This window comes from Erwinia tracheiphila (genome assembly GCF_021365465.1).
Classification (GTDB): domain Bacteria; phylum Pseudomonadota; class Gammaproteobacteria; order Enterobacterales; family Enterobacteriaceae; genus Erwinia; species Erwinia tracheiphila.
In genome coordinates this window covers 4,723,748-4,781,418 of sequence record NZ_CP089932.1, presented here as the reverse complement: position 1 = coordinate 4,781,418, position 57,671 = coordinate 4,723,748, and the positions used below count along the sequence as shown (strand labels likewise).

The following is a 57,671-nucleotide window of genomic DNA, read 5'->3' as shown; positions in this document are numbered from 1 at the left end:
GAGCAGAGTACTTGAGGCGTCTGGTTTGCGTGAAGGACATGAGTATGAAACGCAAGTTACCATTCAGTTAGAGCAACCAGAGCAACATGGCCGTATGCAGCCTGATGTCATTGTACGCCTCCCTCAGAGTAAGGATGTCGTTATCGACGCAAAAATGACGTTGGTCGCTTATGAGCGTTATTTCAATGCGCAAGAGGATAGCGTGCGAGAAAAAGCACTTGGTGAGCACATTGCAGCTATCCGTAACCACCTTCGTGTGCTCAGTCGAAAAGATTATCAGCAATTACCGGGTTTACGTTCGCTGGATTACGTGTTGATGTTTATTCCTGTGGAGCCTGCCTTTTTACTGGCTATAGACAGGGAACCTGAGTTGATTAGTGAGGCACTTAACCAGAACATTATGTTGGTTAGTCCGACGACTTTACTGGTTGCACTTCGCACTATTAACAATCTGTGGCGTTATGAACATCAAAGCCACCATGCACAGCGTATTGCTGATCGGGCAGCCCGGCTGTATGACAAAATGCGGCTATTTGTTGATGATATGTCTGTGGTCGGGCAAAGCTTGGATAAGGCTCAGGAGAGCTACCGTCAGGCAATGAGAAAGCTGGCAGAAGGGCGGGGTAATATGATTTCTCAGGCTGAAAGCTTCCGCCAGTTAGGTGTTGAAGTAAAGCGCCCAATAAATCCCCGACTTACGGAACAGGCTAAAGAGGATGACGGCACAGGTTTTTCAGCAGGTACCGACTGTGTAGATGGCTGCAAATGAATAAACTGCAAGGCTGTGCCTGTCCTACTGGACTCTGATACACTTGACCGAATATTGATTGCAGAGCAGGTAAAACAAATGGCAGATGAATCAAAGGATACTACCCATTTTGGCTACCGCACCGTGGCGAAAAGCGACAAGGCTGAAATGGTGGCTGATGTTTTCCATTCCGTTGCGGCGAAATACGATCTGATGAATGACCTGATGTCTTTTGGTATCCATCGTATCTGGAAGCGTTTTACTATCGACGCCAGTGGCGTGCGCCGGGGGCAACGTGTGCTTGATCTTGCAGGGGGGACGGGGGACCTCACCGCGAAGTTCTCACGTCTGGTGGGTGATACCGGTGAAGTTGTTCTCGCTGACATCAATAGCTCAATGTTGAAAGTGGGTCGTGAAAAACTTCGTAATAAGGGTATTATTGGCAACATTAATTATGTGCAGGCCAATGCCGAAGCATTACCCTTTCCCGATAACCATTTTGACTGCATTACCATTGCTTTTGGTCTACGCAATGTTACCGATAAAGATAAAGCGCTGGCCTCAATGTTTCGCGTGTTAAAGCCTAGCGGACGGCTTTTAGTGCTGGAATTTTCCAAACCCGTACTGGCTCCTCTTAGCAAGATCTATGATGCCTATTCTTTTCACGTCCTGCCCCGTATTGGTGAGCTGGTAGCAAAAGATTCGGAAAGCTATCGCTATCTTGCAGAGTCCATCCGTATGCATCCGGATCAGGACACGCTGAAGCAAATGATGACGGATGTTGGGTTTGAAAATATCACTTATTCAAACTTTACCGGTGGCATCGTTGCGCTACACCGCGGATTCAAGTTCTAAACAGGAAAACGCATGACATTAACGCCGTTATTAATGGCTGGGCTGGAGACAGCACTGAATCAGGTATTGTACCGCGATCGTGGGTTGAAATCGGTGCGCCAGCGACTTACTGGGAAAAGCCTGGTTATTGAACTTGCTGAACTGGCACAGCCTGTTACGCTTATTTTTAGTGAAAATCAGCTGGACGTGATGGGCGAATGGCATGATATGCCAGATTGCCGGGTGAGACTGGGATTGCGTACCTTGCATAAATTACGGGATCGCCAGCAGTTAACCAGTTTGATTCGCAGCGGCGAGCTGGAAGTTGAGGGTGATTTGCAGGTTGTACAGCAGTTTTCTGCACTGATCGATCTCGCTGAACTGGACCCGGCGGAGTACCTCGCACCATGGACAGGTGATATTGCAGCTCATGGCATTATCCAGTTCGCCCGCCAGACAATCGCGCTCATTCGGCCTGACCTGAAACGTAAACAGGCTTATCTCAGCGAGTCGCTTACCGAAGAGTGGCGGGGCGCGCCCGGTGCCCTGGAACAGGCCTGGTTTGCTGATGAAGTGCAGATTGTCAGTGATGAATTGACTACTTTACAGCGTCGGCTTAGTGCTCTGGAGGGAAAATGACCTTTGGAGAATTGCGTCGCTTCTATTTAATCATCCATATTTTTCTTAGCTACGGTCTTGATGAACTGATCCCCATCACGCGGTTAACTTTGCCAGTCAGGCTATGGAGAAAATGCCTGTTCTGGATGCCAAACAGGCACAAAAAGCAGCCCCTTGGTGAACGTTTACGGTTAGCACTGGAACAGCTGGGACCGGTCTGGATCAAGCTTGGTCAAATGATGTCCACCCGCCGCGATTTGTTTCCACCACAGATTGCCGATCAACTAGCTCTGCTGCAGGATCGCGTTGCCCCTTTTGATGGCGTCAAGGCCCAACATCAGATTGAGCTGTCTTTGGGATGCGCTATTGAGAATTATTTTGATGATTTCGTTATTACACCGCTCGCTTCTGCGTCTATCGCCCAGGTGCATACTGCCACGTTAAAAGAGAATGGCCAGCAGGTGGTCATTAAGGTTATCCGCCCGGATATTTTGCCGGTAATTAAAGCGGATATGAAGCTTATCAAACGGATGGCGCGCTGGGTTCCCAGACTGTTGCCTGACAGCCGCCGTTTACGGCCACGAGAAGTGGTTGCCGATTATGAAAAAAACCTGATCGACGAGCTAAACCTGTTACGTGAAGCGGCGAATGCTATCCAGCTTCGCCGCAACTTTGACAACAATAAGATGTTGTATATACCGGAAATTTTTTCTGACTACTGCAGTGAAACCATGCTGGTTATGGAACGTATCTACGGTATTCCCGTTAATGATGTGGTTCAGCTTGAACAGCATGGGGTCAACTTGAAGTTGCTAGCGGAACGTGGCGTACAGGTTTTCTTCACCCAGGTTTTTCGTGACAGTTTTTTTCATGCAGATATGCATCCTGGCAATATTTTCGTGAGCTACGAACACCCGGAAGATCCTCAATATATTGGCATTGACTGTGGCATCGTGGGGTCGCTGAACAAAGGGGATAAGCGCTACCTTGCTGAAAATTTTATTGCTTTCTTTAATCGTGACTATCGTAAAGTTGCAGAGTTGCATGTGGATTCGGGCTGGGTGCCGCCAGACACCAACGTGGAAGACTTCGAGTTTGCTATCCGTACGGTATGTGAACCGATTTTTGAAAAACCGTTGGCAGAAATATCTTTCGGACATGTATTGCTAAACTTATTTAACACTGCTCGTCGATTCAATATGGAAGTTCAGCCACAGTTGGTTCTCCTGCAGAAAACATTATTGTATGTTGAGGGACTTGGTCGGCAGCTGTATCCGCAACTTGATTTGTGGAAAACTGCGAAGCCCTTTCTGGAGGAGTGGATCAAGGATCAAATCGGCATCCCTGCAATCGTACGTGCACTCAAGGAAAAGGAGACATTCTGGGCAGAAAAGCTGCCTGAGCTGCCAGAACTGTTTTATGACAGTCTCCGTCAGCATAAATATTTGCAGCGTAGCGTCGAGAAGCTGGCCACTGATTTGAAAGGAGAACGTGTCAGGCAACATCAATCGCGCTATCTGTTTGGGGCAGGAGCAGCATTGTTGCTGAGTGGAACTGCTATTCTTTTGACCCGCCCTCAGTGGGATCTTATTTCTGCGGCCATGATCGCCGCAGGCCTGGTTACCTGGCTTGTGGGTTGGCGCAAGATAGTCTGATTGACGTTTAAAAAGGAAAGGGTCGCCAAAAATTCATTGGTGCGTCTTCGTTCATCGCCAGCCGGAGTTTTTTAGTACATGAAACTGGCATTGCACTGATTATCAGAGGTAAAAAATGGGCGGTAGTATTAGTATCGGGCAATTATTAATTATTGCCGTAATTGTTGTTCTTCTTTTTGGTACGAATAAGTTACGGTCGCTGGGTTCCGATCTCGGTTCTTCTATCAAAGGTTTTAAAAAAGCCATGAGCGATGACGATGATAAGGAAAAAAAACATGCCAATGATGCGGATTTCGATGCCAGGCTCACTGAAAAGCAGCCGACAGAGGCAAAGAAAGAAGACGTTAAAAATGACAAGGTATAAACCGTGTTCGATATAGGCTTTAGCGAACTTTTACTGGTATTTGTGATTGGGCTTGTGGTGTTAGGACCACAACGTTTACCCGTAGCGGTCAGGACTGTTTTAGGATGGATGCGTGCGATGCGATCGCTGGTGGCTAACGTGCAGAATGAGCTTGCTCAGGAACTAAAGTTGCAGGAGCTGCAGGAAAGTCTCAGAAAGGTTGAAGAGGCGAGTAAACGTAACCTGACGCCAGAGCTTAAGGCCTCCATGGAGGAGCTGAAGCAGTCTGCAGAGTCGATGAAGCGCTCCTATATTGGAGAGAATGAGAAAGTCGATGATGAGGCGAATACCATCCATAATTCGCTGGTCAAAAATCCTGCTGACTCTCATGCGGGGGTTACGCCAGCTGAAGCTGATCACCATGCCAGTGCGCCAGTGCAAAGACTCGGTCAGAATCAAACGGAGATCAAGGATGTTGATGCTGCTTTCATGCCCGTGAGACCCTCAGAAGGTGGCAGTGAAAGTGGGCCTGCCGTTCATGTTTCTAAGGTGGCAAGCAGTTCGACTGAGGCTAATGCGTCAGCTGCAACAGTGACAACAGAACCCCCGGCAGCATCGATCCTGTCCAGTCGTGCACCTGCTTCCATCACGCAATCAGAAGAGCAAGGTTAAACATGGCTGTTGAAGATACCCAACCGCTGATCGGTCATTTGATTGAACTGCGTAAGCGTTTACTTAACTGCATTATTGCTGTCGTGGCTATTTTTCTTTGCCTTGCCTATTTCTCTAATGATATTTACCGCCTTATTGCTTCCCCTTTGATCAGTCAGATGCCCGCAGGAGCAAGTATGATTGCAACGGATGTGGCATCACCTTTCTTTACCCCTGTCAAACTGACGATGATCGTTTCCGTGTTTCTTGCGGTTCCGGTCATCCTGTATCAGATTTGGGCATTTGTTGCGCCTGCCCTGTATCGTCATGAGCGCAGGTTGGTGATGCCACTGCTATTTTCCAGTTATTTCCTATTCTATCTGGGAATGGCGTTCGCTTATTTTGTTGTTTTCCCACTGGCTTTCAGTTTTTTTGCCAAGACTGCGCCCGAGGGTGTTCAGATAGCGACTGATATTAACAAATATCTCGATTTTGTGATGACGTTGTTCATGGCTTTCGGCGTTTCTTTCGAGGTTCCGGTTGCCATTGTTCTGCTGTGCTGGACGGGCATAACTACCCCGGAAGAACTAAAGAAAAAGCGCCCTTATGTTCTGGTTGGGGCCTTTGTGGTGGGCATGTTACTCACGCCACCGGATGTGTTCTCTCAAACGTTGTTAGCCATTCCGATGTATTGCCTGTTTGAGGTGGGGGTGTTTTTCTCACGCTTTTACGTTGGCAAAGGGCGGGAAGACAATGGGAAGGACGAATCTGGAATGGAATAGCAGTGCCCTGTAGCACCCCATTCTGTTGATGTGAAATAACCGCCCGTGGGTGCGGTTACTGTCTGGAACTGATTATGTTTGATATAGGGGTCAACCTGACCAGCACACAATTTGCGCAGGATCGCGACTGGGTCGTTAAACGTGCAAAACAAGCGGGTGTGACAGGTTTACTTATCACCGGAACGAACGCGCTGGAGAGCCAGCAAGCACAAAGTCTGGCGGCACGAAGCCCCGGATATTGCTGGTCAACCGCAGGTGTACACCCCCATCATGCCAGCGAATGGTCCGGCGAAACGGTTTCGACTCTGAAACGGCTGGCTGAAAGCCCTGAAGTGGTGGCGATAGGTGAGTGCGGGCTGGATTTCAACCGAAACGTCTCTGAACCTGAGCAGCAAGCCTATGCCTTTAATGCACAGCTGGAGCTGGCAGCTGAACTGAATTTACCTGCGTTTCTCCATTGCCGCGAGGCTCACGACCGTTTCATTGAGATTCTTACCCCGTGGTTGCCAAAGCTTTCTGGTGCAGTGATTCACTGTTTTACCGGCACAAAAACTGAACTGGAAGCCTGTCTTGACCTGGGTTTATCGATTGGGATTACCGGGTGGATATGTGATGAACGCCGCGGGAAGCCACTGCGTGAACTGGTTCCGCTTATCCCGGCCGGGCGGTTACTGCTGGAAACCGATGCACCTTATTTGATCCCGCGTGACCTGCGGCCTCGTCCCCCTTCACGTCGTAATGAACCCGGTTTTCTACCGCATATTGTTGAACAGGTCGCTGAATTACGCAAAGAGGATGCTGCTGTGCTGGGGCGCCAGAGTGATGAAAACGCCCGGTTGCTGTTCAGGCTGGCTAACCAGCCTGAGTAATCAGTCAGGAGGCGGGAAGATTCAGAGTTTCTGAAATTGCTTGTTGTCCATGCTGCGCACGATTTGTTTGTTGAGCATTTTGAGCAGCAGCATTGAGCGTTCTTCGCCGTCTGGTTCAGTGAAAATGGCCTTGAGTCCTTCAAACGCACCCGCCGTAATAATTACCTGTTCTCCGGGCTGCGGCAAGTCTGGGTCTGTTAGCGTCTCCGTTCTCTCAGTTTGCAAAGCAACAATGACGTCTTCAGGAACGATAGCAGGCATGCTACCAAAACGGACAAAGTGACTCACACCTCTGGTTGCACTGATCGTGGTGGTGTGAATAGCTTCTGGATCAAACTCAATAAAAAGGTAGTTTGGGAACAGAGGTTCATTCACTATAGTGCGTTTGCCCCGCACCATTTTCTCTATTGCAATCATTGGGCTGAGACAATGCACAGCCTGGCGTTCAAGATGTTCTTTAGCTCGAAGCAGCTGACCGCGTTTGCAATAAAGTAAGTACCAGGATTCCATAACGTCACTTTGCAATTTCAGGGGTAATAAGAATAACAAAATTGATACAAGAGTCATAGTTTCATCCCAGTCGGAAGGGGCAATTCGGGCCTGATTTCTAACAAAAATATTATGTATCATTAATCGTTTGCCTGTCTGGCGGGCGCATTAATAACTATTAATGGTGATGGTTGTTATCCAAAAGCGTGTGATCGTATCCCGGATGTCGCGAAAAATTAAGCATCCAATGCCGATCCTCCCTATAATGGCCGATTTACTACCGTACTAATGAGAAGTCATGAAATACCACGGCTTACGCGACTTCCTTTCTCTGCTGGAACAGCGGGGAGAATTAAAACGTATTACCATGGAGATCGATCCCGATCTTGAGATGACCGAAATCGCCGATCGCACGTTGCGGTCTGGCGGTCCTGCACTGTTGTTTGAGAATCCCAAAGGACACAGTATGCCTGTCCTCTGTAACCTGTTTGGCACGCCGCAGCGGGTGGCATTAGGCATGGGGCAGGAAGATGTTTCAGCCCTGCGTGATGTGGGGCGCCTGCTTGCCTTTCTGAAAGAACCAGAGCCACCACACGGTTTCCGCGATTTTATGGGGAAGATGCCGCAGTGGAAGCAGGTATTAAATATGCCAACCAAACGTCTGCGCGATGCGCCTTGCCAGCAACAAGTCTGGCAGAGTGACGAGGTTGATTTGCGTACAATACCAATCATGACATGTTGGCCGGACGATGCTGCACCGTTAATTACTTGGGGGCTGACGATAACCCGTGGGCCAAATAAGGAGCGGCAAAATCTGGGTATCTATCGTCAGCAGCTAATCGGTAAAAATAAACTTATTATGCGCTGGCTATCACACCGCGGTGGCGCTCTGGATTTTCAGGAATGGTCGCAAGAGCGTCCTGGAGACCGTTTTCCTGTTGCGGTGGCGCTGGGTGCCGATCCGGCAACTATCCTCGGTGCTGTCACGCCTGTCCCGGATACGCTTTCTGAATACGCCTTTGCCGGGCTGTTACGTGGCACGAAAACGGAAGTGGTGAAGTGCCTTTCCAACGATCTTGATGTCCCGGCCAGTGCTGAAATCGTGTTGGAAGGTTACATTGAAGTCGGTGAAATGGCCCCGGAAGGCCCCTATGGCGATCATACCGGCTACTATAATGAAGTGGATAACTTTCCAGTATTTACCGTGACACACATGACCCAACGTCGTGATGCAATTTATCATTCGACCTACACAGGTCGTCCACCGGACGAGCCAGCGGTTCTGGGGGTGGCACTGAATGAAGTGTTTGTCCCTATCCTTCAAAAGCAGTTTCCTGAAATTGTCGATTTCTATCTGCCGCCAGAAGGTTGCTCATACCGCCTGGCCGTGGTGACGATGAAAAAACAATATGCTGGTCATGCCAAAAGGGTAATGATGGGCGTCTGGTCTTTCCTGCGTCAATTTATGTATACCAAGTTTGTTATCGTCTGCGATGATGACGTTAACGCTCGTGACTGGAACGATGTTATCTGGGCTATAACCACCCGTATGGATCCTGTCAGGGACACCGTGTTGGTGGAAAATACCCCGATTGATTATCTCGATTTTGCCTCGCCGGTTTCAGGTCTTGGTTCGAAGATGGGTCTGGATGCCACCAATAAATGGCTTGGTGAAACTCAGCGCGAATGGGGCCGACCTATTCAAAAAGATCCTGCTACGGTGGCAAAAATCGATACGATTTGGGATGAATTAAGTATCTTAAGTGAGACGCCCAAACGCAGCATTGCGTCCGGCAAATAAATGTTCGACTCAACAAAGGGAACGCATGACAACGTTAAGCTGTAAAGTGATCTCGGTAGAGACGATTACCGAAACTGTTTACCGGGTGCGCATGGTGCCGGAGGCTGATTTTAGCTTCCGTGCCGGTCAGTATCTGATGGTGGTGATGGATGAGCACGATAAAAGGCCGTTTTCACTGGCTTCCACGCCGATGGAGAAGGATATCATTGAGCTGCATATTGGTGCTTCAGAGCTAAACTTGTACGCAATGGCAGTGATGGAACGTATTCAACAGGATCGCAAAATCACCGTGGATATTCCCCACGGTGATGCTTTCTTACGTGAAGAGAGTGACCGCCCACTGATCCTTATCGCTGGCGGTACCGGTTTTTCTTACGCGCGTTCTATTTTGTTAACCGCGCTATCGCAGCAGCCGCATTGTGATATTGCGCTCTATTGGGGCGGGCGTGAGCCGAAGCATCTTTATGATTTGGAAGAATTGAACGCACTGGCGGTTAAACATCCTAATTTGAAGATTTTCCCGGTAGTTGAACAACCTGAACCCGAATGGCCGGTGCGCAATGGTACCGTGCTGACGGCGGTGATGAATGATTATGGTGACCTTGCGGGTTACGATATTTACATTGCTGGACGTTTTGAAATGGCAAAAATTGCTCGCGAACGTTTTTGTGCTGAACGTGGTGCGAAAGAAGATCAGATGTACAGCGACGCTTTCGCCTTTATCTGAGATTGCAGGGACAGCGATTACTGTCCCTGAATATTCAGTTGCCGTTCTGTCTGGTGGGGAGTACAGGAACAGCCGCTGCCCTCCGGTCAGGCTCGTTCAAAAACGGCAGCAATCCCCTGACCCAGACCAATACACCATGCTCACCAGACCAAACCTGACATCCCGCTGTTCCAGCAAATTTAACAACGTGGTGCTGATGCGTGCGCCAGAACAGCCCAACGGATGACCCAGCGCAATTGCTCCGCCATTCAGGTTTACCTTTTCATCAAGTTTTTCCAGCAATCCAGGATCTTTAATACAGGGTAGCGTCTGCGCTGCAAAGACTTCATTCAGTTCAAACAGGTCAATATCGCTGACGTTCAGTCCGGCTCTTTTTAGTGCCAGTTTAGACGCTGGCACCGGGCCGTATCCCATACCCATGCTGACCGATATGCAATGCCCCACCCATGATACCCGCTCCCAGAACCGCAGCCTGGCGTGGCGTTTTTACTTCGCGAGCAAGTTTTTTGGCTTTGGATTTTACCGTTTGGTCATTCAGGAAAATGCCGATCAGCGCCTTTGCTGTACCAGAACGAGCCAGTGGCACAAACGCCTCTGTTTCCAGCCTGAGCGCCTCATTCCGACAAAGATGAGCGACAACTTCAATCGTTTCTTACCGCGATGAGAGCGGCGCGGGATAATGTTTGCCCGCTGTTTGTAAAACCATGCTTTTTGCTACGTTAAAACACATGACGACTTCTGTTTTACTTAGTTTTAGCGGCTGAAGTTTTGGCTGGCGTCGGGTGCGCCAGTCCTGCTTACCATCAATGGCTTCAGGCGGGATATTGATGCCTGCTTCGCGCAGTTTTTTGGCCGGGAACACGGCATCGACCAGGCCGATTGCCAGCGCTTTTGCCGCGTCGACATCCTTAGCGGCGGCAATAATCTCCAGCGCACTGCCTACGCCAGGCAGACGTGGCATCTTCACCGTTCCACCAAATCCGGGTATTATACCCAGCTTCGTTTTGGGTAAACCAATCTTTGCGCCCGGCGTGGCAATACGGAAATCCGTAGTCATAACGAATTCACAGCCACCACCCAGAGCATAGCCATTGATTGCAGACAGGGTTGGAACCGGTAAACCCTCAAGACGAGTAAAGACACTGTTGGCAAAGGCCAGCGCTTGCGCCACTTTTTCGGCGGAGCGGCAAATAATGAAAGAAATTCCGTGATGTCTGCACCAACGATAAACGTCGGTTTACGAGAAGCGATCAGCAGTGCTTTTAACTCTATCTGCTGTTCAAGGATTGAAATTGCAACAGTTTGGGTGTCCAGCTTGTTGACCGGGCCGCTTGCATCAAATACCAGTTCAGCAATGCCCCGTTCAGCCAGTTCAGGGAAAGTGTTTCACCTTGGTAAAGCATGGTTATCTCCTGAGGTCTCGGCAATCGGATCTGGTCATACCAGATAAATAAAAGTGTGGAATTTATGTTAATCATTTGCAAATCAAAATTTGATGCTTTGCAAACAAGATCACAGGTGCGGCAAAAGGACAGCGTCGTGATAAGATGCGCTTAATTTGGTGTTAACGGAGACAGGTAATGGAATCGTTGGTCGCCCTCTACCAGCGGCATATTAAAACGCTACAGACCCGCGCGCAGGAGGTTCTGTCCCGCTTTCAGCTCGATGCTCTGCTAATCCACTCTGGAGAACTTCTGACCGTTTTCCTTGACGATCACATCTATCCTTTTAAAGTTAACCCACAGTTTAAAGCATGGGTACCTGTGACTTCGGTACCAAATTGCTGGTTGTGGGTCGATGGCGTTAATAAGCCCAAATTGTGGTTTTGGTTGCCCGTTGATTATTGGCACCGCGTCGAACCATTGCCTCACAGCTTCTGGACGGAAGAAATAGATATAGTGGCGTTAAGGCATGCTGATGATATCGGCCAGCAGTTGCCCTCCGTTCGTGATAACGTTGCTTACCTTGGTCCTGTTTTCGAACGTGCGGCTCAACTGGGTATCAAAGCCCGTCATATCAATCCGAAAGGAACGCTGGATTTTTTGCATTACCAGCGCTCTTACAAGACCGACTACGAGCTGTATTGCCTGCGTGAGGCACAAAAAACGGCAGCGATAGGGCATCGGGCGGCGAAGGAAGCGTTTCTGTCCGGCCTGAGCGAGTTCGATATCAACAATGCCTATCTCAGCGCGACTGGCCACCGCGATACTGATGTGCCTTACGGAAATATTATTGCGCTAAACGAACATGCGGCGGTGTTGCATTACACCAACCTTGACCTGATGCCGCCGGAAAAAAGGCGCAGTTTCCTCATTGATGCCGGAGCTGAATATAATGGCTATGTGGCTGACCTGACACGCACTTATTCTGCTGATAATGGCAGCGATTACGCGCAGTTGATCAACGATCTCAATAAAGAAGAGCAGGCACTGATTGCTACACTTAAGACGGGTGTGCGCTACACCGATTATCATCAGCAGATGCATCAACGTATTGCCGGGCTGTTATTAAAACACCAGTTAGTTAAAGGAATGAGTGAGGAGGCGCTGGTCGCCGAAGACCTGACCGGCCCGTTTATGCCGCATGGCCTGGGCCATCCTCTTGGACTTCAGGTACACGATGTTGCAGGATTTATGCAGGACGAATCTGGAACGCAGCTGGCCGCACCAGCGCAATACCCCTACCTGCGTTGTACACGCATACTTGAACCACGAATGGTGTTGACTATCGAACCGGGCTTTTATTTTATCGATTCACTGCTTGCGCCTTGGCGTGCGGGTAAATTTAGCCAGCATTTTGACTGGATGCGTATTGACGCGCTGAAGCCTTACGGGGGGATCCGCATTGAGGATAACGTGGTGATGCATGCGCATGGCGTGGAAAATATGACGCGCGATGTAAAACTGGCGTGATGGACGCCTATGACATTCCTGCGGCGCTATTCAGCTTCAGTGAGGAAATCAAAAAAAGCCGTTTCATTACGCTCCTGGCACATACCGATGGTGTTGATGCCGCGCGCGCGTTTGTTCAGCAGATCAAAAGCGAACATCTTCAAGCAAGGCATCATTGCTGGGCATGGGTCGCAGGCTCTCCTGAGGACTCGCAGCGTCTGGGCTTTTCTGATGATGGTGAACCGTCAGGCACGGCAGGCAAACCGATGCTTGCTCAACTGATGGGTAACAACATTGGCGAAATCACTGCCGTTGTCATTCGTTACTATGGCGGTATTCAACTGGGAACGGGTGGGCTGGTTAAAGCGTATGGTGGGGGCGTACAACAAGCCCTGAAAGGCATGCTCCGTCGGCAAAAGGTGCCGATGCTGACCTTTACGCTTTGTTGTGATTACTCCCAGCTCGCTGAGATTGAAAGAATGATTGACCGATTCCAGGGGCAGTTACTTAACAGCGAATTCCTGCAAGCCGTTTCACTTAAGCTGGCTTTGCCTTATGCGCAGGTTGCCGGGTTTACGCAAAGTCTCACCGACTTTAGCCGAGGGGCACTTCACCTTATCCCGCTCAAATAACATTTTTACTGTCAGGAAAGGAAAGGCAGCATGCATTTTCGTGCTATTACGCGCATCGTGGGTTCACTGGTCATTTTGTTTTCTGGAACGATGATTGTTCCGGGGCTGGTGGCATTAATCTATCGTGACGGTGCCGGACGTGCCTTTACCCAAACGTTTTTTATGGCGCTTCTGATTGGCGCGATACTGTGGTGGCCAAATCGTAGACAGAAACGCGATCTGAAGCCCCGGGAATGTTTTCTTATTGTTGTACTTTTCTGGACGGTATTGGGCAGCGTTGGTGCAATGCCTTTTATTTTCGCCGAGCATCCCAATCTGTCGATCACCGATGCATTCTTTGAGTCTTTTTCAGGTCTGACAACCACAGGAGCAACGACCCTGATTGGGCTGGATGTATTACCAAAAGCGATTTTATTTTACCGACAAATGCTGCAATGGCTGGGGGGGATGGGGATCATCGTGCTGGCGGTGGCAATACTCCCCCTTCTCGGCGTGGGGGGGATGCAGTTGTATCGGGCTGAAATGCCGGGGCCGCTTAAAGACAATAAAATGCGGCCGCGCATTGCGGAAACGGCGAAAACGCTCTGGCTAATCTATGTTCTACTGACGGTGGTATGCGCACTGGCGCTGTGGTTAGCGGGTATGCCTTTGTTTGATGCCATCGGGCACAGTTTTTCGACTATCGCCATTGGGGGATTTTCCACTCATGACGCGAGTATTGGCTATTTTAACAGCTCGACTATTAATACTATCATCGCTATTTTTCTCCTCATTTCAGGCTGTAATTATGGTCTTCATTTTTCATTGCTGAGTGGCCGCAGTCTGCGTGTCTACTGGCGCGACCCAGAGTTTCGTATGTTTATCGGCGTGCAGTTTACGTTGGTGATTATCTGTACTGTTGTGTTGTGGTTCCATAATGTTTACAGTAGTGAGCTGCAGACGTTGAACCAGGCTTTTTTCCAGGTGGTATCGATGGCCACAACCGCAGGATTTACCACTGACAGTATTGCACGCTGGCCACTGTTTCTGCCCGTACTGCTCCTCTGCTCTGCTTTTATTGGCGGCTGTGCCGGTTCGACTGGTGGCGGGTTAAAGGTGATCCGCATTCTGCTGTTATTTAAGCAAGGTAATCGTGAATTGAAACGGTTGGTTCACCCTAATGCGGTCTACACCATCAAGCTGGGGCAACGTGCATTACCTGAACGAATACTCGAAGCGGTGTGGGGGTTTTTCTCAGCATATGCTCTGGTATTTCTGTTAAGTATGTTAGCTATCATTGCCACGGGTATTGATGACTTCTCTGCCTTCGCTGCTGTGGCGGCAACACTGAATAATCTGGGGCCGGGCCTTGGAGTGGTTGCGGATAATTTCACTACCATGAATGACACGGCGAAATGGATTTTAATTCTGACAATGCTTTTTGGCCGTCTAGAGGTCTTTACGCTGTTAGTCCTGTTTACGCCCACTTTCTGGCGTGAATAATTTAAATTGAGTGCTTATTATGAAAGCGTTAATTCTGTTTTCCAGTCGCGATGGTCAAACCCGCGAGATTGTCTCTTTTATCGCCAGCCAGCTTAAAGAGCAGCAGGAGTGCGACATTCTCGATATATTGTACGCAAAGAATCTTGACTGGAGTAAATATGATCGCGTGTTAATCGGGGCTTCAATTCGTTATGGTCACTTTCACCCCACATTAATGGCGTTTGTGAAAAGGCACACTACGGAATTGCAGCACAGGCCCTCCGGTTTTTTCTCAGTTAATCTCACCGCCCGCAAACCTGAAAAACGAACGCCGCAAACAAATGCTTATACGCGCAAATTTCTGTTGAAATCACCCTGGCAGCCCGACTGCTGTGCGGTATTTGCAGGGGCACTTCGTTACCCGCGCTATAGTTTTTTTGATCGCATAATGATTCAGTTAATTATGCGCATTACTGGCGGGGAAACGGATACGACAAAAGAAGTTGATTACACAGATTGGCAGCAGGTGAGACGTTTTGCACATGAATTTGCTGTTATTTCACTCAACATGCAGTAAAAAAATACGTTTTGTTGAAAAATGAGGCTCTCAGAAATTTATTTTCAATAACCCCTTGTCAGGGCGCACAAACTCCCTATAATGCGCCACCACTGACACGGAACAACGGCTTCGATGCCGCCGTGTTGAGAGGTTCAGCGAGCTGAACCGCCGGAGAAAAGCTGCGTAAAAGTGGTTGACTCTGAAGGAGGAAAGCGTAGTATACGCGACCTCGCGGCAGGAAGCGAAAGCACTGACCGCACCGCTCTTTAACAATTTATCAGACAATCTGTGTGGGCACTCGCAGGATAGATATCGGCATCTTCGGATGCAAAAATATCAAGTCTTAAGAGTGAACACGTAATTCATTACGACGTTTTCCTTGAGCACTGCTTCACGAGTTGAAGCAAATCAAACTTTAAATTGAAGAGTTTGATCATGGCTCAGATTGAACGCTGGCGGCAGGCCTAACACATGCAAGTCGAACGGTAGCACAGAAGAGCGTGCTCTTTGGGTGACGAGTGGCGGACGGGTGAGTAATGTCTGGGAAACTGCCTGATGGCGGGGGATAACCACTGGAAACGGTGGCTAATACCGCATAATCTCGCAAGAGCAAAGAGGGGGACCTTATGGCCTCTTGCCATCGGATGTGCCCAGATGGGATTAGCTGGCAGGTAGGGTAACGGCCTACCTGGGCGACGATCCCTAGCTGGTCTGAGAGGATGACCAGCCACACTGGAACTGAGACACGGTCCAGACTCCTACGGGAGGCAGCAGTGGGGAATATTGCACAATGGGCGCAAGCCTGATGCAGCCATGCCGCGTGTATGAAGAAGGCCTTCGGGTTGTAAAGTACTTTCAGCGGGGAGGAAGGGACGCTGGTTAATAACCAGCGGCATTGACGTTACCCGCAGAAGAAGCACCGGCTAACTCCGTGCCAGCAGCCGCGGTAATACGGAGGGTGCAAGCGTTAATCGGAATTACTGGGCGTAAAGCGCACGCAGGCGGTCTGTTAAGTCAGATGTGAAATCCCCGGGCTTAACCTGGGAACTGCATTTGAAACTGGCAGGCTGGAGTCTTGTAGAGGGGGGTGGAATTCCAGGTGTAGCGGTGAAATGCGTAGAGATCTGGAGGAATACCGGTGGCGAAGGCGGCCCCCTGGACAAAGACTGACGCTCATGTGCGAAAGCGTGGGGAGCAAACAGGATTAGATACCCTGGTAGTCCACGCTGTAAACGATGTCGATTTGGAGGTTGTGCCCTTGAGGTGTGGCTTCCGTAGCTAACGCGTTAAATCGACCGCCTGGGGAGTACGGCCGCAAGGTTAAAACTCAAATGAATTGACGGGGGCCCGCACAAGCGGTGGAGCATGTGGTTTAATTCGATGCAACGCGAAGAACCTTACCTGGCCTTGACATCCACAGAACTTAGCAGAGATGCTTTGGTGCCTTCGGGAGCTGTGAGACAGGTGCTGCATGGCTGTCGTCAGCTCGTGTTGTGAAATGTTGGGTTAAGTCCCGCAACGAGCGCAACCCTTATCCTTTGTTGCCAGCGATTTGGTCGGGAACTCAAAGGAGACTGCCGGTGATAAACCGGAGGAAGGTGGGGATGACGTCAAGTCATCATGGCCCTTACGGCCAGGGCTACACACGTGCTACAATGGCGCATACAAAGAGAAGCGACCTCGCGAGAGCATGCGGACCTCATAAAGTGCGTCGTAGTCCGGATCGGAGTCTGCAACTCGACTCCGTGAAGTCGGAATCGCTAGTAATCGTGGATCAGAATGCCACGGTGAATACGTTCCCGGGCCTTGTACACACCGCCCGTCACACCATGGGAGTGGGTTGCAAAAGAAGTAGGTAGCTTAACCTTCGGGAGGGCGCTTACCACTTTGTGATTCATGACTGGGGTGAAGTCGTAACAAGGTAACCGTAGGGGAACCTGCGGTTGGATCACCTCCTTAGCATAAGATAGCTTCATGCGCAGTGCTCACACAGATTGTCTGATAGAAAAGTAACGAGCAGAAAACCTCTCCAGGCTTGTAGCTCAGGTGGTTAGAGCGCACCCCTGATAAGGGTGAGGTCGGTGGTTCAAGTCCACTCAGGCCTACCAAATTCGCACTCAGGCTGCGTTATGTCTCAGGCTCGCATAGTTCACTATGCTTCGCGGAAACATAGCCTGTCTGAGAACGAATTGCATTTCTTAAGAAGTGTACTCGGTTGAGTGGTAACAGTGGTCTCTGCAGTGACTGTATGGGGCTATAGCTCAGCTGGGAGAGCGCCTGCCTTGCACGCAGGAGGTCAGCGGTTCGATCCCGCTTAGCTCCACCATGCAGTCTGACGAAAAATACTTCAGAGCGTGCCGGTAAGGGTATGCTGTGAAGTATTATGCTCTTTAACAATCCGGAACAAGCTGAAAATTGAAACGACATGTTGTTGTCATTCTGGGTAACAGGAATGGCGTGATGACATGTACGGTCTCTCAATGCCTGCAACGGCATGCGTCCTGTGGACGCCTGTGGGTTGTGAGGTTAAGTGACGAAGCGTACACGGTGGATGCCCTGGCAGTCAGAGGCGATGAAGGGCGTGCTAATCTGCGATAAGCGTCGGTAAGGTGATATGAACCGCGATACCCGACGATACCCGAATGGGGAAACCCGGTGCACTTGTGCATCATTGCAGCATGAATACATAGTGCTGCAAGGCGAACCGGGGGAACTGAAACATCTCAGTACCCCGAGGAAAAGAAATCAACCGAGATTCCCCCAGTAGCGGCGAGCGAACGGGGAGGAGCCCGGAACCATCATCAGCTTGTGCATCAGTGGAAGCGTCTGGAAAGTCGCAGGGTACAGGGTGATACTCCCGTACACGAAGGTGCACATGCTGTGAGTTCGAAGAGTAGGGCGGGACACGTGTTATCCTGTCTGAATATGGGGGGACCATCCTCCAAGGCTAAATACTCCTGACTGACCGATAGTGAACCAGTACCGTGAGGGAAAGGCGAAAAGAACCCCGGCGAGGGGAGTGAAACAGAACCTGAAACCGTGTACGTACAAGCAGTGGGAGCACCTTCGTGGTGTGACTGCGTACCTTTTGTATAATGGGTCAGCGACTTGTATTCTGTAGCAAGGTTAACCGAATAGGGGAGCCGCAGGGAAACCGAGTCTTAACTGGGCGTTAAGTTGCAGGGTACAGACCCGAAACCCGGTGATCTAGCCATGGGCAGGTTGAAGGTTGGGTAACACTAACTGGAGGACCGAACCGACTAATGTTGAAAAATTAGCGGATGACCTGTGGCTGGGGGTGAAAGGCCAATCAAACCGGGAGATAGCTGGTTCTCCCCGAAAGCTATTTAGGTAGCGCCTCGTGAAGTCATCTGCGGGGGTAGAGCACTGTTTCGGCCAGGGGGCCATCCCGGCTTACCGATCCGATGCAAACTCCGAATACCGCAGAATGTTATCACGGGAGACACACGGCGGGTGCTAACGTCCGTCGTGAAGAGGGAAACAACCCAGACCGCCAGCTAAGGTCCCAAAGTCATGGTTAAGTGGGAAACGATGTGGGAAGGCCCAGACAGCCAGGATGTTGGCTTAGAAGCAGCCATCATTTAAAGAAAGCGTAATAGCTCACTGGTCGAGTCGGCCTGCGCGGAAGATGTAACGGGGCTAAACCATGCACCGAAGCTGCGGCAGCGGCGCGTAAGCGTTGTTGGGTAGGGGAGCGTTCTGTAAGCCGTGGAAGGTGTGCTGTGAGGCATGCTGGAGGTATCAGAAGTGCGAATGCTGACATAAGTAACGATAAAGCGGGTGAAAAGCCCGCTCGCCGGAAGACCAAGGGTTCCTGTCCAACGTTAATCGGGGCAGGGTGAGTCGACCCCTAAGGCGAGGCCGAAAGGCGTAGTCGATGGGAAACGGGTTAATATTCCCGTACTCGGTGTTGCTGCGAAGGGGGGACGGAGAAGGCTATGTCATCCGGGCGACGGTTGTCCCGGTTTAAGCGTGTAGGCTGTTTTTCCAGGCAAATCCGGAAAATCAAGGCTGAGGCGTGATGACGAGGCACCACGGTGCTGAAGTGACAAATGCCCTGCTTCCAGGAAAAGCCTCTAAGCATCAGGCAACAGAGAATCGTACCCGAAACCGACACAGGTGGTCAGGTAGAGAATACCAAGGCGCTTGAGAGAACCCGGGTGAAGGAACTAGGCAAAATGGTGCCGTAACTTCGGGAGAAGGCACGCTGGCGCGTAGGTGAAGGGACGTGCTCCCGGAGCTGAAGCCAGTCGAAGATACCAGCTGGCTGCAACTGTTTATTAAAAACACAGCACTGTGCAAACACGAAAGTGGACGTATACGGTGTGACGCCTGCCCGGTGCCGGAAGGTTAATTGATGGGGTTAGCGGCAACGCGAAGCTCCTGATCGAAGCCCCGGTAAACGGCGGCCGTAACTATAACGGTCCTAAGGTAGCGAAATTCCTTGTCGGGTAAGTTCCGACCTGCACGAATGGCGTAATGATGGCCAGGCTGTCTCCACCCGGGACTCAGTGAAATTGAACTCGCTGTGAAGATGCAGTGTACCCGCGGCAAGACGGAAAGACCCCGTGAACCTTTACTACAGCTTGACACTGAACACTGAGCCTTGATGTGCAGGATAGGTGGGAGGCTTTGAAGCGCGGACGCCAGTTCGTGTGGAGCCATCCTTGAAATACCACCCTTTAACGTTTGGTGTTCTAACCTTGCGCCGTGATCCGGCGCGGGGACAGTGTCTGGTGGGTAGTTTGACTGGGGCGGTCTCCTCCCAAAGCGTAACGGAGGAGCACGAAGGTTGGCTAATCCTGGTCGGACATCAGGAGGTTAGTGCAATGGCATAAGCCAGCCTGACTGCGAGCGTGACGGCGCGAGCAGATGCGAAAGCAGGTCATAGTGATCCGGTGGTTCTGAATGGAAGGGCCATCGCTCAACGGATAAAAGGTACTCCGGGGATAACAGGCTGATACCGCCCAAGAGTTCATATCGACGGCGGTGTTTGGCACCTCGATGTCGGCTCATCACATCCTGGGGCTGAAGCAGGTCCCAAGGGTACGGCTGTTCGCCGTTTAAAGTGGTACGCGAGCTGGGTTTAGAACGTCGTGAGACAGTTCGGTCCCTATCTGCCGTGGGCGCTGGAGAATTGAGGGGGTTTGCTCCCAGTACGAGAGGACCGGAGTGAACGCACCGCTGGTGTTCGGGTTGTCACGCCAGTGGCACAGCCCGGTAGCTAAGTGCGGAAAAGATAAGCGCTGAAAGCATCTAAGCGCGAAACTTGCCCCGAGATGAGTTCTCCCTGTGGCTTAAAGCCACCTTAAGGGACGTTGAAGACGACGACGTTGATAGGCCGGATGTGTAAGCGCAGCGATGCGTTGAGCTGACCGGTACTAATGACCCGTGAGGCTTAACCTTACAACGCCAGAGGCGTTCTGGTGAGTGTTGAGAGACGACACGATCGGTATTCAGCTTGTGACGGACAGAAGAATTTAGCACTGTTCTGCGGAGATGATTCCGAAGGATTTTGCGCTGAGAGGGCGGTAAGGAGCATACATGGGTATGTGACTGAGCGAGGCGATATCAGCACAAAAGGCACGGGACAGGGCACAAAGAATTTGCCTGGCGGCTTTAGCGCGGTGGTCCCACCTGACTCCATGCCGAACTCAGAAGTGAAACGCCGTAGCGCCGATGGTAGTGTGGGGTCTCCCCATGCGAGAGTAGGGAACTGCCGGGCATCATACAAGCGGACCCCCGGCCAGTGGCCGGGGGTTTTTGCGTCTATAGCTGGAAAAAAAAGCCGGAAAAAAAGCTGCGTGACCCGGTTAATCGGTTAGACTGTGCAGTTACCTTTACCTTCCTTAAGGCCGTCAGATGTTCAGCCAGTCCCCTTCCTTAACACCTTTTAACACCTTTGGCCTTGATGTCAGGGCAGAACAGATTGTTGTGGTCGCTTTCTCCCGTCCTGATGACCGCACGGGGAGCGGTGTCCCTGCCGGTGCTGCGACGCGTGGCGGTTAAGGCGACAGGTTGTCAGGGCCGTTGATGTTCATAAAAGCGCCGGTGCTTCCGTCGAAGGACACGGCGTGGCCGCCGGCCTGTTCAAGAAACAGCTTCACCCTGCGGCCTCCGCGGGCCAGAAAGCGCTCCAGCTGCCCTGCCAGACCGGCATTCAGAAGCGCCTTAGCGGCCGTGAGCGGACCTGATGCAGAAGCATGGAAGCGCCACTGTGGATACGTCTTCCTGCGGTATGAAGATGTGTGACAGGCAGGCTTTTTACCTGCGCCTGCCTGTCACGCGGGAGGCACGAATTCGATCTCCGTCCGTTCCGCCATCCTGAAGAAAAATTCTCCGGCGGGATGCAGGGGCACAGAATATGAAGTTCTTCTTGGATGCGCCTGCGTACGCCTGCCGGGCGAATGAATGGCGTGCATCAAAGCCTGCGCGAGCGCGGCGGTGTCATCCGGTAGCACGTCGTATATGTACAGAAGCGGCATCATGGCGATGGCCGTTGAAACGTTTTCTGTAGGTGCTTCTGGCTATCTGCTTTTCTAATAAACTCAGTATTTTTGAATAGATATATGAGAAGAACTCTCTATTTATGTCTGTTACGTAGATTTTATAACTCGATATCAATCATGCGTTTAACACCAACTCTGATTGCTGATGGAAATAAAAACCGCGGTAATTAATCACTGAAGAAAATCTACAATCGCCCAGCGTTTGTGCGCAGTCAGAAAGAGAATTTACCCGACTATTTTTATTAGCTGACGATCAAAGATGAAACATTTTCAACTACTGGATCGCATCTCGACATTCCTGGAAGCCCGCGCTATCTTTGGCTGTCTGGATGTCTAAACGTTTAAATGGTGAATTGAGGAACAGGTTATGCCAATCAGGGTACCCGATGAATTGCCAGCAGTGAATTTCCTGCGCAACGAGAATGTCTTTGTGATGACATCTTCACGTGCCAGTGTCCAGGAGATTCGCCCGTTGAAAGTGCTGGTGCTGAATCTGATGCCAAAAAAGATTGAGACAGAAAATCAGTTCCTGCGTCTGCTGTCCTATTCTCCCCTGCAAATCGATATCCAACTGTTACGCATAGACAGTCGTGAATCACGTAATACGCCAATGGATCATCTGAATAACTTCTACTGTAACTTCGAAGATATTCAGCATGATAATTATGACGGACTGATTGTAACTGGTGCACCGCTAGGGCTGATTGAGTTTAATGATGTGGCTTACTGGCCGCAGATCCAGCGCGTATTACACTGGGCGAAAGAGCATGTTACTTCCACATTGTTTGTCTGTTGGGCGGTACAGGCAGCGTTAAATATTCTTTATGGCATACCCAAGCAAACGCGAGAAAAAAAACTATCAGGTGTGTACCAGCATCAGATCCTACATCCTCATGCTTTATTGACCCGCGGTTTTGATGACAGCTTCCTGGCACCACATTCACGCTATGCTGATTTTCCCGCTAGGCTGATACGGGATTACACCGATCTGGATATCTTTGCTGAATCAGAACAAACGGGAGCCTACTTATTCGCCAGTAAGGATAAGCGGCTGGCATTTGTTACCGGTCACCCTGAATACGACGCACTCACGCTTGCCGGAGAGTACCACCGTGACAGCGACGCTGGTCTGAATCCTGAGGTCCCTCATAACTATTTTCCCCAGGACAACCCTGCTCTGTCGCCACGAGCCAGCTGGCGTAGCCATGGCAATCTGCTGTTTTCTAACTGGTTAAACTATTACGTTTATCAGATCACCCCTTATGACTTGCGACATATGAACCCAACCCTTGAGTAGCAGACGTTTCTATGATGTGTACTGTTAAAACGGACTGGTTGAAGGTTGGCTGGTCATTTTTCTCGTCGTCTGAAAATATCTCCCTGTAAATTTGTTTTGTAAAAGTACGGTGATGATGCAACAGCGCGTAACCTATTCAGAGCCTTTAATTAAATCTGGTAAAACGCCGGGATGATTACGGCTAAAAACTAATGCGCACGTCATCGCCAAACAGATTATAAGCGTGCTATTGCACGCTTATAACGATGAAATCTTTGATGCTCACCCGTAAAATCCTTGAAACCACCAGAGAACATCCCGTGGGTATTCTCTGCCTGCCGGGGCTGAGATTAAATGATCAACGTGGGATCAGAGACAGAAGCGCCAGGCTTTTCCCGGCACTTGCTTATTGGCATGACTAAATAGCTGCGTGGAATAGTGCTGCGCTTTTTGTAGGTCTTTGTGGGAAAAGAAATTGGTGCTGTTACCTCTTCTAAGTGGCGCTGTTGCTGTTGCGTAGTTGTCACACGTCAATAAATGGCAAGTGTAGCGATATTAGACGCGGCTATTTAGTACCTGATAAGCGCATAGCATGGCTAAATTAAAGCAGGAAAGGCTCATCGCCACAGGTTGCTACTGACCGCACAGCGAAAAGACAGCGTTAACGCCGCTAAACTGGCGTGTGAATATATCTTTTCCGATGCCGGTCAGATCAACCTTGTCCGTGGCTATGCCTGCCTAATCCGTGCTGAACAGCTGACCCTGCCCGCCGATGTTCAGGCCAAACTGTTGCCGAACGCTGAGTACAAAAATGCCAATCCGATAGCGGATACCCAGACGTGGGATAAAGCCAGCAAAATGCTGCCTCGTCTGTGGCAGGAAAACGTGATTATCAACATGAAACAATAAGGACGGGTGATGAAAACGATTCTGGTGGTGCTGGATGGCCTGAGTGACAGCGGGCGCGACATGTGATGGGTTATTTACAGACGGAATGTGCACAGGGAAAGGAACAGTTCTACCAGATGACGTGTGAGCTTCCCTCGCTTTCCCGCCTCTTGTATGAATGTATGTTGACCGGCGTGACGCCGATCAACATACATTCACAACGGTGTCAGCCGCCTGAGCAAAGAGCGCAGTATTTTTCATTACGCGCCCGCCTGTGGGCTGACCGCCGCCGCTGCATAGCACTGGGTTAGCGAGTTGTATAATCGCTCTCCTGGCAGCTCGTACGCGACCGTCATACGGCAGACACGGAGCTGCCGATTCAGTACGGCCATTTTTATCATGACGGCGGCTACCCGGAATCACATCTTTTTGAAGATGCTGAAAGTTTGCGCCTGCGGGTCGATCCGCATTTCCTGTCGATCCACTCCATGAATATTGATAATACCGGCCATAAATTTGGCCTGTCCACCGCACCGCAATCGCGCACGTATAGCCGATGGTTATCTTTCGCACTGGATGCCGGAATGGCTGACGGAAGCGGCTATCAGGCCATGGTGACGGCCGATCACGGTATGAACGATGATCGAAACATCGCCTTCCGAGCCTATCGTGCTGATGAAAAAGGGAAAATTTTTCGAAACGGCAACGCGGAGTCGCTCTATACCCAGCCTGTCGATTTGTTCGCCGCCTGATTTATCGGCAATTACAATTTGCTGACAGTGGAGCAGGCGTATCGCCTTACCGGTAAAAGCTTCACCGGGCAGGTTGCACTGCGTCCTGAATCCGTCACCTTTTGTCGGGCGGATCAGGGAATCAAGGCGGAAATTCTCAGTTACAGCCTGCTGGGTAACGTTATCCGGTATCGTGTCCGGGCGATGGATGTTGAGCTGCTGGTTGATGTGCTGAACCGTTCCCCGGACGATCTGCACCCCCGCAGGATACCAGGTTGGCCAGTTGTTAAATACATTAACGCTGCGTGAAGTTGCCTGATAATTGAGAACTATCACGCTGATTAAAAACATTTTTTCAGCTTATCGACTAAACTTAACAGAGCCAGCGAGCATTGTGTTACCGCTGGCCCTGTTACATTTCGCAAAAAAGAGGTGAGGTCGATATCAGTGTTAACCCTGCTAAATCTTCTTTCCGCCGTAGCACTGCTGGTCTGGGGATCGCACATCGTGCGAACCGGAATCATGCGGGTTTACGGCGCTGATTTGCGGCGTGTGTTGAGCCGCAGCGTGGCTAAAAAGCCGATGGCTTTTGTCGCCGGAATTGGCGTGACCGCTCTGGTGCAAAGCAGTAATGCTACTACCTTGTTGGTCACCTCGTTTGTTGCTCAGGAGCTGGTCGGGCTTACGCCAGCGCTGGTGATTATCCTGGGCGCGGATGTGGGTACCGCGCTAATGGCGCGCCTGCTGACGTTTGATCTTTCCTGGCTGTCTCCGCTATTTATTTTCTTTGGCGTCGTCTTTTTCCTGGGCCGCAAGCAAACTCATGCCGGTCAGTTGGGCAGAACCAGTATTGGGCTTGGACTGATCCTGCTGGCGTTGCAGTTAATCGTTGCGGCAGCCGCGCCTGTCACCCAGGCAGCCGGGGTCAAAGTGCTGTTCTCCTCGCTGACGGGCGATGTCATGCTGGATGCGCTACTGGGCGCGGTTTTTGCGATTATCAGCTATTCAAGCCTTGCGGCGGTGCTGTTGACGGCAACGCTTACAGCAACCGGCGTTATCTCCTTTAAAGTGGCATTGTGCCTGGTGATTGGCGCTAACCTCGGCAGCGGGCTGCTGGCTATGCTCAATAACAGCGCCTCGAATGCAGCAGGTAAGCGGGTCGCGCTTGGCAGCCTGCTGTTTAAGTTCATTGGTTCGCTTATCGTGCTGCCTTTTATCGACCCGCTGTCGGATATCCTGCATAAATTACCGGTTAACGAGGAAGAGCTGGTCATATTCTTCCATGTTTTCTATAACCTGATTCGCTGTCTGATGATGGTGCCTTTTACCGGTCCAATGGCGACGCTGTGCTGCAAACTGATTCAGCAAGAACCAGAAACCGACCAGCGGCTGAAACCTCGCCATCTTGACCCCAGCGCACTGGACACGCCTGCGCTGGCGCTGGTTAATGCTTCGCGTGAGACGTTACGTATTGGTGACGTGCTGGAGCAGATTCTGACCGCATTTGGCAAAGTGGTTCACGGTGAAGTTCGTCAGGAGCGGGAAATTCGTAAGCTGGACGATGATGTGGACGTGCTGTACACCGCGATTAAACTCTATCTGGCGCAAATGCCCAAAGAAGACCTGCCGGAAGAGGATTCCCGCCGCTGGGCGGAGGTTATCGAAATGGCACTCAACCTTGAGATGGCAGGCGATATTATGGAGCGGATGAGTGTTGATGTGGCTGGTAAATCGCTGGCGGCCCGTCGGGCATTTTCAGCTGAAGGTAGAGAAGAGCTGGATGCGCTGCTGGAACAGCTTTCTGCCAATCTTCGCCTCAGCCTGTCAGTGTTTTTGTCGCGTGATATCACCACGGCCAAACGCCTGCGTCGTTCCAAACATCGCTTTCGTATTCTTAACCGCCGTTATTCACATAAGCATGTTGATCGACTCCATCAACACAATGTGCAGAGCATTGAGACCAGCTCGTTGCACCTGGGATTACTGGGTGATATGAAGCGGCTCAACTCATTGTTTTGCGCGGTGGCTTACAGCGTGCTTGAACAGCCGGACGACGAGCGGAACGAAGAGTGAAAGTGGCCCCCCTTATCCGGGGGAGCAAACATTATTTTTTGTTAACCGTTTTGCCGGACCAGTAACCGGCCAGCAGCGAACCGGAAAGATTGTGCCAGACGGAAAACAACGCCCCAGGAAGTGCCGCCAGCGGTGAAAAATACAGCTTGCCCAGCGTAGCCGCTAGGCCCGAGTTCTGCATCCCCACTTCCAGCGCCAGCGTCCGACAGGTGGATTCGTCAAAGCCAAACAGCCTGCCACCCCAGTAGCCGCCCAGCAGCCCTGTAGCGTTGTGCAGGATCACCGCCGTAATCACCATTGGCCCGACCGAGCCAATGAAGCTCTGGCTTCCCGCCACCACCGCGCTGATAATCAGCAGAATACAGGCCATTGAAAAGGCGGGCAGATAAGGTGCTACGCGTTTCACCCAATCATGGCATGCGTGATGAATCATCAGGCCAACGCTGATGGGTACCACCACGATTTTGACAATACTGAGCAGCATGCCAACTACATCCACCTGAATATGCGTGTCGACATAGAGCTTAGTTAACAGCGGCGTGGCGAATACGCCGACCAGCGCGGAAACAGAAGAGATGGTCACCGAAAGGGCCACATCGCCTTTTGCCAGGTAGATCATCATATTTGATGCGGTGCCGCTGGCGACGCTGCCGACCAGAATCATGCCAGCGGCGAGATCCGCCGGCATATTAAACAAAGTAGCCAGCGCCCAGGCACCCAGCGGCATCACTAAATAGTGGAGAAAGGTTCCTGCAAGTATCGGCGCTGGCCGGGTCAGTACGCGTTTGAAATCATTGATATTCAATGTAACGCCCATGCCAAACATAATCAGCATCAGCAGATAAGTCACCCACGGGCCGATGCTCAGGAAGGGAGCGGGTTGATAATAAGCAACGGCAGAAAGAAGCACGGCCCATAAGGGAAACAGTCGGGTAATCATAGCGAACATGGCCTGGTTTCCTGTGTGAAGTGATGTTGGTTGTGACGGTACCGTTCCAGTCGATTCGCGAGGCTGCCAGTAAAGCCGTTATTAGCCGGAGCACATTTAACACGGCTTCCGGGCATAAGATAACATGTTGCATGGGGCCGATATGCGGAACTGGAGCGGGGAGACAGGAGAGCACTTTGCCCACTGAGCCATATCAGCGCAGTTTGTTTTCAATAAACGAAATGGACAGTCCGTCTGAATCAATAGCTGATTTTGCCAGGATGGGTGGAGAAATCAACGCTGAATTATAGCATTAAAATAAGCTGATAAAGGAAAAGTCGCATCATCGCGGCCGCTGAAAAGCGGAGCCTGCTTCATGAGATTATTTTATTCTGGCCTTGAACGATAAATCAGGCTGTCTGCCACGCATGTATCATCGGCATTCAACAGCATGTTCATCGGTCGATACTGGCTGAATAATCGCGACGGTAGTGCTGTAGTGCGGCTGTCAGCGTTAATCACAGGGATGAGCGCCAGCTCAATAACACGGCAATGACTGCAAAATAGTTCGGTATTAACAACGGGCTTATTATCAGGCTGCAAGATTCTGGTTGTCGTGCGCAGATAAAAAAGCCGGGCCAGGAGGCCCGGTCAGTACAATATTGGCGTTTATTCAAACAAATTATGGTGCAGCGTCTGGACCACCTGTTCGGCATCGTTGCCCGGTACCAGGAAGCAAAGATTGTAGCTGCTGGCACCGTAACAAATCAGTCGCAGATTAAACGGTTCCAGTACGCCAAACACTTCTTTGCCCACGCCGCATGCCCTGGAAAGATTGTTGCCAATAATAGCAATCAGCGCCAGATTCTCTTCCACTTCTACCCGACATAGCGATGAAAGCTCGGTGAGCAAGGGCTGAGTCAGCAGGCTTTTACCTGTTGAGGTTGACCCGGTGGTATCCAGCGTCAGGGCGACACTCACTTCCGACGTGGTAATCAGGTCAACCGATATGTTATGACGAGCCAGAATAGCGAAGACCTCAACCAGAAAGCCGCGAGCGTGCAGCATATTTAAACTGTGGAGCGTCAACAGCGTTTGTTTACGGCGCAGGGCCAGCGCTCTGAACAGTGGGGGATTTTGCATCTGGTTACAGACACGGGTGCCGCCAGCGGCGGGATCCTTACTGGAACCGACAAACACTGGGATGTTACGGCGAACCGCAGGTAACAGCGTGGCCGGGTGCAGCACTTTTGCACCAAAGGTCGCCATCTCGGCCGCTTCTTCAAAGGTGATTTCATCAATGCGTTTTGCGGCAGGCACCACGCGGGGATCGGTGGTGTAAATGCCTGCCACATCGGTCCAGATGTCGATCCGGCTGGCATAAAGCGCCTCGCCAAGCAGTGCTGCGGTGTAATCGCTGCCGCCCCGACCCAATGTAGTGGTGCGGCCTTTTGCCTCACTACCGATAAAGCCCTGAGTAACAATAATTTCCTCAGACAGCCGCGAGGTCAACTGTGCCTGAGCCAGTTCTGCCAGCAGCGCCACATCGGGTTCTGCACGGCCAAAACGGTCGCTGGTGCGCATAACCTTGCGGACGTCTAACCAGCCAGACGCCACCTTGCGCTGGCGTAGCACTTCCACAAACAGCAGGCTGGACATCAGTTCGCCGTGGCTAACCAGTTCGTCCGTCAGCGCGTTAGATGTGGCCAGCGCTGCGGCCTCCGACAGCATGGTGATATTTTCCAGCAGGTGATCGATTTCTTCACGGATGACAGCCGGCTGATCTAACCGATCAATAATGGCGTATTGAATACGGCGAATCTCATCCAGCAGGTGGACACGCTGTTCGTGTTCCTTGCTATCAGACAGGGAAACCAGCAAATTGGTCACGCCTGCGGAGGCAGAAAGCACCACCAGACGGACATTGGGATCGCGCAGTACGACATCAGCACTGCGATTCATCGCGGCAAAATCGGCAACGCTGGTACCGCCAAATTTCGCCACGATTAATGAAGATTGGGACATGTCTTGACATACCTCGTGTCAGGTTAGATGACTTCAGCCTTGTCACAAGGAAAGAGCAGAAACGGGGTAGACGTAGAAAAGAATCTTACTACGGGTAACCCAGAAGCGCCCCACCTTGTTAACCCGATAAACCATAGCGGCAGCGTGTAGCCGCAACGCTTATCAATCAGGTATGGATTGTTCGACTGCCGAACGATCCTGGTGACAACCCAAGGGATTCAGCCCCTGTAGTCGATACTCGCCACCCGCGTGGTTTGTACCTCGGCGTCGCACCCCATCATGTGCTTTCTGCGGATTCGGTTCCTCCAACACACTGCCTGGGCGACGCGCCTCTTCTGGCTTGCGCATCCAAGACGCGCAACAAGTCGATTAGGAATAGCCCTTTATGCTCTGACTGTCAATGACAGACGGAGGATAACATCTGTTTTATTGCCACGCGCGTGCTCAATTAGCGTAAGGTAGAAAACGTTGCGTAGCGCGCCGGCCTGTCTTTACCGCTTCAACGATTCAGCATTAGTCAGAAAAATAGGACTGAGTTATCCGCTTGAGAAAAAAGGGGGATCTTATCCCGTGATGCGCCATTGTTGTAGGCCCTGGCTAAAATGCCCTCCATCCCCTTCCCGGATATCATTCGGCACCAGGAAAAAAGCCGAAACCGCATTGGCATAAAGTTTTTCCTTTCGACGGTAACTGTGTTCATACTGAAACGTTAAGCGGCTCATTACCCTACAGACGGAATGATAAAACACCCCGGACAAACAGCGTGGGTATTCCACGCTGACAATGGTTGTAACCTGTTGCAGGAAAAGGGGAGCTGAATGTTCGCAACGGGTAACATAAGGTCCGGTCTGATTTACGGTTCTCAATTGAAAAAGAGTGTGTTGATATGAAAAGTATTAATCCGACACAAACCGCTGCCTGGCAGGCGCTGGAGCAGCATTTTGGTGAGATGAAAGACGTGCAGATAGCCGAGCTGTTTGCCCGGGACAGCGAGCGATTCTCAGCTTTTTCTGCCACCTTTGACGATCTGATGCTGGTGGATTTTTCCAAAAACCGCATCACGCGTGAAACCCTCAGCAAATTACAGGATCTGGCGAAAGAAACCGATCTGCAGGGTGCGATCGAGTCGATGTTTTCCGGCGAAAAAATTAACCGTACTGAAGATCGTGCCGTGCTGCATGTTGCCCTGCGCAACCGCAGTAATACGCCGATCATCGTTGACGGCAAGGATGTGATGCCAGAGGTGAATGCGGTACTGGAGAAGATGAAATCGTTCTCTGAGCGCATTATCAGCGGTGAGTGGAAAGGCTATACCGGTAAGACGATCACCGACGTGGTTAATATCGGTATCGGCGGTTCCGATTTGGGACCATTTATGGTGACGGAAGCGCTGCGTCCCTATAAAAACCATCTGAACATGCATTTTGTTTCTAACGTTGACGGTACGCACATTGCGGAAACGGTTAAGGACCTCAGCCCGGAAACAACACTGTTCCTGGTGGCATCCAAAACTTTTACCACTCAGGAAACCATGACCAACGCGCACAGCGCCCGTGACTGGTTCCTGAAAGCGGCGGGTGATGAGCAGCATGTGGCCAAACACTTTGCGGCGCTCTCTACCAACGGCAAAGCGGTCGGTGAGTTCGGTATCGATACGGCTAACATGTTTGAGTTCTGGGACTGGGTGGGGGGCCGTTATTCACTGTGGTCTGCCATTGGCCTGTCCATCATCCTGTCGATTGGATTCGACAATTTTGAAAAATTGCTGAGTGGTGCGCATGCCATGGATCAGCACTTCGCTGTCACGCCAGTGGAGCAGAATCTGCCGGTTACGCTGGCGCTAATCGGTATTTGGTACAACAATTTCTTTGATGCCGAAACCGAAGCTATCCTGCCTTACGATCAGTACATGCACCGCTTTGCTGCATATTTTCAACAGGGAAATATGGAGTCTAACGGTAAATATGTCGATCGTAACGGGCAGCCGGTGACGTATCAAACTGGCCCGATTATCTGGGGAGAACCTGGAACAAACGGCCAACATGCGTTTTATCAGCTTATTCATCAGGGAACCAAGCTGATTCCCTGTGATTTTATTGCACCTGCCGTCACCCACAATCAACTTGGCGACCATCACGACAAACTGCTGTCAAACTTCTTTGCTCAAACGGAAGCGCTGGCGTTTGGTAAATCGCGTGATGTGGTGGCACAGGAATTTACAGACGCGGGGAAAGATGCGCAGTCCGTCGCGCATATCGTGCCATTTAAGGTTTTTGAAGGGAATCGCCCAACCAACTCAATCCTTCTGCGCGAGATCACGCCCTTTAGCCTTGGCGCATTGATTGCGTTGTACGAACACAAAATTTTTACCCAAGGGGCGATCCTTAATATCTTCACCTTTGACCAGTGGGGCGTTGAGCTGGGTAAACAGCTTGCTAATCGCATTCTGCCCGAGCTTTCTGGTCATGAAGCGGTTAGCAGCCACGATAGTTCAACCAACGGGCTAATCAACCGTTATAAAAACTGGCGAGATTAATATTCTTTTGAGCGCGACTTAATTCATTTTTACAGGGCCTGATTTTAATACAAAGGCCCTTTTTTCTGTCCGGGTAAAAAAAGAAAATCATTATACGTGGCTGCTAGGATAGGCGTTCTGATATGTTATGAGAAAAATCCCAAAAAATATTGATATTGCGATATTTAATACAGGATAATTCTGAAACGTACTTTTACTTAATGCGAGCTTATTATGCTGCCGAATAAATGTAACGTTTTGATATAAAATGTTTTTATGCTAATTTTTTACGTGCATTAATCAATAATATTCCGTTCTGAACCTGAATGACATTATTAGTCACTGTCACTGCATTAATGCATCATTTCAGTAATACATGCTAAGACATTGAATGAATCATTATAAATACGCGTAAAAGCACTAAAATGACTTTATTTTTTGACAGAATTAATGGGACCGGACTGTTCATTCCCTTCCATTAATTCTGTCAACTTAATGCTTTATAATGGACTCGCCTGAAACCCTTCAGGTTGTTTATCCATTAATTTATGAAGGGGAAATTATGAAGGGGAAATTATGAAAAAAGTCTTATGTGCTGTTGCAGGTATCGTATACTTGGCGGGCGCTTCTGCTGCCTTTGCCGCGCCTGAAGAGGTCGGTAGCGCAGCAGGCGCAACGGCTGGGACGCTCTCTGCCGGAACCTCAACCGCTGTGGGTGTTGGCGCAGCAGGCGCGCTGGTTGGCGTCGTGCTGGCAGCAAGTAGCGGCGGGAACGGTTCGAATACCGGTACCACGACGACCACCACCACCAGTACAACACGTTAAGTTAAATAGATTAATCATAACCACACGATCGTGTGGTTATTCTTTTACATTGTCAGACTTTGCTCAGGGGTCCATTCCAGTGCGCTATATACCACTGCTGCTTTTATGCCTGTTTTTGCAGGCCTGCACTCAGACGCAGAAAGGACTTACCGATACGGTCAAGCTCGCTCTGCTTGGGCCAGATGACGTTGAAGTAACCAGTCAACAGGTTGATAACCTTCCCTATGCCAGCATGTACCTGCGCCTGAATGCCGGACAGCGCATTTTCGTGGTGCTGGGCTTTGATGAAAATGGGCAGCAAAAATGGATTACCCGGGACAGGTCGGTCATCGTTACCCAGCACGGTCGCGTGGTCAAAACGCTTGGGCTTCGCGACAATCTCTCGGACGTCACCAATATCGGCCATGACCCCTTGTCCGATCCGCTCAATTTGAAGGAAGGGGCGACCTGGACCAGCCTGCAAAGCTGGACCGAATCGGGTCAATTTCGGGCGGCCACTGCGATATCGCACTTCACACGAACCGAGGATCGGGTGCTCGATCTGGCAGGCAAAAAAATCCCCTGTCGTGTCTGGCTGGAGCAGGTCTCTCTGCCCGCAACCGGCAAATCGTGGACCAACATATTCTGGTTTGATACCAGCACAGGACAGGTTCGCCAGTCGCAGCAGCAGCTGGGTGGCGCTGATTTCTCCGTTGAAACCATTATCCTGAAGCCCGCAAAATCATGAAAAAAATAATCTCTTGTCTTGCAGGAATGGCACTTTTTACCTCAATGCAGGTGTTTGCCGAGAGCCAGGTCACCGTTTATTACCCAGGACAGTCACAAACTGCTGTGGTCAGTCATGCACAAAAATTTGCCCAATTGGTGGCAAGCCCTGCGCTGATGGGGAAGACCTGGTGGCCGGGAACCGTGATTGCAGAAAAGCAGGCCACGACTGCCGCTGTGCAGCAACAGCAACAACTGCTGGCACGGCTGCAAGCATGGAGCAGCGAATTACGTGCGGAGGATGAGGCCGATAAAGCCGCTATCGTGGATAACGTCCGGCAGCAGGTTGCTGCAATAAACGTTACCGGGCGCCAGTTTGCCACGCTTGATCCTGACTGGGTGCGCGTTCGTACCGCTGATAATCGTCGCCTTGAAGGGGAATACCGCGTTTACACTCTGCAAAAACCGCAGACCTTGACTATGGCGGGCCTGATTGCCAACAGTGGCAAAACAGCATGGTTACCTGGTCGGACGGTCGTCGACTATTTAAATGAGCACGAACGTTTCAGCGGTGCAGAGCGCAGTATTGCCACCGTCATTGCACCATCCGGCGATGTAACGAAGGTTCCGGTTGCTTACTGGAACTATCGCCACACTGAGCCAGAGCCAGGCAGCATTATTTACCTTGGTTTTTCCTCCTGGTCGCTGCCCGACCAGTTTGCAGATCTTAACCAGCAGATTGTCTCTGTTCTGACGCACAGGATTCCTGACTGATGAAAAAAAATTATCTCTTCAGCCTGCTGGCGATTTCCGTCGCTTGTGCATGTCAGGCGCATGCTGACACCTTTGCCGACCCCATCGGTGCTTCACAATCTGACTTTGGTGGTGCCGGGTTATTGCAGGTGCCAACGGCAAGAATGGCGAAGGACGGCGAATTCAGCCTGAACTATCGCCACAACGATCAGTACCGTTTTTATTCCTCATCCGTGCAGCTTTTCCCCTGGCTTGAAGCCACTATCCGCTATACCGATGTGAAGACCCGTCGCTATAGTTTGGTAGAAAGCTTCAGTGGCAGGCAGACTTATAAAGATAAAGCTTTCGATCTGAAAGTCCGTTTGTGGCAGGAAGGTTACTGGCTGCCAGAAGTGTCGCTTGGCGCGCGTGACCTCGGCGGAACGGGGCTGTTTGACAGCGAATATTTTGTGGCGACCAAAGCATGGGGACCATTTGATTTTACGCTTGGTTTAGGCTTTGGCTATCTGGGCAACAGCGGCACGGTAACTAATCCCTTTTGCCGGGCTGACAGCAGCTATTGTGAACGTTCAGGTAGCAGTGGAACGGCGGGTTCAGTTAACGGAAAAAATATGTTTAAAGGCCCGGCCGCGCTGTTTGGTGGCGTTGAATATCAGACATCGTGGCAGCCGCTGCGCCTGAAAGTGGAATACGAAGGTAATAATTACCAGGGCGATTTTGCCGGACGTCTGGAGCAGAAAAGTAAAGTCAACGTTGGCGCGATTTATCGCATCACGGACTGGGCCGACGTGAATGTCAGCTACGAACGTGGCAACACCTTTATGGCCGGTTTCACCCTACGTTCAAACTTTGACGACTTGCGTTCAGCCTCGGCCGATCTGGCGAAACCTGTCTATAAACCACAGCCGCAGGACGAGTTCCTGGAACCGACGGTGGTGGCAGAGCAACTGACTGACCTGAAATATAATGCCGGACTGAATGCGCCTGATATCCAGGTGAAAGGCAACACGCTTTATGCAACTGGTCAGCAATCGAAATACCGCAATACCCAGGAAGGTATTGATCGTGCAAATGTTATTCTGATGAATCATCTTCCGCGCAATATCGAGACGCTCAAAGTTACTGAAACGCGTAACCGGATGCCACAGGTGACGACCGTCACCCACGTCGACAGCCTTCGCCAGCAGCTGGAAGGTTATCCGTTAGGCAAAGAGAAAACGCTCGATCAACAGCGCGTAGAGCCGATTGTTCCCGATCATGCCGAGCAGGGTTACCATATCGATCCTGACGATTTGGACTACAGCCTTTCTCCGGTGCTCAATCAGTCGGTGGGAGGACCCGAAAGTTTTTATCTCTACCAGCTCGGCGTGATGGGCAATGCCAGTTACTGGCTGACCAATCATTTGCTGCTGGATGGCAGCGTATTTGCTAACCTGGCCAACAACTACGACAAGTTCAACTACAACGGAACGCCGACAGATTCTACGCTGCCGCGTGTCCGTACTCACATCCGCGATTATGTTGAGAACAACGTCTACCTCAATAATCTACAGGCCAACTATATGCATTACCTCGGTAATGGTTTCTATGGACAGGTCTACGGCGGTTATTTGGAAACCATGTACGGTGGTGTAGGGGGTGAAGTATTGTATCGTCCGCTGGCTTCTAACTGGGCGTTTGGCCTTGATGCTAACTACGTCAAACGGCGTGACTGGGATAATATGATGCAGTTTACCGACTATAACACCAAAGTCGGCAATCTGACCGCCTACTGGCGGCCCTCGTTCTTTGAGCATCAGGTGCTGATTAAAGCCAGCGTTGGACAGTATCTTGCCCAGGACAAGGGCGTGACAATTGACGTATCACGTCAGTTCAACAGCGGGATTATCGTCGGTGCTTATGCAACCAAAACCAATGTTTCCGCGCAGGAATATGGCGAAGGCGATTTTACCAAAGGTTTCTACATTTCAATCCCAATGGATCTGTTCACCACCACGCTAACCCGCGAACACGCTCAGGTCAACTGGACGCCGCTAACGCGTGATGGTGGCCAGATGCTGGGCCGTAAATACCAGTTGTATGATATTACCAGCGACCGGGACAACCATTTCCGTTAAGACGTTATCATTCGGGGCGAATTTTCGCCCCTTTGTTTGCCCGGAAAATCTCACGTGGGCATCCTGCAGAAACTTGTGAACTCCATCACGCTGGTGCATATTGTACGGACTGGAATAACTAAGACTGTTAACATCGCCCTCTGAGGATTTTGTATGATCACCGCTGCGCGTATTGCCTGGATTTTACAGATGGTACTGAATACCGGCCTTATTACTCTCGCCTGTATTCTGTCTATATTTCTCTGCAAGGAAACTATTCATCTTTACAGCGTGTTACTTAACACGGGTGAACAGATCTCTTCTTATTTATTGATAGAAGGGATCGTTATCTATTTTCTCTACTTTGAATTTATTGCACTGATTGTGAAGTATTTTCAGTCAGGCTATCACTTTCCGCTGCGCTACTTTGTTTACATTGGCATCACCGCGATTATTCGGCTGATCATCGTCGATCATAAAAACCCGTTTGATACCCTCGCTTATTCGATCGCCATTCTGATCCTCGTCATTACGCTCTGGCTGGCAAACAGCAACCGACTGAAACGTGAATAGGCTTCTACCGGGTTGTTACGCACGTTGTGTCTGCCGATGCCAAATGTTTTCGTGGCACTTTGAAATTCTGTTTAACGCCAAGTGTTCTGCCGTTCGCTCTGCGTTACACTGTGGCACCCTGTATTTTGCCAGGAGAAGCCAATGACCGCTCCCGCGCTTTTGACACTACGCACCCTCGAATGGCTACCCGCATCTTCACCTCTGTTGACCGACACATTGCTTGACTGGCTGATGGAAGAGGATTCCATGACCCGCCGATTTGAACAGCATTGTGAACAGGTGACGGTCAATGTTATCTGCGAAGAATTTATTACGGCAGAACAGGCTGAAGCCGAAGCGGCCTTATTACCGCATGCGTCGCGATACTGGCTACGTGAAATATTGCTGTGTGGCGACGGCGTACCCTGGCTGGCGGGGCGTACTGTTGTGCCGGAGTCCACGCTAAACGGCCCGGAGCAAATGTTACAACATTTAGGAACTCGGCCTTTAGGGCATTATCTTTTTGCCGCTTCAACCCTGACGCGTGATTTTATTGAGCCGGGTCAGGTTGGGGGCTTGTGGGGGCGCCGCTCGCGTCTGCGCCTCTCTGATAAACCCTTATTACTGACTGAACTGTTTTTACCGCCCGCACCGCTTTACTGGCCGATGCGAGCAGAAGGGAGCCTGTAACGTGGAAAAAAGTCTGCCAACCAGTAGATTTCAGGCTTACAGCCGCCTGATGCGTATTGATAAACCTATAGGTTCGCTGCTGCTGCTGTGGCCAACAATGTGGGCATTGTGGCTGGCCGGCATGCAAATCCCCCCGCTGAATATATTGCTGGTGTTCATGCTGGGCGTGTTTTTTATGCGGGCAGCGGGTTGTGTAGTGAATGATTTTGCTGACCGTAAAATTGACGGGCATGTGAAACGCACGCAATCACGGCCTCTGCCCAGCGGCGCGGTAACGTCCACAGAGGCGCGAACCCTGTTTGTCGGGCTAGTGCTGATTTCATTTTGCCTGGTGCTGACAATGAATGCGATGGCCATCTGGCTTTCGTTCGGTGGACTTGCGCTGGCTTGGGTCTATCCCTTTATGAAGCGTTATACGCATTTGCCGCAGGTTGTGCTGGGGGCTGCTTTTGGCTGGGCAATTCCAATGGCATGGGCGGCGATCAGTGAATCTGTCCCGCTGGTATGCTGGCTGCTGTTCTTTGCCAATATTTGCTGGACGGTAGCATATGACACACTATACGCCATGGTGGATCGCGACGATGACTTGCGCATTGGCGTTAAGTCGACAGCCATCCTGTTTGGGCGTTTTGATAAGCTCATCGTTGGCCTGCTGCAATTCGCCACGCTGGTTTTAATGCTGCTCACGGGCTGGATAATGCAGCTCGGGGGAGCGTTTTACTGGTCTGTCATGCTGGTAGGGGCACTGTTTATCTATCAGCAAAGATTGATTATTCACCGTGATCGTGACGCCTGTTTTCATGCCTTTTTAAATAACAATTACGTCGGGCTGGTGTTATTTGTTGGAATAGCGCTGAGTACCGCTCCTTTTGCCGCATGGCTGTAAGGTGCCGTCAGCTGCTTACGCCCTGCTGTCCTTATGCGCGACAGACAGGGTTTGGTCAGCAAAAATAACCGTTGGTTTCAGGCTCAGAAAAGAAGAAACGGCGTCTGTTAAGGACGCCGTTAGCAGTTGTGGCAAGCATGCTCAGGCCATGCTGACACGGTGTTTATCCTGCGTTACTGGGCAACCGCACTTTCAATGGTCATTCTCACTTCGTGAGTGATTAAATCAGCCAGCATCTGATAAACCTTGTGCGTTTCTTCAACCAGCGCGTCGCCGGTATCACTGATATAACCTTCGTCGCGCAGCGTCAGTACCAGCGTTGAGAACACCGCCTTGTCGAAAAATTCTGGAGCGTTGATACCATGCAGCACTGACAAACGCTGTGCCATTGTACGGCTCTCTTTTTCCAGCGTGCCCCGATTAATTGACGGATTGGCACTCAGAATGGAGAAGGTGATGGCGTAGCGTTGTAGCGTTTCACGCACGCCTGCGGCGAGCAATTGTAGGGTGTGAAAACGCAATGCGGAAAGGCGAAGCGCCTGTTCATCTGCGTTCAGCAGACCCTGATGAGCCATCTCGCCGATCAGCGCATCCAGCAAGCCGGGCAGCTCGTCTTTTTCCCAGCGCAAAAACAACTCGCTTTTCAGCATGGGATAAATAACGCTGACCTGGCGAAGCAGTTCGGCACGCGTGACTTCACGATGTTGCGTCAGGATCACCGCGATAACAGAAGGCATCACCAGCATATGATGAATGTTATTGCGGTAGTAGGTCATTAGCACCGCCTGCTCGCGTGGCAGCCCGATAATTTCGCCAATGTTATCCTGTTCGATTTCGAACTTGTTCATCCCTAATGCATGGTCCAGCAGCTTTTCTGGCGTCAGGTCCGGCACGGTTGCGTCTGGCGAATAGGGGACATTGCGCAGCAGTTGGGTATAGCAGTCCAGCTGGTCGATCATCTGCTCACGAGTCAGCGAGCGCTGGCGGGAAGCCAGCAGGGCGGTTACACACAAATTCATGGCATTGGCCGCACCGGCGTTATTGATTCGCACCATCATGCGTTGAGCAATATCGTTTACCGCGGGTGCCAGCCATGCCGGACGCTGTGCTTCAAGGGGATCAATGGCCTCACGCCATTCAGGCACCTGCCTGTTAAGATAGCTGACCAGCGGCAGGGGTTCACCAAAGTTGACATAGCCCTGACCCAGATTGCGTAGCTTTCTCAGCCCGCGCACCATCTGCATAAAGCCTTCTTTTTCCTTGGTGGCACCACGCAGCTCTTTAGCATAGGTGCTCACTTCCATGACATGCTCATACCCGATATAGATTGGCACGAGGGTGATCGGGCGATTACCGCCGCGCAGCATCGCCTGGATGGTCATCGACAGCGTGCCGGTTTTAGGATCAAGCAAACGGCCCGTACGTGAGCGGCCACCTTCCACAAAGTATTCAATGGAATAACCACGGGTAAACAGCTCACCCAGATATTCACGGAAGACAGTGGAATAAAGCTTGTTGCCTTTGAAGGTCCTGCGGATAAAGAATGCGCCGAGGCGGCGGAAAATCTGCCCGGCAGGCCAAAAGTTCAGGTTAATGCCAGCGGCAATGTGTGGCGGCACCAGGCCTTGATGATAGAGCACGTAGGAAAGCAGCAGGTAATCCATATGACTGCGATGACAAGGCACGTAGACAATCTCATGACCGTCCTGCGCCAGCTGACGCACGCGCTCACCGCCGTTCACGTTAATTCCCTGATAGAGCTTGCTCCACAACCAACCCATCACGCGATCGGTCAGGCGGATGGCTTCATAAGAGAAGTCAGCCGCAATCTCTTCCATCAGTTCCACTGCATTCTGCTGGGCTTTGTCAAGAGAGATTTTTTTACCGCGTGCTTCATCTTCAATCGCTTTTACGATCGCTTTTGATTGCAGTAGCTTATTGAACAAATCCTGGCGGACAGGCAAACGAGGGCCAATGGCGGCCAGACGCTGGCGGGCAAAATGGATTCGTGCCACTCTTGCCAGCTTTTGCGCGATAGTCTTATCCGTGCCGTGTTCGGTTGCCATACGGCGCATGGAAACCATCGGCGAAAAACGCACGAAGCTGTCACGCCCCAGCCACAGTACGGCACAGAATTTCTGAATACCGTTAAGCATACGCAGATGGGGTTGCTCTTCACCCTGAATCTCACGGCCCGGTGCCCGGCCAAACATGACCGAAACCGGGACCATCTGCACATCAAGATGAGGATTGCTGCGATGCAAATCCAGATAATCGTGAAACAGCCTCACCGATTCCAGGTTAGGGACAAAATATGGAAACAGGCGGGGGCCATCATGAATAAACACATGCCGGGGTAACACAGTTCCGTCTATTTCCAAGGGTTCCAGCGGGTCGGGAAGTTCCTGCTTGCGGCACTGCTCGCGTAGCGCCAGAAGATCGGCCTTTGAATCGTATGGCAGCACATACATAATAGGGCGTGAGGTATCCAGTCCCAGTTCAGTAATGGGATCTTTAGGAATGGCCTTACTTCTTACCAAAACTTTTACCGGTAAATTCAGTGTATTATAATAAAAACTACGCCAGCCTGACATAGACAATATGAAACCTCTTGTTAGCAAAACGCTGCAAGCATATCAGAAAGCGCCATTGAGATCTGTGGTGACGCGAAATGTGCTCGCCCTGTTTGCTGACGTTATTACGATATAAAGGTTTTTTCAAACATGACAAACAGTGTTAGCGGACTGACTCGCATTATTAAAGCGGTTGGGTACTCGTGGAAAGGTATCCGTGCTGCCTGGCAGAATGAAGCGGCTTTCCGTCAGGAAGCCGTGGTGGCGATCGTAGCTATTATCATTGCCTGCTGGCTGGACATTGATGCAATAAGCCGGGTGTTAATGATTGGCTCTGTTGGGCTGATTATGATTGTCGAGATGATCAACAGCGCCATTGAGGCCGTAGTCGATCGTACCGGTAGTAACTACCATCTGCTGTCCGGCAGAGCCAAAGATATGGGGTCGGCGGCTGTTTTACTGGCTATCTTGCTGGCCATCTTTGTCTGGGGTACGTTGCTGTTCGCGCATGTTCTCTAGCGCTCGCATAACTTTATCGATGGCTGTCTTTTGCCTAACTTTAGTTTTCAATGTGCAAATACCTGTATATACTCACAGTTGACTGTATAAACAACCAGGGGGCGGGATGAAAGCATTAACAGCAAGGCAGCAGCAGATTTATGACCTGATACGTGAACACATTAATCAGACTGGGATGCCGCCAACGCGTGCAGAAATCGCAACCCAGCTTGGTTTCCGTTCCCCTAATGCGGCTGAAGAGCATCTTAAAGCGCTGGCGCGCAAAGGCGTCATTGAAATTGTCTCTGGTGCCTCGCGGGGTATCCGTCTGATGATGGAAGAAAATGAAGGCTTGCCTCTGATTGGTCGCGTTGCGGCAGGTGAGCCTTTGCTGGCGGAACAACACATCGAAGGGCACTATCAGGTTGATCCTGACTTGTTCAAGCCTGGCGCAGATTTCCTGCTGCGCGTTAGTGGCATGTCGATGAAAGACATTGGCATTATGGACGGTGACCTGCTTGCCGTGCATAAAACGCAGGATGTGCATAATGGGCAGGTTGTGGTCGCGCGCATTGATGATGAGGTCACCGTGAAGCGTTTGAAGAAACAGGGGAATGTCGTACAGCTTCTGCCTGAAAACAGCGACTTTCAGCCGATCGTCGTCGATCTTAACAAACAAATCCTTTCTATCGAGGGACTGGCAGTCGGTGTGATTCGTAACGGTAACTGGCTGTAAGCATCTGTTCACAAAAAGACTTTTTGTTTTTGCTGGCCATCGCGCCCCATTGTGCTGAGGGCTGAATTGTAACTCCGTCAGCCAGTGGGTGATGATGCGATTCTTCAGTCATTCTGACAGGCATCTTTGGCGGCTGGCATTGCCAATGATCCTGTCCAATATCAGTGTGCCACTCCTTGGTCTGGTTGATACCGTTGTAACCGATCATCTTAATAATGCCAGCTATCTTGGCGGCGTGGCGGTGGGTTCTGGCAATCGATCCTGCCAGTCTGTGGGGTATATGTTATCTGCCGGACGGCATGTTTATTCGCGCCAGGCGTGCCAGAGAGATGCGTAACGGTATGCTGATTTCAGTCTGTAGCTATGGTTTAACACTCTTTACCGTGCCGATCCTGGACAATCACGGTTTGTGGCTGGAAGTTACTGTTTTTCTGATAATGCGTGGTGTCACCCTCGGGGCAATCTGGTGAAATCACTGGCGCAACAATAACTGGTTTGCCAGTTGACATATTCTGTTACTCAACCTTTTCGCCTCTTATGTCCTGATTTTGTTAATTTTTTTCTTATCCAATCAATAACGGTAGCAATTTCAATCCTGATTCGTGTGATTTGCAAAATTTATACTGTATTTAACTGTAATTTCAGTATTTCATAGCGCATAATTTTGCAATCGTAGATTTTCTGAAACGATATCACCAAGTCTGTTAACGTCTGGTTGAAGGAATAACGCAAATGAATAAAGATGAAGCCAGCGGCAACTGGAAACAGATTAAAGGTGAAGTGAAAGAGGGCAGGCTCACTGACGACTATATGACCGTAGTAGGAAGGTAAGCGCGATCAGTTGGTGGGTAAAATACAGGAACGTTACGGCTACGCTAAGGATCAGGCAGAGAAAGAACTCAGTGACTGGGAAAGCCATAACAATCACCACTTCTGAAAATAATCACCGTTGAGGTATGATTTTCAAAGTTGGTGGCACAGGGATGTGTCTGTACGCTGGTTGCTTTTCCTCCCTACATAACGGCCTTGAGTATCAATAATTCCTTAAAACACCCGTAGTCAACGCCCGCGTTTCCGGGGGGACAGTGCATGATCATGTTCACATGCATCCTGATGTTTACAGGCTTCCACTTCGACACACAGTTTGCACAAGCCATGTGCCTCAATAACGCTGTTAGTCAGAATAAACCCTGAAGGCAGAGCCAAAGCTTTTAATATTTTTTCCACTCCATCGGCGTGCTGCTCTGATACTGCTCCGCAGCGATCACAAATAAGCATGGCGGAAACATGGGAATGCTGCTCGAAATGATGACACACCACGTAGCTGTTTGTGGACTCAACACGATGTACAAAACCCTGTTCCAGTAAAAAGTCCAGCGCACGATAAACGGTAGGCGGTTTTGCCTGTGGCTCTCTGACGCGAAGTAAATCGAGCAGGCCATACGCGCTGATGGCGCCCTGGTGTTGACACATCAGACGAAGCACTTCCAGCCGCTGAGGTGTCAGCCTGACGCTGCGTTGTTGGCAGAGTGCTTCGGCCTGCAAAAGAATTTTTTCAGCGGTGTTTACTGTCATCATTTACTCCAGAGCCAGATCGGTTTGTTATGTTATCACGCTCAATGTAAAACGCCGAATTCTCAGCCAGAAGCCATTATGTCGCTGCAAAATTGCCCTGATTTGGGCATTTACCAATGAAAAACACAGTAATTTGCATTATTGGTGGTGTGTTAATGAAATTAATGGGTGGTGCCAGTTAATTCAGTATTATACGTTTTCTTTTTAATGCCGCTAATGTTATTTATCGCGCGATATCTTCCTGACAATGTTTTTAAAGCCGCGGGCCAGTTTCGGGGCAAAAAAAGTGCATCCTAGTCTTATTTTCTCAGGTCCGTAACAGATAAATAAAACAGCACTAACCAGATAAACCACTTTATTATTACTTAATTCGCAGGAATGAATGATTGCCTTTATATTCATTATGTAATCAGTCTCTCACTGTACGTGTTTTCGCTGTGCACTTATTCCTTATCTGGATGGGTAGAAATTAAAAATATAAAAAAATCAGTATATTAATCAGGAATTCTCATTCTGTTGTCTGATCGGTCCTGTTTTTTGCTCTGCTCGGTGCTTTGGCTGCGGGCAATTATAATGGTGCGCGTAATCCCGCTTCAAACAGGCGGCTGGTTCCTTCGCAGCGCAGATCATGGTAGCGCAAATCTTCAATACCCAGGGCGTTCCTGACCCGTTGAAAACCCGCCGTTACGGAACGGGAATTGTAGGGGAAAATTAACTCGCTGGTTTTGGGCTGGCGTTGCACTATGCTCCACGCATCGCCAGGCAGCGGAACCAGCATATGATTACCCGATTTTTTGCGCGCGTCTTTTCTGTCTCTCACCAGCACCGCTTTTTGTTTTTCGTCCACGTCTTCCCAACGGATTTTGCACATTTCTCCAACCCTCATGCAACTGAGGATTGAAAAGTTGAGAATATCAACGAAGGGGATTTTAGCTGCGACGTGATCGCTTCGTGCTTCCAGTCCTTCCAACAATCTATCCAGCTCGTCACTTACCGGGCGTCGGCTACGGCGTTTATATTTTCCTGTCAGCCCCATCTAGATCAGGAGTGGTCTTGCATCGGTTGCGGGGGTGGTTGTGTAGTCAATACCATAGACAGGTTTAGCTGAAGCTAAAACTAAAACAGAAGATAAGTAACTTACATCGTGATTAACAGTGGAAGGGCCAGCACCAGCGCCGTTTCTCTGGCGGCAGTGTTCGATAACGTGGCTGGTTGAGAGGTTTGTAAGGGGGATTTCGGCTATGTCGCAGTCCAGTAGCATATCGAGGACATAGCGCTTTGTGCGGCCAGCTTTGCCACCTAGATTTGGGGTCGCTAATGGTATGTACAAAAACGACTGGCTTCGTACAGTGTTTGTCGCACCTGTCCAAAACTTAGTGTAATTAGTTTCGTACATTCATTTCGTACATAAAATGACGCCATGTCACGAGTTTTTGCTTACTGTCGGGTATCCACACTGGAACAGACCACAGAAAATCAGCGCAGGGAAATTGCAGCAGCTGGCTTTACCGTTAAACCCCGGCGCCTGATTTAGGAACAAATCAGCGGTTCGGTGACCGCCAGCGAACGGCCCGGTTACTTGAACGTATGGAAAATGGCGATGTGCTGATAGTGACCAAGCTTGATCGCCTGGGCCGTGACGCAATGGACGTTCGGAAGACCGTGGAGCAGCTGGCAGCGTCCGATATTCGCGTACACTGTCTCGCACTGGGCGGTGGCAGAGTTTGAAAAAGACCTGCTGATTGAGCGCACATATTCTGACTTGGCAAGGGCCAGAGCAGCAGGCAAACAGTTTGGTCGGCCACTGGCGCTGAACCCGGAGCAACAGCAGGCCGCGCTTGAACACCTGAAGGTGGGAGCCAGTATCAGCGCCGTTGCCCGCGAATTTGGAACCTCACGACAAACCATCATGCGCCTGCGTGACGTTGCAGTCAGTCCGGGGTTACCAGAATAAAGGGGACCGAACCACCCCGGACCGGTCCCCTGTGAAACAGAAGGTACCAGGACCTCTGCACCGGTATAATACTGCCAGATGAGCACACTTAAACCAACGGAGACGCGTAATGTCAGGTAGAAAAGGAAAGGGCGGGAAGTCGTTCCCCATGACGGGCTGTTTAAAACCTTCCTGACCCATACGGATACCGCCCGGGATTTTCTGGTCCTGCATCTGCCCGCAGAGCTGCTGCAGCTGTGTGACCTGACCACCCTGCAGCTGGAGTCAGGCTCCTTTATTGAGGAAAATCTGCGAACCTGTTTTGCCGACGTGCTGTACTCCCTGAAAACCACCGATGGCGAGGGATACATTTATACGCTCATTGAGCACCAGAGTAGTCCGGACAGGCATATGGCGTTCAGACTCATGCGGTACTCCATTGCCGCCATGCAGAAACATCTGGACGCCGGCCATGAGCAGCTGCCGCTGGTTATTCCGCTGCTGTTTTCCCACGGACGGGGCAGCCCCTGGCCATATACGCTGAACTGGACAGAGCTGTTTGCCAGCCCGGGAACAGCACGAAAACTGTATACCGGTGATTTCATCGTCATCGATGTTGGCACCATCGATGACGATGAAATCATGAAGCACAGCCGGATGGCCCTGCTGGAACTGATGCTGAAGCACGCACAAACCCGCGACCTGGTTGAGCTGACCGAACATCTGGTCACCCTGCTGATTGCGGGTTACACTACCGATGAGCAGCTGATCACTTTGATGAACTGGATGCTGCAGACGGGAGACACGGCCAGACCCGAGGCATTCCTGCAGGAACTGGCCCGCCAGTCACCGCAACACGAGGAGATTTAATATTCTATTTACCTAATACTTACCAATTAACCTCTAAGCCATAGAAACACTAAGTTAATTTTAACCTGTAAATTTTTATGTAAAATATATCCCTTTTTAATTGTTTATTTTTTTTACAATATTAATGAATTGCGTTTTTTTCTTTTCCAAAGAAAGGTCTTTATTAATTTAATCAGCCAATGTGCTTTCGTGAGTTTTCGATAGTCAATTGAATCCATTCGTCTACTTCACTTTCAATGAAAGCAACAGAGCGCGAACCGATTTTAACTGGGGAAGGAAAACGATTTTGGTTGATGAGGTGATAGATCCAGGCTTTACCGTATCCAGTGCGATGCAGAACCTCTGGTAAACGAATAAGGCGGGTAGTGTGCTGATTCATAGTCGTTTCCTCTTGTGTAGTTTTGATGGGAATGACTATACGAATGAATCAGCAAGAAAGAGACAGAAGCTGAGAACGCCAGAGCTAATAGAGGTTAGCCTTAGTCAGAATCTGAGGTTTTCATCACCTCTGAAACTCAGATCTTTTTCAAATGGCTGTTCTTGTTGATAAACAGATGAAACTGCCGGATGAGCCTGTAATTTAAATTGTGTATCTGCCTGTTTTTGATATCTTCATTTCGATAACGGAGACAGGTAATTATGGACGAAAAAAGACTCAAAGCCCTTGCGGCTGAACTGGCTAAGGGGCTGAAAACCGAAGCCGATCTCAACCAGTTTTCCCGCATGCTGACGAAGCTTACAGTTGAAACTGCGCTCAATGCTGAGCTGACTGACCACATCGGACACGAAAAGAACGCACCCAAAACAGGCTCAAATACCCGCAATGGTTATTCGTCAAAAACGTTGTTGTGCGACGATGGTGAGATTGAAATCAGTACACCACGTGATCGTGAAAGCACCTTCGAACCTCAGCTTATTAAGAAAAATCAGACACGTATTACGCAGATGGACAGTCAGATCCTGTCGTTGTATGCAAAAGGCATGACCACCCGGGAGATTGTCGCCACCTTCAAAGAAATGTACGATGCGGACGTCTCACCCACGCTGATATCGAAAGTCACTGATGCGGTGAAAGAGCAGGTATCTGAGTGGCAAAACCGTCCGCTGGATGCTCTGTATCCCATTGTTTATCTTGACTGTATTGTCGTAAAAGTTCGCCACAGTGGCACTGTAATTAACAAAGCCGTATTCCTTGCTCTGGGTATTAACACCGAAGGCCAGAAAGAATTACTGGGCATGTGGCTCGCAGAAAATGAAGGTGCGAAGTTCTGGCTCAGCGTGCTGACTGAGCTGAAGAATCGAGGTCTCCAGGATATCCTGATTGCCTGCGTGGATGGCCTTAAGGGCTTTCCGGATGCGATAAACAGCGTGTACCCGCAGACGCATATCCAGTTGTGCATTATTCACATGGTACGCAACAGCCTGAAATACGTGTCATGGAAGGACTATAAAGCCGTTACTGGCGGTCTGAAAGCGGTTTATCAGGCTCCGACAGAAGCAGCAGCGCTGATGGCCCTGGATAAGTTCGCTGATGTCTGGGACGACAAATATCCGCAAATCAGCAAAAGCTGGCGTGCACACTGGGAAAATCTCAATACGTTCTTTGGTTATCCACCAGATATACGTAAGGCTATCTACACCACGAATGCCATCGAGTCGCTGAACAGCGTTATCCGGGCAGCGATAAAGAAACGCAAAGTGTTCCCGACAGATGACTCAGTGCGCAAGGTGATATATCTGGCAATCCAGTCGGCCTCGAAAAAATGGAGTATGCCGATCCAGAACTGGCGGCTGGCAATGAGTCGCTTTATTATCGAGTTTGGTGACCGCCTGAGCGATCACCTTTAATACGGTGGCAGATACACAGAATTATTTACAGGGTCTGCCGGATGAACGGTATACTCGCAGCTTTCAAAGCAAGTGGTCTGTCCGTGTCCCTGATTTGGTGGTTCATCCGGGTATCACTTTCGTCATCATCATCGGTATACAGCAGACGCGGTCGTGACGCAGATTTATTGATAATGATGAAGAGTAAGATACCAACCGATGATCTTATCGTGCATTTCCTCTGACTTCGAAAAGCAAATTGTTCTGCGGGTCAGTCGTTTGATATGTGTGCGAAGATTAAGATTATGTCGTTCTGTCCGTTGGGTATATTTCTTGCTCACCACGTGGCCTGTTGCACTTAACAGAACTTTATAAACCGGCCAGGCATCTGTCATATAAAAGGCAATGTTAAATTTGCTTAACAGGGCCAGCAATCGTTGCAGGGTCGGGGCATTTCTCGGGGCGAAGACATGGGCCAGAGCACGTTTGCGGATACGGTCATAAGCATAGAACAACCACCGGGGATTGCTTTTACACCGCACGTAAGGCCATTGTTCACCGGCTTCACAGCAGATAACAACCTCCGTTTCGGGGTCGATATTCTCAGCTACCTGCTTTGGCGAAATTTTTTAAAGTGCCGCAGAACCGTATTGAGGCTGATACCGAGGACCCGTGCGGTATCGCGACATCCGGAACCATTCATGGCCATATTAACAATGGTCTGGTGTGTGTCTGGTTTGGCACCGGAGTAGCTAAAATTGAGCTGAAAGGTCTTTGAACAATGCTTGCAGATGTAACGTTGGGCGCCGGATGCTGAATGTCCGTTACATCGTACAGCATGAGTTTCATTGCACTGAGGGCAGACGACATCAACTTTAGCCATATGTTACATCCAAAGCGCAAAGCATACGTGATCAGCAAGTCTGCGTCACGACCGATATTTTAGTTAATAACTTCCCTTATACCGACAAAGGGAAAATAGACTGGTGGCTGAAAAACAAAGATATGTTTAAAGAAAAATATGGCATTCCTAAACCAGATTCAGATGGTTCTTTTACAGTCAACTTTTGGGATTTTGGCGATGGATACGTAGAAACTGATGGTTATGACAGGCTCTGTTTTAGTGATATGAAACCACCACTAAATTGTATTAATAAAAACTCCCTTATGTTTGTTAAGAACGGTAAAAATACGGGAATGTCTTTTTGGGTCGATGGTGGAATATATCGAGTGAAAGAAAACAGTAAGACGGTAAAAAGCAATTACGAATAGAACCACTTCCCTCGCGTAAGGACAGCAATAAAATCATCCGCGCTATTCAGCCTGTACCAATAGCAGCGCCTGATACCGCTATATCTGCCGTTTACTGCTGTGTGATATGTCAGTAATCATTTCAGGACCGATGCAGCTCGGTCATGCAAAAAAAACGAGTCCAGCGCCATACCCCACATGTGCCGCACTGTTCCGCGCAGTTATTCAGTGAGGGCACCAGCGAAGACGAAGAACATAAGGTGGTTGCCTCTTCCTGGCTTATTGTGGTTTCACTCCACAGAGGGCCCTGAATTCCCGTCTGCAATTCTTAACGCCAGAGCACTATGGTCAGCCAAAACCATGCGATAATTAAATGCTGTAAACATAATTTTCAGCTGCCAGTCAACGACTTTAGCAAAAATTCGTTCGTTTTAGTCAATGGCTGTTGTAAACGTTCTGCGTATTTTTCTGAGCTGACATCGAAAAATATCTAACACCGCTTTCGGGATTGATAACTCGTTGCTGCATGCATCAATTCATCGTAGCCAGCATACAAACAATAATATTTACCCTGAACACTCATTGCTCGTCTGATGGCTTATTTACTTTGTTGATAGCCTGAAACCTCGGCAAAAAGTGGTTGTAAATGTCCTCTGTTGTCACACCCAGTAATGTACAAATGTGATAAAACTCAACGGCATCCAGCCTTCTTTCACAGCGTTCAATTCTTGATATCAGCGTTTGCTCAATCCGCATCGCGTTCGCCAGCTGCATTTGCGTAATGTTTCGCTTCTTGCGTGCATCCACCAGATAGCTAATAAGTTTTTGATAGTCATTTGTAAAAAATGAAGGCATATAAGACCTCTCAGATAGAACAAAATCGACTATCGAACAGCTTTTATATTAGAACAAAACGTACTATTTTAAATTTTGCACGTTAAAGGATTAACTAAAGGAGAGTGACGTTGAAAGCAGAGAAAGACTGGCATCCATCTGAGGTTTCTGCCGCACTCAAGAAGAAAGGAAGTTCGGTGTCACAATTATCTCGTGAAGCAGGCCTTGCCTCATCCACTCTGGCCAATGCGCTTTATCGCCGCTGGCCAAAAGGAGAAGTGATTATTGCCCTGGCACTGGGAATAAGCCCCTCAGAAATCTGGCCTTCACGTTATCCCAGTCGGAAAAGAAAAAACGAATATAACAACAGCAATAACAATTAAGTTCAGCGCTTTCGTCCGGTCTCAGGGAGTAATAGCGTCGAGATCATGCCGCTTTAAGTATTTTTATATCTTTCACTGCAGATTTTAATTTTAGTCGACAACAGCAACCTACATTAAGCATGAATAGTATTTCGCACGTTTCTTGAATATAATGAAATTAAAAATGAATAGATACAGAACAATAACAGAATATTAATATAGCGCGTTATCATGAAGCCCCCCCCCTTATTACAGATTACCAGTACATGCAGAGTTTTAATGAGCGAAATAACAGACCTTAATTTTTATTACGACGTCTTAATAAGAGACAGAACGATAATTTTAATCCGCTGAAACCTCATTGATGCTATAAAGGCACTAAAAAATTAGTGGTTATACCAAGGGTATTTTGTTTATTGATAGCTTGTGCCAATCCTTATTTTTTCACAATACTGCCTGTGACGGCCGGACCAGGGTTTTGTCATTTGTTTAGCGCCTGAACAAGCTATTCATCTGCACATTGCCCATTGACAACATAGAACCTGTCACGCTCGCGAATGACTTTGGTCTGAACATTGCCACAGTCCCAGACCAGATGAAAAAACTCATCGGTAGTGACTTCCCAATCCAGTCGAATGCGTCTGTAGCGTCCATTGCATAACATTTTGCTGGCTTCAGCGAAGCAAGTTGCTCCCGTTTCATCAGTATGTCTCTGCTGGCTTTGGTTCATGATATTGCTCCTCAGATTTAGCTAAATCAGAATACGGCATCAATCAGGTTTACAGTGTAAGAAACCACAGCCCCGCACCATATATCGCAACTCCGCAGATAACTGCAACACCCGGATTTCGGGTCACACGTAACACCACCATCGTTATTACTATGCCTGCGCCATAGCATAACATCCTGCCATAACCGCCTGTCACTGCCCGTTGAATACCAGGGATAAGTGTAACCACCATGATAGCGGCTAATAGCGATGGCCCCAGTGCCTTGAAGATCGTCGATTTGTGTCCGGCTGTATCCTCTGTTTTACACTTTGATTTGTTGAACATAAAAGGCAAGCAACGTAACAGCCAGATGATTCCCCCCATTGCCATCACGGCTATCCACATCTGTTCAGAGGACATAGTCAGTGTGCTTTCCTTTCAAACAAACCGCACAGCATCCCGCGAACGCACCTGCGATTAGCGCCAGCACAGTTAATCCCTGCAAATACAAGGCACCAGAAACCACCACGGAAACAATAACCGGAACACGATATTGTGGCGTGAAACTTTCCTGAACCATCACAACGAACAAAGCCGGCAGTGCAAAAGGCATCGCTTCTGCCAACAATGGAAAAGTGTTGCTTAAATGGAGTCCTGCCATCAGGCCGATTCCTGTTCCAGTGACCCAGGCAAGGTAACTGAATATTCCCAGCCAACTCAGCCAGCGGCTGCGTGAAATCATCGCGATTTCTGGCATCCTGACCAGAGCCGTCGCAAAAACCTCATCGGTCAATGTTGCGGCAGCCAGTAACTGTCTGACCAATCCCGCAGGTAGCTGACGCACCATTACGGCACCATATAAGAGATGGCGAATGTCCATCATGGCACACATCCCCAGCACCAAATACCAGGCTGTCCCTGCGTGCATGGCGGCCAGCAATACAAACTGGCTGCCTCCCGCGAAAATGAGTGCTGACATAGCCACGACCAGCGTGCCCGGCAAACCATTGACCACACCCGCCATACCAAATGCGAATGCAATGGGAAGATACCCCGTCACGATAGGCAAGGAAGCCATTAATGCGCGTTTAATCGTTTTATCCATCATATTCACAACGCCCGTAATACAAACAGGTGCGTTCCGGCATCATTGTCCGTTCGTCCGTTGGTCGCATACAAACGGCGATGTTGTTCCACGCTGAATCCAGCAAGCCTAGCCAGATCTGAGAAACAATCCGGTGATGTTTTTTGCTCGACTTCATAGTCAAGCCCGGCTATTAACGCTTCCAGTTCCAAAATATAGAAGCGATAAAAAACCTGTATAAAGTCAGAAGGTTGCTTGGGAAGATCTAAGGTATGCAGGGTTTCTAACAGATGCCGGCAACGATATTCAGCCCGCCCTTCATCTCCCGTTCGGGCCTCAAATAAAGCCTGTGGCACATTCTGGCGCATTATTTTTACCAGACGGCGTTCGTCTACAGCAAGAGCCTCCACAGACTGAGGTATCAGGGTATCGGCGATATATTGCAGATGGTGCTGCATCAGACCCGTTTTACGTTGCCGGATAGTAGAGAAAGGGCCAATCATTTCGTCGCAAACAATAAAAACTCTCCCCGGAGACAACTGCCGCCGCGTCGCAGTTAAAAACGCCAGCGTGTCCAGATGATGAGACGCGCCAACAGAAATAGCCGCATCAAATGGATGCTCTGGCACCGACAGATCGGTAATGCTGCATTTGCAGCAATAAACATTCGGGACATTCTTGAATAACTTTTGCAAATGATTGAAAGCGGTCTCACTCGGGTCAACCGTGGTGACCTGGAGTTCCGGTAATAACTCCAGCAGCATTTTCAAGGGTAATCCCGGGCCAGTCCCAATATCGATCACCCGCGCAGCACCATGAGCAAGGTGATGACTCAGCTGTTGTGCGATCGCCACGGATTGTTTCGCGTAGGCAGGATGCGCCATTTCCCAGGCAGCATAGCTATCCACATCAATACGATCTTCAAACAACACCGCATCGTTCTTTCTTTCTACAACAGGCGTCGCCTCATAACATGGCGCAACGTGCAGTGGCACATAAAATTGCCCATTCCGGGTTAATACTTCTGATGCAAGGCTGGAAAGGCAGAGCGAGTCAGACCGTGATAATATTTGCAATCTGGAACGATGCAAATCATCGCTCGGGCACTGGGAAGAAAGGGCAAAGTTACTCAACTCAATGGCCTGCTGCAAGATCAGATTTTTAGTGTTTTCCTCATCATCCAGACGTGCATGGCTCCCTTCCCGAGACAGGAAAATCAGTTTCGGTCCCTGCTCATCAACATAAAACATCTGCATGCCTGGCGCTTCAGGTAATAGCTTTTGCTCAATTTGCTCTTCAGCGTTACTGATGCCGTCACAACCAGTAAAACAGAGGCGGGCCGCCTTTATTCCCTGACGGCTTTCAAGTGCAAGGCGGCGGCACTGCTGCTGTAGGCCCGACCAGTCGTCTTCCGTTCCAGGCCACTCGCGACAGATATCGTATTCGCCCGGCGCACCTTCAGCCAGTGAAGGATAAATCACCGTGACCATCATCGAAGTCTGCTCATCCAGGCTTTGATAAAGATGAGGTATATCACTGGCAAAACTGCAACTTTTACCCGCGCTAAGAAAAACAGGTGCCGACTGCGGGCCCGTCAGCGCCTTCCCCTGCAGCACCACAACATTTTCTTCCACCCCAGCCATATGCGCTTCTGCCATCCGTCGGGTATGGGGAGCTAAATCCATCACGTAGGTTTCAATAACGAAGGGAGATGACTGTTTATTAATTAAACGAACACTTACGCCGGGAGAAATGGATTCAACAGCCCGATCCTGTTCCTGAGAAATCAGTTCGCCAAATGTCACTCCCAAAGCATGTGCCAGCCTCCACACCGTTTCAATGGTAGGATTACCTCGCCCTGCCTCAATGCCAGAAAGTGTCGCTTTACCAATGCCACTGCTTTCTGCCAGTCCCGATAGCGAGAGTCCACGAGATTTCCTTACTCTGGCAAGGCCCAATGAAACCGACTGGCGAAACTCACTTGACAACAATAATGAATTTTCCATTATCCTCTCCGGGGCTTAACACATTCGTTCTTTATAAAGATCAACTTACGTTCCTTATAATGAACGATATTAACAGCTGTCAATTGTTTCCTTCAAAATTCCTCATGCTTGCCAGCAGCAGGCTTTTATGTAGGTTTCCTTCAGGCAACAAGTTAGAATGCCCTCCTTTTTATATGGATTCACCCGGAACCTGAATATGCAAAACCTTCCTCCATGCCCTGAATGCCGCTCTGAATATAGCTGGCAGGATGGGGAGTTTTTTAATTGCCCTGAATGTGGTCATGTCTGGTCCAGCGGCACAGCAGCAGAAAGCGCACTGGTTGTCAAAGACGCAAACGGCAATCTGCTGGCAGACGGGGATTGTGTTACTGTAATAAAAGACCTTAAGGTCAAAGGTACCTCTATTCCGCTGAAAATTGGGACAAAAGTAAAAGGCATCCGCCTGGTTGAGGGAGATCATAATATTGATTGCAAAATTGACAGCTTCGGGCCTATGAAGCTGAAATCTGAATTTGTTAAGAAAAAATAAATAAATTCATATAATTAATTTCGATGTCGCCCATGCGAAATTTTAGCAACATTGGCGTAAAACCACTGCACGTTGACTATTGTTAGTGTAAGGGCGCATATCACCCGTAATATCAAAAAAATAATGTCATACGATATGGGTTAGTAAAGGGCCAGTACAGCTTTTTTAGATGTGTCGTCGTAAGATGTTTGGTTTTATTGCTCGCCTCCTGGCGCTACGCTTTAAGTTGGGTTTGCCTGTTTTCAATTATCCGCATATTGAACACTAATCGCCCGGGTCTGATAATGCTGCAACCAGGCAATCAACGCCTGAACAGAAGGATCGTGTAAAAAAGCAATAATTTGTCCTGCAAGGTTTTTACCCACACCCGGCAACTGCTGCCATGAGTCCTGACTGCGCGCCAGCAAAGTGTACCAGCTATCATCTTTTATAGAATTAAGTGCGCTGGCCGGGATAGGCACGCCTAAGGCTTTTACCCAGCGTTTGAAAGGCTGCTGTTGACTCAATTGAAACTGATGATAAAGCTTGCTTAGTCTAGCTGGTGTTATTCCCTGAATCTCATCAGACTCCTCGTTCGGAAGTGACAGCCAGGAAAAAATATGCGTGAGTTTTCCAGCCTGCATCAATTTTTGCCAGCTGCTGCGGCTGACGCCAGACATTGAAAGTGCCCCTGAGCTACTGAGCCAGACCAGTCTGGAGAGAAATTGTTCGCGGCAATCGGGTGTGTAGGTGAAACAGCTTAATGGAGTAAACTTGTTAGCCTCTGGTATCGCCGGGATCTTGCGTTCGGCAACCCGCCACACAACATTCGCCAGCTTCGGGATACCCTGACCAGCCAGACTAATGGTTACCTGATCGCCAGGCAAGATATCAGCGGCCAACCAACGTGACAGCGATCCTAAGCTTACCCGACTTATCTTTTTGTCATCCAGTTGGGCAGGGATAAGATTTAACAGAACGCTGATTTTTCCAGTTCGTCCAACCGGAAACTCAACGGAACGGACTTCTGTACTGATCTCAGGTGGTGAGTATTTCCACGCTACCGACCAGCTATTCTCACCCGGTTTCCAGTGATGCCCCGCCACTGGCGTACGATGAACCACTACACCATCTGTCACAAAAGGTAGTTTCTGGTGAAACCAGCGATCGCGCCACGCGGCAACCTCATCAGCATTGCTGACAGGTTTGCTCCAGTCAGCTACAAGGCCAAAACCCGCCTGATTTAACATGGCAAGCCGTTTCGCCATCTTCTCAGGTCCGTTTGGCCACGCCCAGATAAAAATGCCCAGCTTTTGCAGTGTATCCGTTGCATCATTGCGCCTCATCGCACCCGCTACTTTACTCCTGGCATTCATCCCTCCCGCAGCTGATTGTTGATGATCCTGCATGATTAAAAACAGCTCGCCCTGTAAACTCACAGCTTCTTGTTTGAAAGGAATAAGCCCCGGTATAGCGGGGATATGTGATGCTTTATCCGTCCAGTCTTCACCTTGCAATCCATCACCTCGACTGAGCATGCGGACCAGAACGCCATGCTGGTAGTGGAGCGTTACGGCAACACCATCTACTTTAGGCTGAACCCATAATGCCTCTTTCCCCATCATCCAACGGACCAAGGCTTGTTTATCCGCCAGTTTTCTTACCCCTACATGCGCCACAGGATGAAGGACTTTTCCTGCCTTATTCAGTTCAGGCTGACGAAGGTCACTCTGCGGTTGAAAACAACGTTGCCAGGCATGAAATTTTTTTTCCATCGCATCATAATGTTCATCCGCCACTTTGCTCAGGTCCTGTTGGTAATAGGCCTGATCCCATTCACTCAGCTGCTTCGCTAATACTGTCAGTTCCCGTTCTGCCCGCGCAGGCCCCCAAACCGGACACTGTGCCTGTACCTGGCCACACCACAGAACGCATAAAATAATGACGTTGCGCATTCCCATACTCCCTATTTTCACTGCGGAGCTATTACAAATAAAAGTTGGGCTATGAGCGATAGGCAAAAAATAATTTCTGGTACTGGCTCGAAAATATTTTTAACAAGAATTGCAACACTGCATTTATGCTGCGGACCGCTTTCCGCTCTCAGGGAAATAGTGCGGATAAACGCCTGAAACGCTGTATGAACGAGACCAGCCGTGTATACTATCCGAAATCAGATTCTGACTGGCTTATGAAGAATAACCATGGCTCAAGGCACGCTTTTTATTGTTTCAGCGCCCAGTGGCGCAGGTAAATCCAGCCTCATACAGGCGCTACTTAAAACACAGCCGCTTTACGACACACAGGTTTCGGTTTCTCACACCTCTCGTGGAGTCCGTCCTGGTGAGAATCACGGTGAACATTACTATTT

At 49.8% G+C, this 57,671-nt stretch carries 46 protein-coding genes, 2 tRNA genes, 3 rRNA genes, 12 pseudogenes and 1 riboswitch (2 of these 64 running past the window's edge); of the genes and pseudogenes, 45 read left to right on the top strand and 18 right to left on the bottom strand.

Annotation, left to right across the window (positions count from 1 at the left end; translation table 11 throughout):
• From rmuC to tatD, 8 genes are all read left to right on the top strand, one after another.
• Nucleotides 1-769, top strand: partial view of a DNA recombination protein RmuC gene (gene rmuC, locus LU633_RS24745; RefSeq protein ID WP_016192304.1) — the 3' portion only. 734 nt of this gene lie to the left of the window's left edge; only the last 769 of its 1,503 coding nucleotides appear in the window; its start codon lies off the left edge, out of view; it ends in the stop codon at nt 767-769.
• A gap of 78 nt (nt 770-847) precedes the next feature.
• Complete coding sequence (gene ubiE, locus LU633_RS24740; RefSeq protein WP_016192303.1) at nt 848-1,603, top strand: bifunctional demethylmenaquinone methyltransferase/2-methoxy-6-polyprenyl-1,4-benzoquinol methylase UbiE; 756 nt, start codon at nt 848-850, stop codon at nt 1,601-1,603.
• 12 nt (nt 1,604-1,615) lie between these two features.
• Entirely contained in the window at nt 1,616-2,221 is a 606-nt protein-coding gene (gene ubiJ, locus LU633_RS24735; RefSeq protein WP_016192302.1) for a ubiquinone biosynthesis protein UbiJ, read from the top strand.
• Nucleotides 2,218-3,855: a ubiquinone biosynthesis regulatory protein kinase UbiB gene (gene ubiB / locus LU633_RS24730; RefSeq protein ID WP_016192301.1), complete on the top strand. Its 1,638-nt coding sequence runs from the start codon at nt 2,218-2,220 to the stop codon at nt 3,853-3,855. Before ubiJ ends, ubiB begins: the two co-directional genes overlap by 4 nt.
• A gap of 115 nt (nt 3,856-3,970) precedes the next feature.
• Nucleotides 3,971-4,219: a twin-arginine translocase TatA/TatE family subunit gene (tatA, locus tag LU633_RS24725; RefSeq protein ID WP_046372097.1), complete on the top strand. Its 249-nt coding sequence runs from the start codon at nt 3,971-3,973 to the stop codon at nt 4,217-4,219.
• Nucleotides 4,220-4,222: 3 nt separating this feature from the next.
• The gene (tatB, locus tag LU633_RS24720) at nt 4,223-4,870 is read left to right on the top strand and encodes a Sec-independent protein translocase protein TatB (protein ID WP_040465771.1); all 648 of its coding nucleotides are present in this window, start codon (nt 4,223-4,225) and stop codon (nt 4,868-4,870) included.
• 2 nt (nt 4,871-4,872) lie between these two features.
• Complete coding sequence (gene tatC / locus LU633_RS24715) at nt 4,873-5,631, top strand: Sec-independent protein translocase subunit TatC (protein ID WP_016192298.1); 759 nt, start codon at nt 4,873-4,875, stop codon at nt 5,629-5,631.
• A gap of 74 nt (nt 5,632-5,705) precedes the next feature.
• The gene (gene tatD, locus LU633_RS24710; protein WP_016192297.1) at nt 5,706-6,500 is read left to right on the top strand and encodes a 3'-5' ssDNA/RNA exonuclease TatD; all 795 of its coding nucleotides are present in this window, start codon (nt 5,706-5,708) and stop codon (nt 6,498-6,500) included.
• A 21-nt stretch (nt 6,501-6,521) separates the two neighbouring features.
• Here tatD and rfaH read toward each other — a convergent pair whose 3' ends face one another.
• A complete protein-coding gene (gene rfaH, locus LU633_RS24705; protein ID WP_016192296.1) occupies nt 6,522-7,010 on the bottom strand; it encodes a transcription/translation regulatory transformer protein RfaH in 489 nt (162 codons plus the stop codon).
• Nucleotides 7,011-7,287: 277 nt separating this feature from the next.
• Between rfaH and ubiD the strand changes: the two genes are divergently transcribed.
• Entirely contained in the window at nt 7,288-8,790 is a 1,503-nt protein-coding gene (ubiD, locus tag LU633_RS24700) for a 4-hydroxy-3-polyprenylbenzoate decarboxylase (RefSeq protein ID WP_016192295.1), read from the top strand.
• A gap of 25 nt (nt 8,791-8,815) precedes the next feature.
• Nucleotides 8,816-9,517 carry an NAD(P)H-flavin reductase gene (gene fre / locus LU633_RS24695; protein WP_016192294.1) on the top strand — a complete coding sequence of 234 codons (702 nt, stop codon included), beginning with the start codon at nt 8,816-8,818 and terminating at the stop codon, nt 9,515-9,517.
• A gap of 86 nt (nt 9,518-9,603) precedes the next feature.
• On the opposite strand, the pseudogene fadA reads toward fre, so the two are convergent.
• Together fadA and LU633_RS24685 are read right to left on the bottom strand one after the other, a co-directional pair.
• Nucleotides 9,604-9,931, bottom strand: a pseudogene (gene fadA, locus LU633_RS24690) (acetyl-CoA C-acyltransferase); the annotation flags it as partial.
• 19 nt (nt 9,932-9,950) lie between these two features.
• A pseudogene (locus tag LU633_RS24685) lies at nt 9,951-10,920 on the bottom strand (enoyl-CoA hydratase-related protein); the annotation flags it as partial.
• Between the two features lie 177 nt (nt 10,921-11,097).
• Here LU633_RS24685 and pepQ point away from each other — a divergent pair.
• The 15 genes and pseudogenes from pepQ to LU633_RS24610 all read left to right on the top strand — a co-directional run bounded on the left by pepQ (nt 11,098) and on the right by LU633_RS24610 (nt 26,558).
• Nucleotides 11,098-12,429: a Xaa-Pro dipeptidase gene (gene pepQ, locus LU633_RS24680; protein WP_016192290.1), complete on the top strand. Its 1,332-nt coding sequence runs from the start codon at nt 11,098-11,100 to the stop codon at nt 12,427-12,429.
• Nucleotides 12,429-13,040, top strand: coding sequence for an IMPACT family protein (locus tag LU633_RS24675; RefSeq protein WP_016192289.1), 612 nt, complete (start codon nt 12,429-12,431; stop codon nt 13,038-13,040). The genes pepQ and LU633_RS24675 overlap by 1 nt, the downstream gene beginning before the upstream one ends.
• Before the next feature lie 30 nt (nt 13,041-13,070).
• Nucleotides 13,071-14,522: a Trk system potassium transporter TrkH gene (gene trkH, locus LU633_RS24670; protein ID WP_016192288.1), complete on the top strand. Its 1,452-nt coding sequence runs from the start codon at nt 13,071-13,073 to the stop codon at nt 14,520-14,522.
• A gap of 19 nt (nt 14,523-14,541) precedes the next feature.
• Nucleotides 14,542-15,078, top strand: a complete 537-nt coding sequence (gene hemG, locus LU633_RS24665; protein WP_016192287.1) for a menaquinone-dependent protoporphyrinogen IX dehydrogenase — start codon at nt 14,542-14,544, stop codon at nt 15,076-15,078.
• A 399-nt stretch (nt 15,079-15,477) separates the two neighbouring features.
• Nucleotides 15,478-17,019: ribosomal RNA gene (locus LU633_RS24660) — 16S ribosomal RNA — on the top strand.
• A 72-nt stretch (nt 17,020-17,091) separates the two neighbouring features.
• Nucleotides 17,092-17,168 (top strand) — tRNA-Ile (locus LU633_RS24655).
• A gap of 142 nt (nt 17,169-17,310) precedes the next feature.
• A tRNA-Ala gene (locus LU633_RS24650) sits at nt 17,311-17,386 on the top strand.
• A gap of 198 nt (nt 17,387-17,584) precedes the next feature.
• Nucleotides 17,585-20,487: ribosomal RNA gene (locus LU633_RS24645) — 23S ribosomal RNA — on the top strand.
• A 203-nt stretch (nt 20,488-20,690) separates the two neighbouring features.
• A 5S ribosomal RNA gene (rrf, locus tag LU633_RS24640) occupies nt 20,691-20,806 on the top strand.
• The 16S, 23S and 5S rRNA genes sit together here with 2 tRNA genes alongside, the layout of an rRNA operon.
• Before the next feature lie 137 nt (nt 20,807-20,943).
• A complete protein-coding gene (locus LU633_RS24635; protein ID WP_161796987.1) occupies nt 20,944-21,090 on the top strand; it encodes a hypothetical protein in 147 nt (48 codons plus the stop codon).
• Nucleotides 21,091-21,957: 867 nt separating this feature from the next.
• Nucleotides 21,958-22,887 (top strand): homoserine O-acetyltransferase MetA, encoded by a 930-nt coding sequence (gene metA, locus LU633_RS24630; protein ID WP_016191399.1) that lies wholly within the window; start codon nt 21,958-21,960, stop codon nt 22,885-22,887.
• Nucleotides 22,888-23,529: 642 nt separating this feature from the next.
• Nucleotides 23,530-23,775, top strand: a pseudogene (locus LU633_RS24625) (ABC transporter substrate-binding protein); the annotation flags it as partial.
• A gap of 9 nt (nt 23,776-23,784) precedes the next feature.
• Nucleotides 23,785-24,404 (top strand): annotated as a pseudogene (locus LU633_RS24620) (alkaline phosphatase family protein); the annotation flags it as partial.
• 30 nt (nt 24,405-24,434) lie between these two features.
• Nucleotides 24,435-24,804 (top strand): annotated as a pseudogene (locus tag LU633_RS24615) (TOBE domain-containing protein); the annotation flags it as partial.
• Nucleotides 24,805-24,932: 128 nt separating this feature from the next.
• Complete coding sequence (locus tag LU633_RS24610; RefSeq protein ID WP_016191394.1) at nt 24,933-26,558, top strand: Na/Pi cotransporter family protein; 1,626 nt, start codon at nt 24,933-24,935, stop codon at nt 26,556-26,558.
• Nucleotides 26,559-26,589: 31 nt separating this feature from the next.
• On the opposite strand, the gene panS is transcribed toward LU633_RS24610, so the two are convergent.
• Nucleotides 26,590-27,507 carry a ketopantoate/pantoate/pantothenate transporter PanS gene (gene panS, locus LU633_RS24605; RefSeq protein WP_016191393.1) on the bottom strand — a complete coding sequence of 306 codons (918 nt, stop codon included), beginning with the start codon at nt 27,505-27,507 and terminating at the stop codon, nt 26,590-26,592.
• 648 nt (nt 27,508-28,155) lie between these two features.
• A complete protein-coding gene (lysC, locus tag LU633_RS24600; RefSeq protein WP_016191392.1) occupies nt 28,156-29,511 on the bottom strand; it encodes a lysine-sensitive aspartokinase 3 in 1,356 nt (451 codons plus the stop codon).
• Between the two features lie 95 nt (nt 29,512-29,606).
• Nucleotides 29,607-29,854: riboswitch (Lysine riboswitch) on the bottom strand.
• 543 nt (nt 29,855-30,397) lie between these two features.
• Between lysC and pgi the strand changes: the two genes are divergently transcribed.
• From pgi to ubiA, 8 genes are all read left to right on the top strand, one after another.
• Nucleotides 30,398-32,047: a glucose-6-phosphate isomerase gene (gene pgi / locus LU633_RS24595; protein WP_016191391.1), complete on the top strand. Its 1,650-nt coding sequence runs from the start codon at nt 30,398-30,400 to the stop codon at nt 32,045-32,047.
• Between the two features lie 555 nt (nt 32,048-32,602).
• A complete protein-coding gene (yjbE, locus tag LU633_RS24590) occupies nt 32,603-32,851 on the top strand; it encodes an exopolysaccharide production protein YjbE (RefSeq protein WP_016191390.1) in 249 nt (82 codons plus the stop codon).
• Between the two features lie 79 nt (nt 32,852-32,930).
• Nucleotides 32,931-33,578 carry a YjbF family lipoprotein gene (locus tag LU633_RS24585; RefSeq protein ID WP_016191389.1) on the top strand — a complete coding sequence of 216 codons (648 nt, stop codon included), beginning with the start codon at nt 32,931-32,933 and terminating at the stop codon, nt 33,576-33,578.
• Nucleotides 33,575-34,330: a capsule biosynthesis GfcC D2 domain-containing protein gene (locus tag LU633_RS24580; RefSeq protein WP_016191388.1), complete on the top strand. Its 756-nt coding sequence runs from the start codon at nt 33,575-33,577 to the stop codon at nt 34,328-34,330. Before LU633_RS24585 ends, LU633_RS24580 begins: the two co-directional genes overlap by 4 nt.
• Nucleotides 34,330-36,426 (top strand): YjbH domain-containing protein, encoded by a 2,097-nt coding sequence (locus tag LU633_RS24575; RefSeq protein ID WP_016191387.1) that lies wholly within the window; start codon nt 34,330-34,332, stop codon nt 36,424-36,426. The genes LU633_RS24580 and LU633_RS24575 overlap by 1 nt, the downstream gene beginning before the upstream one ends.
• A 153-nt stretch (nt 36,427-36,579) precedes the next feature.
• On the top strand, nt 36,580-36,978 hold the full coding sequence (gene psiE, locus LU633_RS24570) for a phosphate-starvation-inducible protein PsiE (protein WP_016191386.1): 399 nt from the start codon (nt 36,580-36,582) through the stop codon (nt 36,976-36,978).
• Between the two features lie 141 nt (nt 36,979-37,119).
• Nucleotides 37,120-37,647 (top strand): chorismate lyase, encoded by a 528-nt coding sequence (gene ubiC, locus LU633_RS24565; protein ID WP_016191385.1) that lies wholly within the window; start codon nt 37,120-37,122, stop codon nt 37,645-37,647.
• A 1-nt stretch (nt 37,648) separates the two neighbouring features.
• A complete protein-coding gene (gene ubiA, locus LU633_RS24560) occupies nt 37,649-38,533 on the top strand; it encodes a 4-hydroxybenzoate octaprenyltransferase (protein ID WP_016191384.1) in 885 nt (294 codons plus the stop codon).
• Nucleotides 38,534-38,706: 173 nt separating this feature from the next.
• On the opposite strand, the gene plsB is transcribed toward ubiA, so the two are convergent.
• Nucleotides 38,707-41,127, bottom strand: a complete 2,421-nt coding sequence (gene plsB, locus LU633_RS24555; RefSeq protein WP_016191383.1) for a glycerol-3-phosphate 1-O-acyltransferase PlsB — start codon at nt 41,125-41,127, stop codon at nt 38,707-38,709.
• 129 nt (nt 41,128-41,256) lie between these two features.
• On the opposite strand from plsB, the gene LU633_RS24550 reads away from it, so the two are divergent.
• From LU633_RS24550 to LU633_RS26390, 3 genes and pseudogenes are all read left to right on the top strand, one after another.
• Nucleotides 41,257-41,625, top strand: coding sequence for a diacylglycerol kinase (locus tag LU633_RS24550; RefSeq protein WP_016191382.1), 369 nt, complete (start codon nt 41,257-41,259; stop codon nt 41,623-41,625).
• Between the two features lie 106 nt (nt 41,626-41,731).
• Complete coding sequence (gene lexA, locus LU633_RS24545; protein WP_016191381.1) at nt 41,732-42,340, top strand: transcriptional repressor LexA; 609 nt, start codon at nt 41,732-41,734, stop codon at nt 42,338-42,340.
• A gap of 94 nt (nt 42,341-42,434) precedes the next feature.
• Nucleotides 42,435-42,590 (top strand): annotated as a pseudogene (locus LU633_RS26390) (MATE family efflux transporter DinF); the annotation flags it as partial.
• Nucleotides 42,591-42,708: 118 nt separating this feature from the next.
• On the opposite strand, the gene LU633_RS26385 reads toward LU633_RS26390, so the two are convergent.
• Nucleotides 42,709-42,849 (bottom strand): hypothetical protein, encoded by a 141-nt coding sequence (locus LU633_RS26385; RefSeq protein ID WP_407646977.1) that lies wholly within the window; start codon nt 42,847-42,849, stop codon nt 42,709-42,711.
• A 223-nt stretch (nt 42,850-43,072) separates the two neighbouring features.
• Between LU633_RS26385 and LU633_RS24530 the strand changes: the two are divergent.
• Nucleotides 43,073-43,277 (top strand): annotated as a pseudogene (locus tag LU633_RS24530) (CsbD family protein).
• A 122-nt stretch (nt 43,278-43,399) separates the two neighbouring features.
• Here the strand turns inward: LU633_RS24530 and zur are convergent.
• Both zur and LU633_RS24520 read right to left on the bottom strand, forming a co-directional pair.
• Nucleotides 43,400-43,915 carry a zinc uptake transcriptional repressor Zur gene (gene zur / locus LU633_RS24525; protein ID WP_016191377.1) on the bottom strand — a complete coding sequence of 172 codons (516 nt, stop codon included), beginning with the start codon at nt 43,913-43,915 and terminating at the stop codon, nt 43,400-43,402.
• 586 nt (nt 43,916-44,501) lie between these two features.
• A pseudogene (locus tag LU633_RS24520) lies at nt 44,502-45,233 on the bottom strand (tyrosine-type recombinase/integrase); the annotation flags it as partial.
• 102 nt (nt 45,234-45,335) lie between these two features.
• Between LU633_RS24520 and LU633_RS24515 the strand changes: the two are divergent.
• Nucleotides 45,336-45,869: pseudogene (locus LU633_RS24515) on the top strand (recombinase family protein).
• Between the two features lie 109 nt (nt 45,870-45,978).
• A pseudogene (locus tag LU633_RS24510) lies at nt 45,979-46,715 on the top strand (Rpn family recombination-promoting nuclease/putative transposase); the annotation flags it as partial.
• A 175-nt stretch (nt 46,716-46,890) separates the two neighbouring features.
• Here LU633_RS24510 and LU633_RS24505 read toward each other — a convergent pair.
• Nucleotides 46,891-47,097, bottom strand: a complete 207-nt coding sequence (locus LU633_RS24505; RefSeq protein WP_016191372.1) for a helix-turn-helix transcriptional regulator — start codon at nt 47,095-47,097, stop codon at nt 46,891-46,893.
• A 260-nt stretch (nt 47,098-47,357) separates the two neighbouring features.
• Between LU633_RS24505 and LU633_RS24500 the strand changes: the two genes are divergently transcribed.
• Nucleotides 47,358-48,566, top strand: coding sequence for an IS256 family transposase (locus LU633_RS24500; RefSeq protein WP_046371917.1), 1,209 nt, complete (start codon nt 47,358-47,360; stop codon nt 48,564-48,566).
• 25 nt (nt 48,567-48,591) lie between these two features.
• Here LU633_RS24500 and LU633_RS24495 read toward each other — a convergent pair.
• Both LU633_RS24495 and LU633_RS24490 read right to left on the bottom strand, forming a co-directional pair.
• A pseudogene (locus tag LU633_RS24495) lies at nt 48,592-48,714 on the bottom strand (DUF6387 family protein); the annotation flags it as partial.
• A 16-nt stretch (nt 48,715-48,730) separates the two neighbouring features.
• A protein-coding gene (locus tag LU633_RS24490) for an IS1 family transposase (RefSeq protein WP_233481975.1) occupies nt 48,731-49,428 on the bottom strand; the annotation gives its coding sequence in 2 pieces (ribosomal slippage) (nt 48,731-49,167 and nt 49,167-49,428; 699 coding nt in all).
• Between the two features lie 23 nt (nt 49,429-49,451).
• On the opposite strand from LU633_RS24490, the gene LU633_RS24485 reads away from it, so the two are divergent.
• Nucleotides 49,452-49,817, top strand: a complete 366-nt coding sequence (locus LU633_RS24485) for a DUF943 family protein (RefSeq protein ID WP_046372133.1) — start codon at nt 49,452-49,454, stop codon at nt 49,815-49,817.
• Nucleotides 49,818-50,375: 558 nt separating this feature from the next.
• On the opposite strand, the gene LU633_RS24480 is transcribed toward LU633_RS24485, so the two are convergent.
• Nucleotides 50,376-50,651 carry a helix-turn-helix domain-containing protein gene (locus LU633_RS24480; protein ID WP_016191368.1) on the bottom strand — a complete coding sequence of 92 codons (276 nt, stop codon included), beginning with the start codon at nt 50,649-50,651 and terminating at the stop codon, nt 50,376-50,378.
• 110 nt (nt 50,652-50,761) lie between these two features.
• Between LU633_RS24480 and LU633_RS24475 the strand changes: the two genes are divergently transcribed.
• Complete coding sequence (locus tag LU633_RS24475; RefSeq protein ID WP_016191367.1) at nt 50,762-51,013, top strand: helix-turn-helix domain-containing protein; 252 nt, start codon at nt 50,762-50,764, stop codon at nt 51,011-51,013.
• A gap of 484 nt (nt 51,014-51,497) precedes the next feature.
• Here the strand turns inward: LU633_RS24475 and LU633_RS24470 are convergent, their stop codons facing one another.
• The 4 genes from LU633_RS24470 to LU633_RS24455 are packed head-to-tail and all read right to left on the bottom strand — an operon-like array spanning nt 51,498 to nt 54,792.
• Nucleotides 51,498-51,722, bottom strand: coding sequence for a hypothetical protein (locus LU633_RS24470; protein WP_016191366.1), 225 nt, complete (start codon nt 51,720-51,722; stop codon nt 51,498-51,500).
• A gap of 49 nt (nt 51,723-51,771) precedes the next feature.
• Entirely contained in the window at nt 51,772-52,122 is a 351-nt protein-coding gene (locus LU633_RS24465) for an AzlD domain-containing protein (RefSeq protein WP_016191365.1), read from the bottom strand.
• Nucleotides 52,112-52,810, bottom strand: a complete 699-nt coding sequence (locus tag LU633_RS24460) for an AzlC family ABC transporter permease (protein ID WP_016191364.1) — start codon at nt 52,808-52,810, stop codon at nt 52,112-52,114. The genes LU633_RS24465 and LU633_RS24460 overlap by 11 nt, the downstream gene beginning before the upstream one ends.
• Before the next feature lie 2 nt (nt 52,811-52,812).
• Nucleotides 52,813-54,792, bottom strand: coding sequence for a helix-turn-helix domain-containing protein (locus tag LU633_RS24455; protein ID WP_016191363.1), 1,980 nt, complete (start codon nt 54,790-54,792; stop codon nt 52,813-52,815).
• 196 nt (nt 54,793-54,988) lie between these two features.
• Here LU633_RS24455 and LU633_RS24450 point away from each other — a divergent pair, with 196 nt between their 5' ends.
• A complete protein-coding gene (locus LU633_RS24450; protein WP_016191362.1) occupies nt 54,989-55,321 on the top strand; it encodes a zinc ribbon domain-containing protein YjdM in 333 nt (110 codons plus the stop codon).
• Between the two features lie 184 nt (nt 55,322-55,505).
• Nucleotides 55,506-55,589 (top strand): annotated as a pseudogene (locus LU633_RS24445) (trimeric intracellular cation channel family protein); the annotation flags it as partial.
• Here the strand turns inward: LU633_RS24445 and ligB are convergent.
• Entirely contained in the window at nt 55,564-57,255 is a 1,692-nt protein-coding gene (ligB, locus tag LU633_RS24440; RefSeq protein ID WP_016191361.1) for an NAD-dependent DNA ligase LigB, read from the bottom strand. The pseudogene LU633_RS24445 and the gene ligB sit on opposite strands and share 26 nt — an antisense overlap.
• A 249-nt stretch (nt 57,256-57,504) precedes the next feature.
• Between ligB and gmk the strand changes: the two genes are divergently transcribed.
• Nucleotides 57,505-57,671: the start of a guanylate kinase gene (gene gmk, locus LU633_RS24435; RefSeq protein WP_016191360.1), read on the top strand. It continues 457 nt past the right edge of the window; the window shows 167 of its 624 coding nt (coding positions 1-167); it begins with the start codon at nt 57,505-57,507; its stop codon lies off the right edge, out of view.

Excerpts from the sequence above, each read along its gene's own strand:
- ubiE (WP_016192303.1), top strand. The coding sequence starts at position 848 with ATGGCAGATGAATCAAAGGATACTACCCATTTTGGCTACCGCACCGTG.
- ubiJ (WP_016192302.1), top strand. The coding sequence starts at position 1,616 with ATGACATTAACGCCGTTATTAATGGCTGGGCTGGAGACAGCACTGAAT.
- ubiB (WP_016192301.1), top strand. The coding sequence starts at position 2,218 with ATGACCTTTGGAGAATTGCGTCGCTTCTATTTAATCATCCATATTTTT.
- tatA (WP_046372097.1), top strand. The coding sequence starts at position 3,971 with ATGGGCGGTAGTATTAGTATCGGGCAATTATTAATTATTGCCGTAATT.
- tatC (WP_016192298.1), top strand. The coding sequence starts at position 4,873 with ATGGCTGTTGAAGATACCCAACCGCTGATCGGTCATTTGATTGAACTG.
- tatD (WP_016192297.1), top strand. The coding sequence starts at position 5,706 with ATGTTTGATATAGGGGTCAACCTGACCAGCACACAATTTGCGCAGGAT.
- rfaH (WP_016192296.1), bottom strand. The coding sequence starts at position 7,010 with ATGGAATCCTGGTACTTACTTTATTGCAAACGCGGTCAGCTGCTTCGA.
- ubiD (WP_016192295.1), top strand. The coding sequence starts at position 7,288 with ATGAAATACCACGGCTTACGCGACTTCCTTTCTCTGCTGGAACAGCGG.
- fre (WP_016192294.1), top strand. The coding sequence starts at position 8,816 with ATGACAACGTTAAGCTGTAAAGTGATCTCGGTAGAGACGATTACCGAA.
- pepQ (WP_016192290.1), top strand. The coding sequence starts at position 11,098 with ATGGAATCGTTGGTCGCCCTCTACCAGCGGCATATTAAAACGCTACAG.
- LU633_RS24675 (WP_016192289.1), top strand. The coding sequence starts at position 12,429 with ATGGACGCCTATGACATTCCTGCGGCGCTATTCAGCTTCAGTGAGGAA.
- trkH (WP_016192288.1), top strand. The coding sequence starts at position 13,071 with ATGCATTTTCGTGCTATTACGCGCATCGTGGGTTCACTGGTCATTTTG.
- hemG (WP_016192287.1), top strand. The coding sequence starts at position 14,542 with ATGAAAGCGTTAATTCTGTTTTCCAGTCGCGATGGTCAAACCCGCGAG.
- LU633_RS24635 (WP_161796987.1), top strand. The coding sequence starts at position 20,944 with ATGTTCAGCCAGTCCCCTTCCTTAACACCTTTTAACACCTTTGGCCTT.
- metA (WP_016191399.1), top strand. The coding sequence starts at position 21,958 with ATGCCAATCAGGGTACCCGATGAATTGCCAGCAGTGAATTTCCTGCGC.
- panS (WP_016191393.1), bottom strand. The coding sequence starts at position 27,507 with ATGTTCGCTATGATTACCCGACTGTTTCCCTTATGGGCCGTGCTTCTT.
- lysC (WP_016191392.1), bottom strand. The coding sequence starts at position 29,511 with ATGTCCCAATCTTCATTAATCGTGGCGAAATTTGGCGGTACCAGCGTT.
- pgi (WP_016191391.1), top strand. The coding sequence starts at position 30,398 with ATGAAAAGTATTAATCCGACACAAACCGCTGCCTGGCAGGCGCTGGAG.
- yjbE (WP_016191390.1), top strand. The coding sequence starts at position 32,603 with ATGAAAAAAGTCTTATGTGCTGTTGCAGGTATCGTATACTTGGCGGGC.
- LU633_RS24580 (WP_016191388.1), top strand. The coding sequence starts at position 33,575 with ATGAAAAAAATAATCTCTTGTCTTGCAGGAATGGCACTTTTTACCTCA.
- LU633_RS24575 (WP_016191387.1), top strand. The coding sequence starts at position 34,330 with ATGAAAAAAAATTATCTCTTCAGCCTGCTGGCGATTTCCGTCGCTTGT.
- psiE (WP_016191386.1), top strand. The coding sequence starts at position 36,580 with ATGATCACCGCTGCGCGTATTGCCTGGATTTTACAGATGGTACTGAAT.
- ubiC (WP_016191385.1), top strand. The coding sequence starts at position 37,120 with ATGACCGCTCCCGCGCTTTTGACACTACGCACCCTCGAATGGCTACCC.
- plsB (WP_016191383.1), bottom strand. The coding sequence starts at position 41,127 with ATGTCAGGCTGGCGTAGTTTTTATTATAATACACTGAATTTACCGGTA.
- LU633_RS24550 (WP_016191382.1), top strand. The coding sequence starts at position 41,257 with ATGACAAACAGTGTTAGCGGACTGACTCGCATTATTAAAGCGGTTGGG.
- lexA (WP_016191381.1), top strand. The coding sequence starts at position 41,732 with ATGAAAGCATTAACAGCAAGGCAGCAGCAGATTTATGACCTGATACGT.
- LU633_RS26385 (WP_407646977.1), bottom strand. The coding sequence starts at position 42,849 with ATGTCAACTGGCAAACCAGTTATTGTTGCGCCAGTGATTTCACCAGAT.
- zur (WP_016191377.1), bottom strand. The coding sequence starts at position 43,915 with ATGACAGTAAACACCGCTGAAAAAATTCTTTTGCAGGCCGAAGCACTC.
- LU633_RS24505 (WP_016191372.1), bottom strand. The coding sequence starts at position 47,097 with ATGAATCAGCACACTACCCGCCTTATTCGTTTACCAGAGGTTCTGCAT.
- LU633_RS24500 (WP_046371917.1), top strand. The coding sequence starts at position 47,358 with ATGGACGAAAAAAGACTCAAAGCCCTTGCGGCTGAACTGGCTAAGGGG.
- LU633_RS24480 (WP_016191368.1), bottom strand. The coding sequence starts at position 50,651 with ATGCCTTCATTTTTTACAAATGACTATCAAAAACTTATTAGCTATCTG.
- LU633_RS24470 (WP_016191366.1), bottom strand. The coding sequence starts at position 51,722 with ATGAACCAAAGCCAGCAGAGACATACTGATGAAACGGGAGCAACTTGC.
- LU633_RS24465 (WP_016191365.1), bottom strand. The coding sequence starts at position 52,122 with ATGTCCTCTGAACAGATGTGGATAGCCGTGATGGCAATGGGGGGAATC.
- LU633_RS24460 (WP_016191364.1), bottom strand. The coding sequence starts at position 52,810 with ATGATGGATAAAACGATTAAACGCGCATTAATGGCTTCCTTGCCTATC.
- LU633_RS24455 (WP_016191363.1), bottom strand. The coding sequence starts at position 54,792 with ATGGAAAATTCATTATTGTTGTCAAGTGAGTTTCGCCAGTCGGTTTCA.
- LU633_RS24450 (WP_016191362.1), top strand. The coding sequence starts at position 54,989 with ATGCAAAACCTTCCTCCATGCCCTGAATGCCGCTCTGAATATAGCTGG.
- ligB (WP_016191361.1), bottom strand. The coding sequence starts at position 57,255 with ATGCGCAACGTCATTATTTTATGCGTTCTGTGGTGTGGCCAGGTACAG.